At 71.6% G+C, this 57,671-nt stretch carries 45 protein-coding genes and 1 other RNA gene (1 of these 46 running past the window's edge); 9 read left to right on the top strand and 37 right to left on the bottom strand.

Annotated features, from left to right (window positions below; all coding sequences use genetic code 11):
• The 6 genes from ACWC91_RS03165 to ACWC91_RS03140 form a co-directional block, all read right to left on the bottom strand.
• Nucleotides 1-431 carry the beginning of a xanthine dehydrogenase family protein molybdopterin-binding subunit gene (locus ACWC91_RS03165; protein WP_450644506.1) on the bottom strand. It extends 1,873 nt beyond the left edge of the window, so 431 of the gene's 2,304 nt are visible here — the first part of the coding sequence; it begins with the start codon at nucleotides 429-431; the stop codon falls past the left edge of the window.
• A complete protein-coding gene (locus ACWC91_RS03160; RefSeq protein WP_450725782.1) occupies nucleotides 428-2,656 on the bottom strand; it encodes a 2Fe-2S iron-sulfur cluster-binding protein in 2,229 nt (742 codons plus the stop codon). The genes ACWC91_RS03165 and ACWC91_RS03160 overlap by 4 nt, the downstream gene beginning before the upstream one ends.
• Nucleotides 2,653-3,546, bottom strand: coding sequence for an FAD binding domain-containing protein (locus ACWC91_RS03155; RefSeq protein ID WP_225078636.1), 894 nt, complete (start codon nucleotides 3,544-3,546; stop codon nucleotides 2,653-2,655). The genes ACWC91_RS03160 and ACWC91_RS03155 overlap by 4 nt, the downstream gene beginning before the upstream one ends.
• A gap of 273 nt (nucleotides 3,547-3,819) precedes the next feature.
• Complete coding sequence (locus ACWC91_RS03150) at nucleotides 3,820-5,481, bottom strand: beta-N-acetylhexosaminidase (protein ID WP_450643763.1); 1,662 nt, start codon at nucleotides 5,479-5,481, stop codon at nucleotides 3,820-3,822.
• Between the two features lie 141 nt (nucleotides 5,482-5,622).
• The gene (locus tag ACWC91_RS03145) at nucleotides 5,623-5,904 is read right to left on the bottom strand and encodes a DUF3039 domain-containing protein (RefSeq protein WP_141360526.1); all 282 of its coding nucleotides are present in this window, start codon (nucleotides 5,902-5,904) and stop codon (nucleotides 5,623-5,625) included.
• A gap of 28 nt (nucleotides 5,905-5,932) precedes the next feature.
• Complete coding sequence (locus ACWC91_RS03140; protein WP_225078638.1) at nucleotides 5,933-6,502, bottom strand: YqgE/AlgH family protein; 570 nt, start codon at nucleotides 6,500-6,502, stop codon at nucleotides 5,933-5,935.
• A 275-nt stretch (nucleotides 6,503-6,777) separates the two neighbouring features.
• On the opposite strand from ACWC91_RS03140, the gene murA reads away from it, so the two are divergent.
• Nucleotides 6,778-8,124 carry a UDP-N-acetylglucosamine 1-carboxyvinyltransferase gene (gene murA / locus ACWC91_RS03135; protein WP_225078639.1) on the top strand — a complete coding sequence of 449 codons (1,347 nt, stop codon included), beginning with the start codon at nucleotides 6,778-6,780 and terminating at the stop codon, nucleotides 8,122-8,124.
• A gap of 178 nt (nucleotides 8,125-8,302) precedes the next feature.
• On the opposite strand, the gene ACWC91_RS03130 is transcribed toward murA, so the two are convergent.
• The 15 genes from ACWC91_RS03130 to ACWC91_RS03060 all read right to left on the bottom strand — a co-directional run bounded on the left by ACWC91_RS03130 (nucleotide 8,303) and on the right by ACWC91_RS03060 (nucleotide 26,012).
• Entirely contained in the window at nucleotides 8,303-8,584 is a 282-nt protein-coding gene (locus ACWC91_RS03130) for an HU family DNA-binding protein (RefSeq protein ID WP_003990598.1), read from the bottom strand.
• Between the two features lie 297 nt (nucleotides 8,585-8,881).
• The gene (locus ACWC91_RS03125; RefSeq protein ID WP_225078641.1) at nucleotides 8,882-10,297 is read right to left on the bottom strand and encodes an NAD-dependent malic enzyme; all 1,416 of its coding nucleotides are present in this window, start codon (nucleotides 10,295-10,297) and stop codon (nucleotides 8,882-8,884) included.
• Nucleotides 10,298-10,674: 377 nt separating this feature from the next.
• Entirely contained in the window at nucleotides 10,675-12,996 is a 2,322-nt protein-coding gene (locus ACWC91_RS03120; protein ID WP_281156404.1) for a HelD family protein, read from the bottom strand.
• 115 nt (nucleotides 12,997-13,111) lie between these two features.
• Nucleotides 13,112-13,921 carry a zf-HC2 domain-containing protein gene (locus tag ACWC91_RS03115; RefSeq protein WP_450643762.1) on the bottom strand — a complete coding sequence of 270 codons (810 nt, stop codon included), beginning with the start codon at nucleotides 13,919-13,921 and terminating at the stop codon, nucleotides 13,112-13,114.
• Nucleotides 13,921-14,442, bottom strand: coding sequence for a sigma-70 family RNA polymerase sigma factor (locus ACWC91_RS03110; RefSeq protein ID WP_019056398.1), 522 nt, complete (start codon nucleotides 14,440-14,442; stop codon nucleotides 13,921-13,923). Before ACWC91_RS03110 ends, ACWC91_RS03115 begins: the two co-directional genes overlap by 1 nt.
• Nucleotides 14,443-14,785: 343 nt before the next feature.
• The gene (locus ACWC91_RS03105) at nucleotides 14,786-15,379 is read right to left on the bottom strand and encodes a CGNR zinc finger domain-containing protein (RefSeq protein ID WP_450643761.1); all 594 of its coding nucleotides are present in this window, start codon (nucleotides 15,377-15,379) and stop codon (nucleotides 14,786-14,788) included.
• A 223-nt stretch (nucleotides 15,380-15,602) separates the two neighbouring features.
• A complete protein-coding gene (locus tag ACWC91_RS03100) occupies nucleotides 15,603-16,634 on the bottom strand; it encodes a hypothetical protein (protein ID WP_450643760.1) in 1,032 nt (343 codons plus the stop codon).
• Nucleotides 16,622-17,284 carry a hypothetical protein gene (locus tag ACWC91_RS03095; protein ID WP_376503488.1) on the bottom strand — a complete coding sequence of 221 codons (663 nt, stop codon included), beginning with the start codon at nucleotides 17,282-17,284 and terminating at the stop codon, nucleotides 16,622-16,624. The genes ACWC91_RS03100 and ACWC91_RS03095 overlap by 13 nt, the downstream gene beginning before the upstream one ends.
• Before the next feature lie 187 nt (nucleotides 17,285-17,471).
• Nucleotides 17,472-18,374, bottom strand: a complete 903-nt coding sequence (locus ACWC91_RS03090; protein ID WP_225078647.1) for a MauE/DoxX family redox-associated membrane protein — start codon at nucleotides 18,372-18,374, stop codon at nucleotides 17,472-17,474.
• A gap of 34 nt (nucleotides 18,375-18,408) precedes the next feature.
• On the bottom strand, nucleotides 18,409-19,026 hold the full coding sequence (locus ACWC91_RS03085) for a cell wall protein (RefSeq protein ID WP_225078648.1): 618 nt from the start codon (nucleotides 19,024-19,026) through the stop codon (nucleotides 18,409-18,411).
• Nucleotides 19,027-19,039: 13 nt separating this feature from the next.
• Nucleotides 19,040-19,243, bottom strand: coding sequence for an RlpA-like double-psi beta-barrel domain-containing protein (locus ACWC91_RS03080; protein WP_324838204.1), 204 nt, complete (start codon nucleotides 19,241-19,243; stop codon nucleotides 19,040-19,042).
• A 494-nt stretch (nucleotides 19,244-19,737) separates the two neighbouring features.
• Complete coding sequence (locus tag ACWC91_RS03075; protein ID WP_225078649.1) at nucleotides 19,738-21,225, bottom strand: acyltransferase family protein; 1,488 nt, start codon at nucleotides 21,223-21,225, stop codon at nucleotides 19,738-19,740.
• Entirely contained in the window at nucleotides 21,222-23,450 is a 2,229-nt protein-coding gene (locus ACWC91_RS03070) for a glycosyltransferase (RefSeq protein WP_225078650.1), read from the bottom strand. The genes ACWC91_RS03075 and ACWC91_RS03070 overlap by 4 nt, the downstream gene beginning before the upstream one ends.
• The gene (locus tag ACWC91_RS03065) at nucleotides 23,450-24,478 is read right to left on the bottom strand and encodes a translation initiation factor IF-2 (RefSeq protein WP_450725780.1); all 1,029 of its coding nucleotides are present in this window, start codon (nucleotides 24,476-24,478) and stop codon (nucleotides 23,450-23,452) included. Before ACWC91_RS03065 ends, ACWC91_RS03070 begins: the two co-directional genes overlap by 1 nt.
• A gap of 532 nt (nucleotides 24,479-25,010) precedes the next feature.
• Entirely contained in the window at nucleotides 25,011-26,012 is a 1,002-nt protein-coding gene (locus tag ACWC91_RS03060; protein WP_376503493.1) for a LysR family transcriptional regulator, read from the bottom strand.
• Nucleotides 26,013-26,095: 83 nt separating this feature from the next.
• On the opposite strand from ACWC91_RS03060, the gene ACWC91_RS03055 reads away from it, so the two are divergent.
• Nucleotides 26,096-27,346 (top strand): MFS transporter, encoded by a 1,251-nt coding sequence (locus tag ACWC91_RS03055; protein ID WP_225078652.1) that lies wholly within the window; start codon nucleotides 26,096-26,098, stop codon nucleotides 27,344-27,346.
• Here the strand turns inward: ACWC91_RS03055 and ACWC91_RS03050 are convergent.
• The gene (locus ACWC91_RS03050; RefSeq protein ID WP_225078653.1) at nucleotides 27,317-27,499 is read right to left on the bottom strand and encodes a DUF397 domain-containing protein; all 183 of its coding nucleotides are present in this window, start codon (nucleotides 27,497-27,499) and stop codon (nucleotides 27,317-27,319) included. The two genes, ACWC91_RS03055 and ACWC91_RS03050, sit on opposite strands and share 30 nt — an antisense overlap.
• A complete protein-coding gene (locus ACWC91_RS03045; RefSeq protein ID WP_225078654.1) occupies nucleotides 27,496-28,314 on the bottom strand; it encodes a helix-turn-helix domain-containing protein in 819 nt (272 codons plus the stop codon). Before ACWC91_RS03045 ends, ACWC91_RS03050 begins: the two co-directional genes overlap by 4 nt.
• Nucleotides 28,315-28,451: 137 nt before the next feature.
• Here ACWC91_RS03045 and ACWC91_RS03040 point away from each other — a divergent pair, with 137 nt between their 5' ends.
• Nucleotides 28,452-28,880, top strand: coding sequence for an ATP-binding protein (locus ACWC91_RS03040; RefSeq protein ID WP_450643645.1), 429 nt, complete (start codon nucleotides 28,452-28,454; stop codon nucleotides 28,878-28,880).
• 13 nt (nucleotides 28,881-28,893) lie between these two features.
• Here ACWC91_RS03040 and ACWC91_RS03035 read toward each other — a convergent pair whose 3' ends face one another.
• From ACWC91_RS03035 to ACWC91_RS03015, 5 genes are all read right to left on the bottom strand, one after another.
• Nucleotides 28,894-29,502 carry a hypothetical protein gene (locus ACWC91_RS03035; protein WP_450643644.1) on the bottom strand — a complete coding sequence of 203 codons (609 nt, stop codon included), beginning with the start codon at nucleotides 29,500-29,502 and terminating at the stop codon, nucleotides 28,894-28,896.
• Between the two features lie 34 nt (nucleotides 29,503-29,536).
• Nucleotides 29,537-30,139, bottom strand: a complete 603-nt coding sequence (locus ACWC91_RS03030; RefSeq protein ID WP_450643643.1) for a response regulator transcription factor — start codon at nucleotides 30,137-30,139, stop codon at nucleotides 29,537-29,539.
• Between the two features lie 292 nt (nucleotides 30,140-30,431).
• Complete coding sequence (locus tag ACWC91_RS03025) at nucleotides 30,432-30,722, bottom strand: hypothetical protein (protein ID WP_450725778.1); 291 nt, start codon at nucleotides 30,720-30,722, stop codon at nucleotides 30,432-30,434.
• Nucleotides 30,715-30,891 (bottom strand): hypothetical protein, encoded by a 177-nt coding sequence (locus ACWC91_RS03020; RefSeq protein ID WP_225078659.1) that lies wholly within the window; start codon nucleotides 30,889-30,891, stop codon nucleotides 30,715-30,717. The genes ACWC91_RS03025 and ACWC91_RS03020 overlap by 8 nt, the downstream gene beginning before the upstream one ends.
• Before the next feature lie 79 nt (nucleotides 30,892-30,970).
• A complete protein-coding gene (locus tag ACWC91_RS03015; protein WP_450643641.1) occupies nucleotides 30,971-37,186 on the bottom strand; it encodes an RHS repeat-associated core domain-containing protein in 6,216 nt (2,071 codons plus the stop codon).
• A gap of 412 nt (nucleotides 37,187-37,598) precedes the next feature.
• Between ACWC91_RS03015 and ACWC91_RS03010 the strand changes: the two genes are divergently transcribed.
• Nucleotides 37,599-38,639 (top strand): sensor histidine kinase, encoded by a 1,041-nt coding sequence (locus tag ACWC91_RS03010; protein WP_225078661.1) that lies wholly within the window; start codon nucleotides 37,599-37,601, stop codon nucleotides 38,637-38,639.
• Between the two features lie 138 nt (nucleotides 38,640-38,777).
• Here ACWC91_RS03010 and ssrA read toward each other — a convergent pair.
• The 5 genes from ssrA to ftsE form a co-directional block, all read right to left on the bottom strand.
• Nucleotides 38,778-39,176, bottom strand: a transfer-messenger RNA (tmRNA) gene (gene ssrA / locus ACWC91_RS03005).
• A 120-nt stretch (nucleotides 39,177-39,296) separates the two neighbouring features.
• Nucleotides 39,297-39,776, bottom strand: coding sequence for an SsrA-binding protein SmpB (gene smpB / locus ACWC91_RS03000; protein ID WP_225078662.1), 480 nt, complete (start codon nucleotides 39,774-39,776; stop codon nucleotides 39,297-39,299).
• Nucleotides 39,777-39,843: 67 nt separating this feature from the next.
• Nucleotides 39,844-41,016: a S41 family peptidase gene (locus ACWC91_RS02995; protein WP_450643640.1), complete on the bottom strand. Its 1,173-nt coding sequence runs from the start codon at nucleotides 41,014-41,016 to the stop codon at nucleotides 39,844-39,846.
• Nucleotides 41,017-41,084: 68 nt separating this feature from the next.
• Nucleotides 41,085-42,002, bottom strand: coding sequence for a permease-like cell division protein FtsX (gene ftsX / locus ACWC91_RS02990; protein WP_450643639.1), 918 nt, complete (start codon nucleotides 42,000-42,002; stop codon nucleotides 41,085-41,087).
• Between the two features lie 33 nt (nucleotides 42,003-42,035).
• A complete protein-coding gene (ftsE, locus tag ACWC91_RS02985) occupies nucleotides 42,036-42,725 on the bottom strand; it encodes a cell division ATP-binding protein FtsE (RefSeq protein WP_225078664.1) in 690 nt (229 codons plus the stop codon).
• 253 nt (nucleotides 42,726-42,978) lie between these two features.
• On the opposite strand from ftsE, the gene ACWC91_RS02980 reads away from it, so the two are divergent.
• Entirely contained in the window at nucleotides 42,979-43,170 is a 192-nt protein-coding gene (locus ACWC91_RS02980) for a hypothetical protein (protein WP_141360499.1), read from the top strand.
• 120 nt (nucleotides 43,171-43,290) lie between these two features.
• Here the strand turns inward: ACWC91_RS02980 and ACWC91_RS02975 are convergent, their stop codons facing one another.
• The 4 genes from ACWC91_RS02975 to ACWC91_RS02960 form a co-directional block, all read right to left on the bottom strand.
• Nucleotides 43,291-44,001: a hypothetical protein gene (locus ACWC91_RS02975; protein WP_225078665.1), complete on the bottom strand. Its 711-nt coding sequence runs from the start codon at nucleotides 43,999-44,001 to the stop codon at nucleotides 43,291-43,293.
• Nucleotides 44,002-44,320: 319 nt separating this feature from the next.
• Nucleotides 44,321-45,433: a peptide chain release factor 2 gene (gene prfB, locus ACWC91_RS02970; RefSeq protein ID WP_225078666.1), complete on the bottom strand. Its 1,113-nt coding sequence runs from the start codon at nucleotides 45,431-45,433 to the stop codon at nucleotides 44,321-44,323.
• An 885-nt stretch (nucleotides 45,434-46,318) separates the two neighbouring features.
• Nucleotides 46,319-47,587, bottom strand: a complete 1,269-nt coding sequence (locus ACWC91_RS02965; RefSeq protein ID WP_225078667.1) for a serine/threonine-protein kinase — start codon at nucleotides 47,585-47,587, stop codon at nucleotides 46,319-46,321.
• A gap of 111 nt (nucleotides 47,588-47,698) precedes the next feature.
• Entirely contained in the window at nucleotides 47,699-49,390 is a 1,692-nt protein-coding gene (locus tag ACWC91_RS02960; RefSeq protein ID WP_450644961.1) for a protein kinase domain-containing protein, read from the bottom strand.
• Nucleotides 49,391-49,893: 503 nt separating this feature from the next.
• On the opposite strand from ACWC91_RS02960, the gene ACWC91_RS02955 reads away from it, so the two are divergent.
• The 4 genes from ACWC91_RS02955 (at nucleotide 49,894) to ACWC91_RS02940 (ending at nucleotide 57,617) form a co-directional block, all read left to right on the top strand.
• Nucleotides 49,894-53,688 (top strand): FHA domain-containing protein, encoded by a 3,795-nt coding sequence (locus tag ACWC91_RS02955; protein ID WP_450725776.1) that lies wholly within the window; start codon nucleotides 49,894-49,896, stop codon nucleotides 53,686-53,688.
• A 189-nt stretch (nucleotides 53,689-53,877) separates the two neighbouring features.
• Nucleotides 53,878-55,266: an ABC transporter substrate-binding protein gene (locus ACWC91_RS02950; RefSeq protein ID WP_450644871.1), complete on the top strand. Its 1,389-nt coding sequence runs from the start codon at nucleotides 53,878-53,880 to the stop codon at nucleotides 55,264-55,266.
• A 7-nt stretch (nucleotides 55,267-55,273) separates the two neighbouring features.
• The gene (locus ACWC91_RS02945; RefSeq protein ID WP_225078671.1) at nucleotides 55,274-56,617 is read left to right on the top strand and encodes a carbohydrate ABC transporter permease; all 1,344 of its coding nucleotides are present in this window, start codon (nucleotides 55,274-55,276) and stop codon (nucleotides 56,615-56,617) included.
• 88 nt (nucleotides 56,618-56,705) lie between these two features.
• Nucleotides 56,706-57,617, top strand: a complete 912-nt coding sequence (locus ACWC91_RS02940; RefSeq protein WP_281156091.1) for a carbohydrate ABC transporter permease — start codon at nucleotides 56,706-56,708, stop codon at nucleotides 57,615-57,617.
• Nucleotides 57,618-57,671: the final 54 nt, after the last annotated feature.

The following is a 57,671-nucleotide window of genomic DNA, read 5'->3' as shown; positions in this document are numbered from 1 at the left end:
GGGTCGAGCACCTCGTACTCGACGATGACGGCGGCGGCGGCCATCCGCGCGGTGTCCGGGTGGTCGGCGGCCACGGCCGCGATGGGCTCGCCGTGGTGGCGTACGACCTCGGAGGCGAACACCGGGCGGTCGGGCGTGCCGCGGCCGTACACGGGGCGGCCCGGGACGTCCTCGTGGGTGACGACGGCCCGTACGCCGGGCATCTCGCGCGCGTGCGCCGTGTCGATGGACACGATGCGCGCGTGCGGGTGCGGCGAGCGCAGCACGGCCGCCCACAGCAGGCCCTCGGCCCACAGGTCGGCCGCGTACGGGAAGGTGCCCTCCGTCTTGGCACGGGCGTCGGCGGCCGGCAGTGAGGAGCCGAGACCGTGCGGCAGGGATTCGGGCGCGGGGGCGGTCTCCGCGGCGGCGGTGGCGGCTTCGTTGCTCACGCCTGGCCTCCGTCCTGGCCGTAGGGGTCGTGCGGTGCCGGGGTGTCGAACGCGGAGGGGTGGACCCCGCCGGCGCCCGGACCCGCCTGGTGGGGGATGCGCGGCTCCTCGGCCTCCTGCTCGGCCTCGTCCGCCGCCGTGTACGCCTCGCGTTCGGTGACGACCTCCTTGACGGCCTGGAGGACGCCCCGGTAGCCCGTGCAGCGGCACAGGTTGCCGCACAGCGCCTGACGGGTCTCCAGCTCGGTCGGGTCCGGGTTGCCCTCCAGCAGGTCGTGCACGGTCATCGCCATGCCGGGCACGCAGAAGCCGCACTGGACCGCGCCGCACCGGGCGAGCGCCCGCTGCACGTCCGAGGGCTGCCCGTCCACGGCCAGCCCCTCGACCGTGCGCACCTCGCTGCCGGCCGCGGTGACCGCGGGCACCAGGCAGGAGGCGACCAGGCGTCCGTCGACCTGTACGTTGCAGGCGCCGCACTCACCCTGCGAGCAGCCGTCCTTGGCGCCCGCGAGCCCGAGCCGCTCGCGCAGCACGTACAGCAGCGACTCGCCGATCCAGGCGTCGGTGACGGGCCGGTCGGCGCCGTTGACGCGCAGCACGTACGAGGCGAGCGGGTGCTCGTCCTGCGGGGGCGCGGGAGGCGGGTCCTCCTGGGTGGCGGCATCCGGCTGTCCGGCGGCCGGGTCCGGGCCGGCGGCCGCGCCGTCCGGGGTCGCGGAGCCGGAGCCCGTGACGGGCTCTCCGGCGGCCCGGGAGGCCGGCTGGGCCTCCCGGGGCGAGCCGGGCCGTGCGGGCGGCCCGGCGGGCCCCTCGGCGGCCTCCACGGCCCCTCGGGGGTCCTCGCCGGCCTCGGCCGCGCCGGAGGCCGGCCGCGGGGAGTCCGCGTCGGACTCCGCCGGGGACTCGGACCGGGGCCGCGAGGCCTGCGCGCCTTGTTCCGCGCGGAGTTGGGCTTGCCGCTCCGCCGGGGAACCGGTGGCGCCCTGCCCGGGTACGGCGGCCGCGCCCGGTCCGCGCGGAGCCTCGGGTCCCCGAGCGGCAGCGGTGTCCGCGCCGGGTCCGGCCACGGTCGGCGGGAACGGCCGGGCGGCCTCCGACGCGGGCTCCTCGGCCGCGTGGCGGACCCCCGCCGGATGCCCGTCCGCACGGTCCGCGCCCGAAGCCGCCGGCTCGCCCTCGCCCGCACCGCCCGCCGAAGTCCCGGCCCTGTAAGCGTCCTGGACCGCCCCGGCACCGTGCGCGCCCGCGCCCGGCCCTCCGGCCGGCGAACCGCCACCGGCCACACCGCCCGCGGCGGGAGGCCCCGGCAACCGCACGTCCGCGCGCGAGCCGTCCACCGTCGTGCCGTACGCGGCTTCAGCCGCCCCGGCACCGTTTCCGCCACCGCCCGGCCCACCGACCGGGGAACCGCCACCGGCCGCGTCGCCCGGAGCGGAAGCCCCCGGCAACCGCACGTCTCCACGCGCGCCGTACGCCGCTTCAGCCGGCCCGGCACCCTGCCCGCCCGCGCCCGGCCCTCCGGCCGGGAACGCGGCGCCGGCCGGTCCGTTCTCGTAGGTGTGCGCGGCCGGTGCGCTCCCGTGCGGGCCGTCCGCCGGGGGCTCGCCGGGCTGTCCGGGCGCCTCGGCGCCGGTGCGGGGGCGGCTCCAGGCCTGGCCGACCTCCTCCGTGGCCCACGGGGCGGCCGCGCCGCCGGGGAGGGTGGTCGGAGGGGTGCCGCCCCACTGCTGGACCAGCGACGACGTGGTGAACTCGCCTGATTCGTCCGGGATGTCACCCCCGGCGACCGGGATCGACCACTGTCCGGTCACGTCATGTCCGGGCGCGGGAGGGGCCTGAGCGGCCGGGCCCGCCTGGGCCTCGTCGAAGTTCCACTGCTGGGTGGCCTCGGGACGGTACGTGAACCGGTCGTCCGCGCCCGCGTCCTGGGGCACGGCGTTCGGGTCGGGCCACTGGGTGCCCGGGGCGGGCACGCCCGGCACGGCCCAACCGCCCGTCCCCGCCGGGTCGGTCGCCGCCTGCTGGGCGGGCGTGACCGCTATCGGCGGCGGCACGTACCCGTGGCCGGGCGCCGCGAGCGGGCTGTGGGCGGCGAGGAGGGCGTCGATGCCGCCCTCGGGCAGCTTCACGAACGCGGTGGCGCCGTCGTCGTACTCGCCCTGCGGCAGCGGGTCCCATCGGCCGCCGCTGCCCGGCGTGCCCTCCGCGTGCTGGTCGTCGGTCACGACAGCGCCCTCCCCAGTGCTCGTCGGGCCAGCGCGGCGACGGTGCGCCGCAGGTGCAGTACGGCGGGCGGAAGCTGCTGCACGGAGCCGTCCTCGGCCGGAACCGGATCGGGGATGCAGGCCGCGGCCACGTACTCGCCGAAGGCGTTCTGCGCCTCCGGGACGATCACGCGGCCGTTGTCCCAGTCGATGAGCTGGGCCACCCAGTGCTCGGCGTCCAGCGGCCGCAGCGGCATCGGCGCTATGGCGCCCACCGCGCACCGCACCCCGCGCCGGGCCGGGTCGAGGACCAGCGCCACGGACGCGACCGCGCGGCCCGGTCCGGTGCGGCCGGTCGCCTTGAGGAAGACCTGCGGCGCGTGCAGCAGCGGCACGCGCACGTAGCCGATGAGCTCGCCCGCGCGGAGCATCTCCACGCCGGCCAGCAGGTGCGACACCGGGATCTCCCGGCGGGCTCCGCCCGGGCCCGCGATGATCAGGATCGCCTCCAGGGCGGCCAGCACCGGCAGCGCGTCCCCGGTGGGGGCGGCGGAGGCGATGTTGCCGCCCAGGGTGCCGGCGTTGCGGATGTGCGGCGGGCCCGCGGCGCGCGCGGCGGCGGCCAGCGCCGGGATCAGCGCGGCGAAGTCGGGGCGCCCCATGCGCGCGTGGGTGAGCCCGGCGCCGAGCAGCGCGTGGCCGTCCTGGTACTGCCAGCCGCGGATCTCGCTGATCCGGCCGAGGCCGACGAGCGCGGTGGGCCTGAGCTGCCCGGAGTTGACGGCGGCCATGAGGTCGGTGCCGCCCGCCACGGGCACCGCGGCGGGCATGGCCGTGAGTGCCGCCACCGCCTCGTTCAGCGTCGTGGGCAGCGTGACGGCCTTCGCCGCCTGAGGTGCGTGCGTGGTCAAAACCGGCTGCCCCTTCCCGCTGCCCCCACTGGTCCCACCTGTGCTGCCGTACGGTACGTGCTGACAGGGCGGACGTGGCAACTCTGGCACATCTTCGCAGGGCCCGAAGACAGGGGTCCGCTAGGTGGCATTCGCCCACCTCATCGGGGACATGGCCCGATTTGGCACACCATCACCGGTGCGAGCGAATTCCCACTCTTCGCTGACTCTTGCGACCTTTTTCCGGCACCTGTTCGAGACGGCGGGCGGTGCCGGCCGGTCCGCCGCCTCCCGCTACCTCGGCGGCGGACCGTCGAGGGGCCGCCCGAGGATGCCGGGGCGCCGCTGCCACGGGTGCGGCCCGGTGGGCGGCCGGTAGCGGACGCCCAGGGCGTCCAGACGCCCGTAGTGGGCGGTCATCCGCCGCTCGAAATCCGCGAAGTCCCGTTCCGCCGGGGCGGGCAGGGCACTCCAGGCGACCTCGGCGAACGCGGCCAGCCTGGGGAACGCCTGGTAGTCCACGCGCGCCTGATCCTCCATCACCTCGGTCCACACGTTGGCCTGCGCGCCCAGCACATGGCGGGCCTGGGCGCCGTCCAGCTCCGGGGGGACCGGCTCGAACCGGTAGACGTCCTCCAGGGTGCGTACGAAGCCGATCGGCACGGGCTCGTCCTCGCCCGGGGCCTGGCGGTGGTCCAGGTACACCTCCTGCTCGGGGCACATGACGACGTCGTGGCCGGCCCGCGCGGCGGCGATCCCGCCCTCGTACCCGCGCCAGGACGACACCGCGGCCCCTGCCGCCAGGCCGCCCTCCAGGATCTCGTCCCAGCCGATGAGCCTTCGCCCGCGCGCGGTGAGCCAGGCGTCGAAGTGGCCGACGAACCAGGCCTGGAGCTCGTCCTCGCCGGCCAGTCCGAGTTCCCGGATCCGTGCCTGCGCGGCCGGCGAGGCCCGCCACTGCTCCTTGGGGCACTCGTCACCGCCGATGTGGACGAACCCCGAGAACCCCGGGAACCCCGGCCCGTTGGACGTCACGGCGTCCGCCGGGAACAGTTCGAGCAGTTCCTCGAAGACGCCCTCGTAGAAGCGCAGGGTGGTGTCGGTGGGGGCGAGGACGTTCGGGTTGACGCCCCAGTCGTCCCAGACGGTGAGGGCGGCGGTGTCGACGACGTCGGTGTTGCCGAGTTCCGGGTACGCGGCGATGGCGGCCTGCGAGTGCCCGGGCACGTCGATCTCGGGGACGACGGCGATGTGCCGCTCGGCCGCGTAGGCGACGATCTCCCGGATGTCGTCCTGCGTGTAGTGGCCGCCGTGCGGTTTGTCCTCCCACAGCGGGGACGCCCGGTGGCCGAATCTCGTCCGCGCCCGCCAGGAGCCGACCTCCGTCAGCCTCGGGTACCGCTTGATCTCGATCCGCCAGCCCTGGTCGTCGGTCAGGTGGAAGTGCAGCACGTTGAGTTTGTGCGCGGCCATCAGGTCGAGGTAGCGCAGGACGCCGTCCTTCGGCATGAAGTGGCGGGCCACGTCGAGCATCAGGCCGCGCCAGCGGAAGCGGGGGGCGTCCTCGATCACCCCCGCCGGGACCGCGTGGCCGGCGTCCGGCCGTACGGGGGCGCGCCGGAAGGCGTCGGGGCCGAGCAGCTGGCGCAGGGTCTGCGCACCCCAGAACACCCCGGCCGGGGAGCCGCCGCGGATCTCGACGCCCCGGCCGGCGACGGCGGCGAGCCGGTACGCCTCGGGTTCCAGGGAGTCGTCCAGACGCAGCCGTACGGAGTCCGGGTCCTCCTCGGCGCCGGGCGGGAAGGGCAGGCCGAGGGCCGCGCCGAGTGTGCCGCGCAGCCAGCGTTCCGTGCCACCGGTGCCCTCGGCGGCCCAGAGGGTGGTGCCCCGGTCGAGCGGGACGGCGCGGTCCGGGGAGACGGCCACGGCGCGCGGGGCCGGAATCACGTCGGTCATGCCACCCATGGGTAGCGCTGGCCGCGACACGGCGCAACGAGCGTTGCACATCGTGCACGGGCCGTCCGACGACACAGGCCCCCGACGCACGCCGGAGCGCGCCTCGGGGGCCCTGCGAGTCTCTGCCGAGCGGGGAGCCGGTTACTTCTTCTTGTCGTCGCCGCCTTCGCCGCCGCCGCTCATGGATTCGTAGATCTCCTTGCACAGCGGGCAGACGGGGTACTTCTTCGGGTCGCGGCCCGGCACCCACACCTTGCCGCACAGCGCCACGACGGGCGTACCGTCGAGGGCGCTCGCCATGATCTTGTCCTTCTGGACGTAGTGGGCGAAGCGCTCGTGGTCGCCGTCGCCGTGGGACACCTGCGGCGTCGGCTCGACGAGGGTACCCGTACCAGTGCCGCGCTCGGGCTCGAGAGTGCTCATACGGCAAGGGTACTGAAGGCCCCGGGCATCAGTTGAGCGAAGGGTCGTCCGGATATGTGGCGACCATCGCCAGTTCGTTGCGCTGGCGGCGCAGCACCTCGCGCCACAGTCTCTCGGGGGACGGGGAGGACACGTCGCCGGGTTCCGACTCGACGACGTACCAGGCCCCCTCCGCCAGCTCGTCCTCGAGCTGGCCGGGGCCCCAGCCGGCGTATCCGGCGAAGATCCGCAGCGAGCCGAGGGCGGCGGCCAGCAGCTCGGGAGGTGCCTCCAGATCGACGAGACCGATCGCGCCGTGCACCCGGCGCCAGCCCAGCGGGGCGCCCCCGCCGGAGCCGCCGGGGATGACGGCGACGCCGAGTGCGGAGTCCAGCGACACCGGGCCGCCCTGGAAGACGACGCCGGGCTCCCCGGTGAGATCCGCCCAGCCCTCCAGGATGTCGCCCACGTCCACGGGGGTGGGACGGTTGAGGACGACACCGAGGGAGCCCTCCTCGTCGTGGTCGAGAAGGAGCACCACCGCACGGTCGAAGTTCGGGTCCGCCAGGGCGGGCGTAGCCACGAGCAGCCGCCCTGTGAGCGAGGACACCTCGGTCATGCCAGACATGATCCCGCATCTTCCCTGCGCATGGGGAGCCAATCCGGCTACGGGGGTGAGCGCAGCTCAGGGGACACGGAAGCGTCACCGGCGCACGGCGGCCGCGGTGACCGCACGTGCCCGGCGCTCAACGGGACGTGTTGGCGCAGGGTCCCGAGCCAACCCGGGCCGCCGACGGGCTTTCTGAAGGGGGGCGCACGGCGACTACCCTGTCTCTCCGGCCCCCTCCGAAGTGATCGGCCGGATCCTGCCCACCTCATCGGAACGCGAGATACATGACCGTCAACGGCACTGATGACGTCCTGCTTGTCCACGGCGGAACCCCGCTGGAGGGCGAGATCCGTGTCCGCGGTGCGAAGAACCTCGTACCGAAGGCCATGGTCGCCGCTCTGCTGGGAGGTGAGCCAAGTCGCCTCCGCAACGTTCCGGACATCCGTGACGTGCGTGTCGTGCGCGGTCTGCTGCAACTGCACGGGGTGACGGTCCGTCCGGGTGACGAGCCGGGTGAGCTGGTGCTCGACCCGACCCGGGTGGAGAGCGCGAACGTCGCCGACATCGATGCCCACGCGGGCTCCTCGCGCATCCCGATCCTGTTCTGCGGGCCGCTGCTGCACCGTCTGGGGCACGCGTTCATCCCCGGCCTGGGCGGCTGCGACATCGGCGGCCGGCCCATCGACTTCCACTTCGACGTGCTGCGGCAGTTCGGCGCGGTCATCGAGAAGCGGGCGGACGGGCAGTACCTGGAGGCCCCCAAGGGGCTGCGCGGTACGAAGATCCGGCTGCCGTACCCGTCCGTCGGCGCGACCGAGCAGGTGCTGCTGACGGCCGTGCTGGCCGAGGGTGTCACCGAGCTGTCCAACGCGGCCGTGGAGCCGGAGATCGAGGACCTGATCTGCGTCCTGCAGAAGATGGGCGCGATCATCGCGATCGACACCGACCGCACGATCCGGATCACGGGTGTGGAGAAGCTCGGCGGCTACAACCACCGGGCGCTTTCGGACCGCCTTGAGGCGGCGTCCTGGGCGTCCGCGGCGCTGGCCACCGAGGGCGACATCTACGTCCGCGGCGCCCAGCAGCGGTCGATGATGACCTTCCTGAACACCTACCGGAAGGTCGGCGGCGCGTTCCGGATCGACGACGAGGGCATCCGCTTCTGGCACCCGGGCGGCCAGCTGAAGTCCATCGCGCTGGAGACGGACGTGCACCCCGGTTTCCAGACCGACTGGCAGCAGCCGCTTGTGGTCGCCCTGACCCAGGCCACGGGCCTGTCGATCATCCACGAGACGGTGTACGAGTCGCGGCTGGGCTTCACCTCCGCGCTCAACCAGATGGGCGCGCACATCCAGCTCTACCGCGAGTGCCTGGGCGGCTCCGACTGCCGCTTCGGCCAGCGCAACTTCCTGCACTCCGCGGTGGTGTCCGGCCCGACCCGGCTCCAGGGCGCCGACCTGGTCATCCCCGACCTGCGCGGCGGCTTCTCCTACCTGATCGCGGCCCTGGCCGCCCAGGGCACCTCCCGCGTCCACGGCATCGACCTGATCAACCGCGGCTACGAGAACTTCATGGAGAAGCTCATGGAGCTGGGCGCCAAGGTGGAGCTTCCGGGCCAGGCCCTCGGCTGACCGAACCCCCCAGCCGGGCCCTCGGCTGGTCCACGCTCCCCCGGCGGGCGCCGGAGGAGCGTGGGTACGACTTTGGGGCGGCCCCCGGTGAGGGGGACCGCCCCATTGGCGTCGTGATGGCCTGAGGGCCGGCCTGCAGCGTCTCGTACGCCGTCCCACGGCGTACGAGACGGCTAGGTCACTTGCCCTTGGCCGCTTCCTTGAGCTTGCTGCCCGCGGAGACCTTCACGCTGTAGCCGGCCGGGATCTGGATCGGCTCGCCGGTCTGCGGGTTGCGAGCGGTGCGAGCGGCACGGTGGGTGCGCTCGAAGGTCAGGAAACCAGGGATGGTGACCTTCTCGTCCCCCTTGGAGACGATGTCGCCGACGACGTCGGCGAACGCGGCCAGCACGGCGTCGGCGTCCTTGCGGGTCACCTCGGCACGGTCGGCCAGCGCGGCCACCAGCTCACTGCGGTTCATGTTGTTACTCCCGTGTTCTTCTTACCGTTGCGGCGAGGCCGCATGTTGGGCACAGCGAAGCCGATGCTGCCAGGGTCCTCGGTGAGTCCCCGGACCCGGGTCCGTCGCCGAACCCTCGCGCCCAGGGAGGCATCCTGCCCCCACCTGCGGCGCGAATGCCAATCCGGCACCCATAGGAGTCGTGAGAACACCCTTGGGAGTCACACGAAGAGATGCCCGAGCCTGGCCGTCACGATAAGGCTCCACCGGCGGCGGGATGCTTCACGACGCGCCGGTTTCGCCGCGCCGTGGCAATCGTCACGCCGTTGCCGCCGTCTTCGCGGCCGCCTCCCGGACCGCCCCGGCCACCGCGCCGGCGACCTTGTCGTTGAAGACGCTCGGAATGATGTAGTTCGGGTTCAGCTCGTCCCCGGTGACCACGTCGGCGAGGGCCTGCGCGGCGGCCAGCATCATCTCCGTGTTGACGGTCCGGGACTGCGCGTCCAGCAGGCCGCGGAAGACACCCGGGAAGACCAGCACGTTGTTGATCTGGTTGGGGAAGTCGGAGCGGCCGGTGGCCACAACTGCCGCCGTCTGACGGGCAATTGCCGGGTCCACCTCGGGGTCGGGGTTCGCGAGCGCGAACACGATCGCGCCCTCCGCCATGGCGGCCACGTCGTCCCCGTCGAGCACGTTGGGCGCCGAGACGCCGATGAAGACGTCCGCGCCCTGCACGGCCTCCTTCAGCGTGCCGCTCAGGCCCTCCGGGTTGGTGTTGTCCGCGATCCAGCGCAGCGGGGAGTCCGGGGCGGCCCCGACGAGGTCCTCACGCTCGGCGTGCACCACACCGTGGATGTCGGCGACGACGGCGTTCTTCACGCCCGCGGCGAGCAGCAGCCGCAGGATCGCCGTGCCGGCCGCGCCGGCGCCGGACATCACCACGCGCACGCTGTCGATCGACTTGCCGACCACGCGCAGCGCGTTGGTCAGCGCGGAGAGCACGACGATCGCGGTGCCGTGCTGGTCGTCGTGGAAGACGGGGATGTCGAGGGCCTCGCGCAGCCGGGCCTCGATCTCGAAGCAGCGGGGCGCGGAGATGTCCTCCAGGTTGATGCCCGCGAAGCCGGGGGCGATCGCCTTGACGATCTCGACGATCGCGTCGCTGTCCTGGGTGTCCAGGCAGATCGGCCAGGCGTCGATGCCGGCGAAGCGCTTGAAGAGGGCCGCCTTGCCCTCCATGACCGGCAGTGCGGCCTTCGGGCCGATGTTGCCCAGGCCCAGCACGGCCGAGCCGTCCGTCACGACCGCAACCGAGTTGCGCTTGATGGTCAGGCGCCGGGCGTCCTCGGGGTTCTCCGCGATCGCCATGCACACACGGGCCACACCGGGGGTGTAGACCATGGACAGGTCGTCACGGTTGCGGATGGGGTGCTTGGACGCCATCTCGATCTTGCCGCCGAGGTGCATGAGGAACGTACGGTCCGAGACCTTGCCCAGCGTGACGCCCTCGATGCCGCGCAGCTTCTCGACGATCTCCTCGGCGTGGGCCGTCGAGGTGGCCGCGATGGTGACGTCGATACGGAGCCTCTCGTGGCCCGACGCGGTGACGTCGAGGCCGGTCACCGAGCCTCCGGAGGACTCCACGGCCGTGGTGAGCTGCGATACGGCGGTTCCGCCCGCCGGCACCTCCAGACGGATGGTCATCGAGTAGGAGACGCTGGGCGCCGTTGCCATGGCCGACTTCCTCTGCTTTCACCGTGTCGCGAAGTTCTGCCGTCCGATCGTCGCACCTACCCCCGAGTACGTGCTAGCCGCCCCGGGTTGTGGACGTTGTGTTCACCTGGAGGTGCCGATTTCGGAAACTGAATTCCACCATACGAGAACTGGCGAAGCGACGGAAGATGCGCAGGCGGCAAAAGAGGCCCACGTCACATCAGTGACGTGGGCCTCCTGGAGGTTTGTATGACACCGACCCGCCATGCTCGCCTCGCGGCAAGTGGTCGCTCGTAGCGACGAAGGTTGGGCCCGGGGGCTTGGATCGGGCCGGTGTCGTACTCAGGCTAACAAACGGATCCCTGATGGCCATTCCCGTCGCTGCGGTTACCCCGGGTTCAGTCCCGCAGCAGATCCGGCACCCCGGCCCCGTCCGGCTCGTCCCGCTCCCCGGAGACCACCGTCAGCTGCTGGGTGGCCCTGGTCAGGGCCACGTACAGGACCCGCAGACCGGCCGGGGACTCGTCCGCGATCTCCGCGGGCGAGACGACGACCGTCGCGTCGTACTCCAGGCCCTTGGCCTCCAGGCTGCCGAGGGCCACCACACGGTCGCCGAGCCCGGCCAGCCAGCGCCTGGCCTCCTCGCGCCGGTTCATGGCGACGACCACGCCGACCGTGCCGTCCACCAGGTCCAGCAGTCGCTCGGCCTCCGCCCGCGCGCTCTTCTCCACGGAGCCCCGGACGACGGCGAAGCGCGGCTCCACCCCGGTGGAGCGCACGGCCGTCGGCGCGGTGGAGCCGGGCATGGCCAGGGCGAGGACCCTCGAGGCCAGGTCGGCGATCTCCGCCGGGTTGCGGTAGTTCACGGTCAGTTCGAAGCGGCGTCGCGGCCGGGTGCCCAGGGCCTCGTCGCGGGCCTCGGCCGCCTCGTCCGGGTCGGACCAGGAGGACTGGGCGGGGTCGCCGACGACCGTCCAGGTGGCGTGCCGGCCGCGGCGGCCGACCATCCGCCACTGCATGGGCGTGAGGTCCTGCGCCTCGTCCACGATGACGTGCGCGTACTCGGTGCGCTCCTGTGCGAGGCGCTCCGCCCGCTCCCACTGCGACTCCTCGCGCACCGGCATCAGCTCCTCCAGGCCGGTGAGCTGGTCCAGCGGGTCCAGCTCGCGCCTCCGGCGCGGGCGGGCCGGGGTGCCGAGGATCGCCTGGAGCTCGTCGAGCAGGGCGATGTCGTGCACGGAGTACCCGTTCCGCCGCAGCGAGCGGGCCACCCGGCGCACCTCCCCCGGGTTGAGGATCCGGCGCGCCCAGCGGCCCAGCCGCCGTTCGTCGGCCATGGCGGTGAGCACGGCCGACGGGGTCAGCTCGGGCCACCACGCGTCGAGGAAGGCGACGAAGGAGTCCTCACCGGTCACGTCCTCGTCGAAGGAGGAGCGCAGCTCGGCGGCCAGTTCCGGGTCGGTGTGCCGGCCGGCGGCGCCCGACTTCTCCCACAGGGCGTCCAGCAGCAGCTTGCGGGCGCGCGGGCGCAGCAGGTTGACCGGCGCCGTGCCGCCGAGGGCGGTGCGCCGGACGTGGTCGAGCTCCTCGGCCTCCAGCTCCAGCCGGCGGCCGAAGGCGACGACCCGCAGCCGGTCCGGCGAGCCGTTCGACTCCAGCGCGCCCCGCGCCGCCTTGCGCAGCACCTTCAGCATCCGGTACGAGCCCTTGGCCCGCGCCACCGCAGGAGAGTCGTACAGCGTGGCCTCGGCGCCGTCGACGAGCGAGCCGATCGCCCGGATGGCGACCTGGCCCTCCTCGCCGAGCGAGGGCAGCACGCCCTCGGTGTAGGCCACGAGCAGCGGCGTCGGGGAGACGATCAGGATGCCGCCCGCGTAGCGGCGCCGGTCCTGGTAGAGCAGGTAGGCCGCCCGGTGCAGCGCGACCGCCGTCTTCCCCGTCCCCGGACCGCCCTCGACGTACGTCACCGAGGCGGCGGGGGCGCGGATGACCAGGTCCTGCTCGGCCTGGATGGAGGAGACGATGTCCCGCATGGTGTGGCTGCGGGCCCGGCCGAGCGCGGCCATCAGCGCGCCGTCGCCGATCGCGGGCAGCTCGTGGCCGTCGAGGAAGGCCTTCAGCGCGGGACGCATCAGGTCGTCCTCGACCCCGAGCACGCGCCGCCCCTTGGAGCGGATGACCCGCCGGCGCACGACCCGGCCGGGGTCGACCGGGGTGGAGCGGTAGAACGGGGCCGCGGCCGGTGCCCGCCAGTCGATGACCAGCGGGGAGTAGTCCTCGTCGAGGACGCCGATGCGGCCGATGTGCAGGGTCTCGGCGATGTCCGCCGTGCCGTCCTCGCGGACCGCGCCCTCGGCCGGCTCGACCGCGGTGTACGCGCCGTCCGGGCCCTTCCTGCCGTCCTTGCCGAGCAGCAGGTCGATACGGCCGAAGAGGAAGTCCTCGAACTCGTTGTTCAGCCGGTTGAGGTGGATGCCCGCCCGGAACACCTGCGCGTCGCGCTCGGCCAGCGCGCCGGGTGTACCCACCTGGCCGCGCTGGGCCGCGTCGCGCATGAGGAACTCGGCCTCGTGGATCTTCTCCTCGAGGCGGCGGTACACCCGGTCCAGGTGCTGCTGTTCCACACCGATCTCTCGGTCCCGTACGGAGTCGTGCGCCGCTTCGTGCGCTGCGGCGTGGACCGATCCGACCGCGGAATCCTGTTGAGCCTGTGCGGCCACCGGGCCCCCTTCTGACGTGCTGGGCAGCCGTCAACCGTACGCGAAGGGGGCCCGCTCGCGGAAGCCAATGCCCGTCCGACGGACCGTGTCGCAGACGCGGTCCGCCACACAGTGGCTAGGCGGGTACCTCGACGAGTCGTTTCCCGTCGAAGGTCATCACTTCGAAGTGGTCGATCTGGTTCGGCTCCAGGGCCGCGCCGCCGCGGACGTAGAGGGGGTTCTTGGCCTCCTCCGTCTTGGCGTTCGGGACGCCGTAGCCCCAGTTCGGGACGGACCAGGACGTGACCGTCTCACGCTCGCCGTTCCTGCCGACGGCGATGAGCGAGCACTTCTGCGGGCCGGTGACGTTGTTCAGTTCGAGAACGGCGTTCGTGCCCCAGTCCTTCTTCTCGACGGCGACCGTCGCGGTGACGTTCGTCGTCGGGTCCGTCGCCGTGACCTTGTCGGGCATCGACTCGAAGGCGGACTTCGCGGGGCTCGCGGCCGCCGCGGTGCTGCCGCCGCCGTCCGAGCCGCTCACCGCGACCGCCGTCAGCGGGCCGCCGATGATCAGCGCTGCCGCCGCCGCGACCATGTAGAAGCCGCGCCGGCGCTTCTGGGCGCGGCGCTCGGCGACCTCGTCGACGAGCTTCTCCACCAGGCGCGGGCTGGGCTTGGCCGACAGGGACTCGCCGACCGCGGGTGCGCCGGAGCCCGGCAGGTCCGCGAGCGCGGCCAGCATCGGCTCCATCCCGGCGAGTTCGTCGAGTTGCTGGGCGCACCACTCGCAGGTGGCGAGGTGCGCCTCGAAGGCGGTTGCCTCGGCGTCGTCGAGAATCCCGAGGGCGTAGGCGCCGACGGTCTCGTGCTCGTTCGGAGCCGGGGTTCCCTGCATGGCCCCAGACATACCCGCACCACCCGTTCCGAATCCCCCGTACACGCTCATCACGCCGTCACCCCCCGCTCCTCCAGTGCCAGCTTCATCGACCGCAGGGCGTAGAACACCCGCGAGCGGACGGTGCCGCTGGGTATGCCCAGTGTCTCGGCTGCCTCATTGACGGTACGCCCTTTGAAGTACGTCTCGACGAGCACCTCCCGGTGGGCCGGGGTCAGGTCGTCGAGCGCGTCCGACAGCGTCATCAGCCACAGCGCCTTGTCGATCTCGTCCTCCGCGGGGATGACCTCCAGCGGCGACGGATCGACCTCCTGCGGCCGGGCCTGCCGGCTGCGGTGGCCGTCGATGACGATGCGCCGGGCGACCGTCACCAACCAGGGGCGTACCGAACCGGTGGCCCGATTGAGCTGACCGGCGTTCTTCCAGGCACGGATGAGCGTCTCCTGCACCACGTCCTCGGCACGCTGCCGGTCGCCGGCCACCAGCCGGAGGACATACGCGAGGAGAGGTCCGGCGTGCTCGCGATAGAGCGCACGCATCAACTCCTCATCAGGTTCCGAGGACTGGGACATGCGATGTCGGGCCCTCGATCCACGTTCATTGGCCACGGCCGCATCCTTGCGCACGCCCACCTCCGGTGTCCGGGGCTTCCCCCCAGTCGGTCGCTCGCCGACGGGTACGGATCCCGGGCGCGCCGTGTTCAAAACCGGCCGACGGATTTCTGGATGGTGACGTGACGAGGGAGGACATGGGCGCACATTCCCCCCGCTTGTTCTTTACATTTCCGACACAGAAGTCGGAGTGCCGGCGCTGCCCGCTCCCGACGGGAGCCAAACGGAGTGTTACCGAAATCACTTCGACGCGGAACGCTCACAACCGGCAAATGGGATAGGGGAGTTGCGGCTCCCCGCCCCTCTACGTCCGGGAGAGGGCGGCGCGTCGGCGGTGGCGGGCCACCCGTTCGCGGTTCCCGCAGACCTCGCTGGAGCACCAGCGCCTCCGGCGTCCCCGGGAGGTGTCCAGGTACACGATCGGGCAGTTGTCGCCCTCGCACTGGCGCAGGCCCGCCCGTGCCACGGGATCGGTGAGCAGTTCGACGGTGTCCCGGGCGACGGCCGCGAGCAGGGCCGCGCACTGGGGTTGGCCCGCCAACTCGCGTACGAGGGCGCCGTCTTCGCCTCGCACGGCGCGGGGTGCCGGCGGCGCCGTACGGGCGACGTCGTTGACGCGGGCGAGCGCGAGCTCGTAGGCCCGGACCTCCTGGGCGAGATAGCCGCGCACCAACTTCCCTATGTCTCCGCGCAGTTCCCGGAAGCAGGTGAGCCAGGAGGCGTCGGCGTGCGCCAGCGGGCAGCCGGGCGGGACCAGCCCCGATCCGGTGATCCACGCGCGCAGCGGCGCGAGGGAGTCCAGCCGTTCCACGGGATGGGTGGTGGAGAGGAGATCCAGGCAGACCCGCCCGGCGTCGAACCTCAGCTCGTACGGGGCCGTGGCCGCAGCCAGTGCCATGCGCCTGTCACCGCCTAGGCTCACCCCGGCCGGCAGGCCTCGCCGGGGCATCGTCGGAGGCCGGAAATCCGTTCCCTCCCACAGTGCCCGCCCACCAGCCGGACCGGTAGCCCCCGGGCGGCTCGGGGCCGCCCTCTACCGCGGGTGGCACGGCCCGTTGCCGTACGGGCCCTGGCCACACGGGCCGCCCTGCCGGTCCTGCCCCGGTCGATCCGATTCCGGCTCAGCGGTTCACGGCCTGGATCTCCTGAACCGTGACGTCCTGGGTGTCGCCGAAGGTTCCCTCGGGCAGATCCCCGCCGGTACCGCCGGTACCCGTCCAGTGAATCTTCCAGGTGATGGTGGCCCTCAACCGGTACGAGCCGTCGCCGGACGACCGCAGGTACTCCACCCCGCAGGGCGGTGTCCGGTCGGCCTTCCCCTTGGCGTACGCCTCACCGATACGGCCGCCGTTGATCGCGCAGACCCCTGACGCGGGGTAGGTCTCGGCGTCCGCCGTACCGGGATCGATCTTCAACGAGACCGGCTCGGCAGTGGTGGTCGCGGTAATCCCCAGCACCGGCACGGAAGCCGTCACGGAAACCGGCCTGAACCGCGCCCCGTCCAGCCACGCCCAGGTCGGCAGATTCACCTTGGTCGCCCCGGCCGGGGCAAGCGTCACCTCGGTACCGGGGACACGGATCTCGTTGTAGGCGAGTTCGGCGAGGATCGCGGGGGTGATGGCCTGCGGTGTGTCCGCGGGAGGCGCGGCGCCCTTGTCCACCCAGAAGATGGGCTTGTCACAGTCGAGCGCGCCGGGGTCGCCGGCGCGGCCGGGGGTGACGTACGAGTCCCACCAGTAGCCCTCGCCTTCCTTGTCCTTGTTGAAGTCCTTGTAGGGGTGGCCGTTGACGTACTTGTCACGCTGCTGCGCGTCCCACTCGTACCCCGTCGACTCCGCCTCCCAGATCGGCTCCAGATACGCCTTGAGCTGGTCCGGGCTGTACTTGGGCGCGTAGTAGCAGGCCGGCGGGGTCCAGGCCGTGACAGAAGCCACGGGCCCGGCCGACCGCCCGGCCCCGTTCTCGGACCGGTCGTAGACGACGGCACCGGCGGTGGCGGAGATCTTTTGGTCGTGCTGGTCGCCCTGGACCTGGGTCTCGGACCCTGTGCCCTTGCCACCGGGTACGAAGTCGGCCCAGGCGACCGGTCCGGAGGCCCATACAGCGACACCGGCGACAGCTGCGCACACCGTGATTCTGGCTACGGCTGGCACTGAGCCGCCCCCCTGGTCGAGATGATCTGGGACGTCTGCCAGACACCGTCGGAGTTCTTATCCAGCCGCGTGTTGTACAGCACGTAACTGTTCTTGGTGACCGGCGTCTTGGCGATCTTCTGGGTCTTCTTGTCCTTGCTGAAGCCCTTGCTCTCGTCGGCGCAGAAGATGAGGGCAGCCGATGTCCCGCTCCGCAGCGTCACCTTGCGGTCGTAGTAGCGGGCCTGGCCGGTGAGGGTGGCGCCGGCCTCCTTGAACTGGGCGACCCAGGACAGGGCGGCTTCACGGGCCTTGCCCGTGTTGTAGTAGGCGAGGGCCTCACCCTTCGGGTCGGTTCCCGTGATCGCGGCATCCACGGCGCGCATGCGCTCCGCGCTGTCGGCCAGGACGACGTCCTTCACCGGGTCCCCGGTCTTCGTGTCCTCGAAGACAAGAGTCAGATCCGACGGCAACTCGATCTTCGGTCGCCCCGCCGCCGTCGCGGACGGAGTCGGGGAGGACGGCGTCTCCGTGCCCGTGCCCGTGTCCGCACCCGCGATCTTGTCGTTGGCCTTCGAGTCGCCGTCCGCTCCGCCGCAACCGGCGAGGAGCACTGCGGCCGCCGTGCCGGCGACGACTGTGGTGAGCAGGCGGGTTGGGCGGCGGTTCACAGCAGGCTCCTGGTGGGGCAGGCGGGTTGGGACGAAACAGCCGACACGCTACCGAGATCACCCGCGCCCACACCAGCGAGAGGTTCAACCACCACGCCCGCACATGAGACGTACGCGAACGGAGCCCGCACCTCCGCTCATGGCTCACCGGCCCCGCGGGGACGGTGAGCCATGAGGGGCCGGCCCGTCAGCCGAGTGTGGGCAGAGCCCTGCGTGGAGGGACCGCGTTCAGGAGGTCCTCCGCCACCCGGTTGCCGGTGTTCGCGTCGATGAAGCTGACGCGGACCACCGGGTCGCCCGGGGTGTCGCGGCCGGCCGTGGCGTCCAGGGCGAAGACCACGGACACCGGCCGCGCGTTCGCCCCCGCCCCGTGCACACCCGAGTACAGAAGGATCCGCCAGCCGTCCTCCTCCCAGTGGTCCAGCAGACCCGACCGGACCACCGGGAAGGCGGTCTGCCAGGCGAGGGAGTTCTCCAGCAGTTCGACGCTGGCCGCGACCGGCACCCGGTCCCCCGGCTCGCTGCCGAAGAGCGGATGCCCGAAGACACGCAGCCTCAGCCGGCGCAGCGGCAGCAGCCACCACCGGTCGAGATCGACCGACAGCGCCACCAGGACGGCCACCGCCACGGCCAGGAACACGACCGATCCACCGGGCCGTTCGGTGAGCGTGGACCACCAGACCCCGTGCGCCACCGCCGCCGTCGCGCCGCCCACGAGCACCAGGGCGGCACGCGCGAACGCCCGCCAGGTGATCGGGGTGTCCTCGTTCGCGGAACAGCCGCAGGAGGACTCCGGTGCCAGCGCCCGACCGTAGCCGAGGTAGCCGAGGAACCCGGCCCCGAGGACGGCCGTGGCCGCTCCCGGCACCGGGTTCGCCGGTACGGCCAGCAGCCCCGCGGCGAGCAGGAGTTCCACGGCGCCGGTGCCGCGCAGCACCAGCGCCGCCCGCTCGCTGCTGCGCAGCATCCGGGCGAGCGCCGTCTTCGGTGCCCGGCGCACGGTGTCCCGGTCGAAGAGCTTGACCGCGCCGGTCCACCCCAGCAGACCCGCAAGGACCAGCGGTACGAGGCCCGTTGTCAGTGAGAGCATCCTTCCCTCCCCTTCTCCTCCTCCGATCCGGCCGTCAGTGCCCGACGGAGATACGGACGACATCCACCGAGTTGTCGGACGGCCGCCAGGCGCCGAGCACCTGGGCGCTCTGCCCGATGCGCAGCCTGGACAGGTCCGAGGTGAGCGCGCGACCCGCGTAGGAGGCGTTCGTCGTGTCCTGACGCACGTGGCCGACGATTTCGTGCTGCCCGTGGGAGAAGTGCACCCGGTTCTTCGCGATGCCGCGGATCGTGGTGTCGATGTTCACGATGTTCACCCACACCGCGTCGGCGGCGACGGTGCCGTCCGGCATCGGGACGCCCCGCGCGTACAGCCCGTCCCCGATCTCGATCTCGGCCGCGGTGGTGGGCCGGACCTTCCAGACACTGGTGACGTTGGTCATCTGGACCCGGGCGTGGTCGCCGTAGGATCCCGCGACTTCCAGGACACTGCCGGTGATGCCGGTGATCCGGCCTTCCACGAACGTCGACTTGGGGATCGCCGGGTCGAGCGACGGCTCGGCGGCGAAGGCCGCGTCGGCGTCGAAGCCGCCGAGGGCGGACGCGCCGACGATGGTGGCGCCGGTGAGGGCGGCCGTGGTGAGGAAGCGACGGCGGCCCAGGCCGCCGTCGTCCTTCTGACGGTACGTCATGACGAACTCCCCCTCACTCGTAGATGTAGACCGGCAGCTTGCCGGAGCTGAGGTTGCCGATCGCCGAGAAGGCGGCCGGGGTCAGGTCCAGGACGCGGTTGGTGCGGCAGGCGCCGTTGCAGCAGGTGGCCTCGCCGCACCAGTCCTTGGTGCGCGGTCCGCAGTCGGTGATCGTGATGCAGACGGTGGCGCCGGAGCACTGGTGTCTGATGTTCATCACCGCACCGCAGCCGCGTCTGGGGATGCTCTCGCCGCACAGGTCGGGCCGGGTGATGTCCCAGCATGCCTGTGACGCGTTGGGCCAGGCGCCGTGATTCGCGCTGGACCGGCAGTTGCCGCAGGCGCCGCCGCCCGCGCTGCCGCACGGACCCCAGGAGGATCCGCAACAGAACCAGCTCGTTTCACCGGCCCATAGGCTGGTCGATCCGCAAGCCATCGTGCCGTCTCCCTTTGTCGCTGAATGACGCGCGTGAATGGGCGTGCACGCACACGCCGGACGAGCCTGGAATGACGCGTGCATGACAATTTCACTGCGAGGGTTGTGCGCACAAAGCACCCCCCATGATGCGCCCGTCTACGCGCGTTGGCCAGAGTCCGGCGGCACTCCGACGACTCCGTGCCCGGCAAAGAGCCGGGTGCCCCGCGCCCGGAGGACGCGGGGCACCCGGCTCGGCGAACCCGGCTCGGCGAACCCGGCTCAGCGGGCCCGGCTCAGTGAGCCCTCGCCGCCCGCTTCTTCTTCGCCCCGTTCGGCCACGCCCGGGGCTTGCGCTTCGCGGCCAGGTCCTCGATCCAGCCGACGGACAGTATGGCCAGGCCTATCAGCGGCCAGACGAGCACGAACTGCCAGAAGAGTTCCGTCGAGTCCAGCCACGACGAGGCCGTGTCGCTCTGCATGAAGGGCAGGTCGTAGGCCAGGTCGAGGATCGGCACCGTCGCCATGATGAGCAGGTTGTGCCAGAGGTAGATCGTCACCGCTCGGTTGTTGGAGAGGGTGATGAGCTTGTCCCACTTGGCCAGCCGGCCCGGCAGCGTCTGCCACGACGGCGAGTACTGCAACAGGATCACCACGATGCCGAACGACCAGGTCGCCTGCGCGAGCGGGATGTCGTTCAGGTCCCAGCCCTCGGAGCCGAGGTGGCCGGACGCCCACCACAGGCCGAACGCCATCAACGCCGCCGCGCCGGACACCGCCGCGTAGCGCGGGATCTGCTTCAGCATGCCGTTGTTGTGGGCGAAGCCGAGCACCCAGCAGCTGCCGTACACGGCGAAGTCCTGGACCGCGTTGCCGGTCTCGCCGGGGATGGTGACCAGCCCGGTGCCGACCACGGCGGTGAGCGCCAGCGGGAACAGCAGGGTCGCCCACGGCACCCGGCGGAACGCCCACAGCAGCAGCGGGGAGGCGAGCACGAACCACAGGTAGGCCCGCAGGTACCACAGCGGACCCGCCGCCTGGTCCGCCCAACTGCTCTCCAGCAGCCCCGACTCGGAGCCGATGCTCCAGGGGTACGGCGGGGCGCCGATCGGCACCAGGTAGTTGAACACGCTGATCGGGCCCCAGAAGGCGCCTCCGCCGTCCGGGTCCTTCGCCGGACTCCAGCCCTGCACGAACAGGATGCCGAGCATCAGCGCGCTGAACACCCACAGCGGGGGCAGCAGCCTGCGCACCCTGCTCTTGATCACGGACAGGGCGGGACGGTTGAGCGAGCGCGCCATGAGCGAGCCCGCCAGCGCGAACATCACGCCCATGGACGGGAAGAGGACCGACAGCCAGGCCCAGCCGAAGAGGTGGTACACCACCACACGCACCAGGGCGATGGAGCGCAGCAGGTCCAGATAGCGGTCACGGCCGGGAACCGCCGGCTTCTTCTCCCCGCCGGCCGGGTCGGCCCCACCGGCCGTGCCGGTCGAGTCGGCGCCGGTGGTGCCCGCCGGGGCCGCCCCGTGCACCGCGTCCGCCGTCTTCTGCGCGGGAATCCTCACGTCGCCGGCACCGTCGTACGGCCACCCGGCCGTGGTCCCGGCCGGGTACCCGCCCGCGGTACCGGCCGTCGTCCCCGTCGCGTCCCCGTAGGGCCGGCTCCCCGGGGCCGGGGCCGAGTTGGCGGGTAGCGAGGAACCGTAACCGGGGCCCGGGGATGTCCCCGGTACGCCCGGCGGCGGTGTGCCGTCCGCCGTCCCGTACTCGTGTGCCGTCATCCGACGGGCCTCCGTTCACTGCCGCTGCCCGTCGCCCGCTGTTGCGGGATCGAACCCGGCGCCTCCACCACGCCGGTGCGCCGCAGTTTCTGCCAGCGCAGCCGACCGCCGGTGAGCGCCGTCATCCAGGACCTGAGCAGGACGACGTACATCAGTTGCCGATAGAGAATCTGCTGGAGCGGCAGCGAGATGAGGTGGCTCATCCGCTCGCGGTCCAGCCGGAAGGCGTACGCGGCGCAGATCGCCTGCACCGCCAGCACACCGAGCCAGGCGCCGACGGTCTTCTCCGTGGGGCCGAACACCAGCCCGTACAGCAGGAAGACGTCGATCAGCGGGGCCAGCAGCGGGGCCACCACCATGAACAGGGAGACGAACGGCAGTCCGACGCGGCCGAAGCGGCCCGAGGGGCCGCGCTCCACGACGGCCCGGCGGTGCTTCCAGATCGCCTGCATGGTGCCGTACGACCAGCGGTAGCGCTGGGACCACAGCTGCTGCACGGACTCCGGGGCCTCGGTCCAGGCACGGGCGTTCTCCGCGTACACCACCCGCCAGCCGTCGCGGTGCAGTGCCATGGTGACGTCGGTGTCCTCGGCGAGCGTGTCCTCGCTCATGCCGCCGACCCGCTCCAGCGCGCTGCGCCGGAAGGCGCCGACCGCTCCGGGGATGGTCGGCATGCAGCCGAGGATGTCGTACATCCGGCGGTCGAGGTTGAAGCCCATCACGTACTCGATGTGCTGCCAGGCCCCGATGAGCGAGTCCTTGTTGCCCACCTTGGCGTTGCCGGCGACCGCGCCGACCTTCGGGTCGGCGAAGGGCTGCACCAGCTCGCGGATGGTGGACGGCTCGAACACGGTGTCGCCGTCCATCATCACGATGATGTCGTACCGGGCGTTGGCCAGGCCCCGGTTGAGCGCGGCCGGCTTGCCCGCGTTGAGCTGCCGGATGACCCGCACGCCCGGCAGGTTCAGGTTCTCGACGATGCGCGCGGTGCCGTCGCTGGAGCCGTCGTCGATGACGAGCACCTCGATCGGATGGTCGCTCGCGACGAGTGAACGCACCGTGTTCTCGATGCACTTGGCCTCGTTGTACGCCGGGACGAGGACCGACACCGGCCGGGTGATCGGCCCGTCGGGGCCCCAGCGGAAGTTCTTCTTGCGCACCCGGCGGGCGTGCGCCCCCGAGAGCAGCAGCATCAGGCCGAAGCGGACGAGGACGAGGGAACCGATGACGGCGAGGCCGACGACCAGCACGCCGGTGAGTTCGTCCGAGGCCTGGACCAGGAAGATCCAGGCCCGGCCCTTCCACAGCTCGGTGCCGGTGACCGGGGTATGCGCGCTGGGTGCGCCGAGGGCCTCGGTGAGGTTCTGGAACTTGTAGCCCCTGGCCTGGAGTTCGGGCAGGAACTTGTCGAGCGCCTCGACGGTCTGGTGCCGGTCGCCACCGGAGTCGTGCATCAGGACGATGGCGCCGTCGCCGTGCTTCGGCGTGGCCCTGCGGATGATCTCGTCGACACCCGGCTTCTGCCAGTCCTCACTGTCGGTGTTGTTGAGGACCGTGAGGTAGCCGCGGGAGCCGATGTACTTGGTGACCGGCCAGGACGCGTTGTCCATCGCGTCGGCGAAGGACGAGTACGGCGGCCGGAACAGCGACGTGCGGATGCCGGCGGCGCCCTCCAGGGCCATCTGGTTCTGGGACAGCTGCCAGTCGATGCCGCCGGGGGACTTGTAGGACAGGTCGGGGTGGTTGAAGGTGTGCAGCCCGATCTCGTGTCCCTCGCGCACGATGCGCTTGACCAGGTCCGGGTACTGCGAGGCCATGGTGCCGGTGATGAAGAACACCGCATGCGCGTCGTGCTTCTTGAGCACGTCGAGCACCTTGGGGGTCCACTCGGGGTCGGGACCGTCGTCGAAGGTGAGGACGAGCCGGTGCTTGGGCACGCTCAGGCTGGCGGTCTTGCCACTGCGGGTGTCGATGACCGGGCCGCCCTCGAGGATCTCCTCGGGCACCTTGTCGTAGGCGGTCTCGGGCCTGATGCGGTAGTCGGCGAGGATCTCGCTGTGCACATAGCCGCGCAGCATCAGCATCGCGGTCATGGCGACCAGCAGCATGACGGGGAGCACCCAGCGCATGGGCAGCCGGCGGCGTCGCAGGTTGACGTGTGCCGGGGCACGCTGTGATCGCCCGTCGCGTCTGGTGGAACGGCGACGGTTGGAACGGGAGGCCATCAGAGGACGTTCTCCGGAGAGTGGTCGGGTGTGAGGCCCGGCCGGTCGGCGGCCGGGCCGGAGGTGGCGACGGGGTTCGCCGTGGGGGCTCCCCCGGCATTGTTGTTGGTGGTGACGCCGCTGCCGCCGGAATCGCCGGGCTTGCCGGTCGTGGTCGGGTCCGGGCCGGGATCGGCCGAACCCGAGTCGGTCGGCGGCGTGTTGGTCTCCGGGGACGAGCCGCTGCCCCCGGTGGCGGGCGGCACGCTGCGGTCCGGGGTGGCCTTCTTCGTGCTGGACGCCGAGGGCGCGGGGTTGCTCGGCGCGGCGGGCGTCCCGCCGGACACGGCCGGGGCTCCCGATACGGCGGTGGATCCCGCGGGCGGGTTCACACCGGCGCTCGGGACGGTGGGGGCGGAGGGGTCGGTGGTGGCGTCGGGCGAACCGCTTGAGTCCGGGGACGGGCTCGTGGCATCCGACGGCCGCGGGGATTCCTTGACCTTGCTCGCCGGCTGGTCGTCGGCGCCCGGAACCGGGACCGGCACCCAGGGCGCGGCGGCGTTGCCGGACAGCAGGGTGACGACGATGACGACCGCGTAGACCGCACAGGCGAGGCCGATGGCCATGCCGAGCCGGCGGAAACGACGGCTGCGACGGCCGGACTCGTCGACGAAGACGGGCCGGTCGGCCTCCTTGCCGGCGGGGCCGGCCGAGCCGAGGGTGCCGCCCGGCCGCAGGCTCACGGCGTCGAGCTGCACGGTGACCTCGTGCGGGTCGTGGGTCTCCCAGGGGTCCTCGACCTGCACCCGCAGGGGGCCGGTGCCGGCGGGGCCGGTGCCCGCGCCTGCCGACGCCCCGGGTGCCGCGGCGCCCGACGCTCCGGGCAGCAACTGGGTCTCCGCGGCGGCCGCGGGGCCGGGGAGCATCTGCGTCTCGGCGGCGGCAGCCGTTCCAGGCAGCATCTGCGTCTCGGCGGCAGCCGTCGATCCGGGGAGCAGCCGCGTCTCCGCAGCGGCCTCCGGGTCGGCCGTCATCCAGGTGTCCGCCATCGGCCCCGACCCGGGCAGTACCCGGGTCTCCGCCGCGGCCGCCGGTTCGGCGGTGCGGCCCTTGTCGAACCAGGAGCCCGCCGCCGGACCCGGACCCCGGCCCTCGCCGACTCCTTGCGGGCGTCTCTGCGCACCGCCAGGACCGGTCGCCGGCCAGGCCGCCGTCCGCCCGGCGGCATCCGGCCACGCACCGCGGTCACCGGAATCCGGCGCCGTTGCGGCGGGGTGGCCTGAATCCGGTTCCGTGCCGAGGGCATCACCGGATATGGGCGACTCGCTCGGGTCCGCGGCCCCGGCCGTCTGCCGACCGTCTCCGGATGAAAATCCGGAGCCGCTCGGTTGGGCGTGATCTGGCCATTTGTCGACGCGCACTTGCTTCCCCCCCAGGGGCATGACTTCCAGGTGGGCGTACGAATCCGGGCCTACGTACTGTCGTCGGGCCAGGACCCCCACCCGGCCCGAGCGCCCCCCTTATCACAGTGCACCCGGGGCCCTGAATGTATCGCATGTGGCCATGCCATGGAGATGGGTCTCAGATGTGTGCACCCATCACGACCGCGTCCATGGCCGGAATCCACCCCTCCACGGGCTTACGCAACCATCCTTCCTCGTACGCCAGTTCGGCGGCAGAACACCTGAGCGCATCCAATCCTGGGTGAACCTGGCCTTTTCGCCACACCAGCGACACCGGCGACAGCGGAACGGGTTCGACGAGAGGCCGCAGAACCGTCCGGGGCATCCCCGGAAAGTCGACCACGGCGAGAATCGGGTTCCGGTACTTGGCCATGATCCGCCGGAACTCGGCCACGCCGATCGCGAGCGGAGCGGGCGGTGCGAGGCTGATGCCGCGCCCCTCGAACAGCTCACGCGCGAGGTCGGTCCACTCCAGCGTGCGCGGATTGCCCGCCCCCGCGTACACGGTCTCCCCCGCCAGGGCGTCGAGCGGCACCTGCTCCAGGTCCGCGAGCCGGTGCCCCTCGGGCAGGATGACGGCCATCCGCTCGTACCGCACGGGCTGGTGCAGCAGCCCCTGCCGGACCACGGGATCGAGTCCGGCGAACCGTCCGAACGACGCGTCGAGACGGCCGCCCAGGATCTCGGCGGCGGCACCGGTCAGACCGCTCTCGAAGCGGGTCATCAGTTCCAGGTGCGGGACCCGGGACCGCGCCCGGTCCAGCACCCGCTCCCCCAACAGCCCAGGGCTGTTGACGTCGACGAGCAGCGGCCGCTCCGGCTCGCCCCGGCCGAAGGCGTCGAGCAGCGCGCGCTGCGCCTGGAGCACCCGGCGGGCGTACGGCAGCAGCCGGGTGCCCTCGGCGGTCAGCGTGACCTGCCGGGTGGTCCGTACGAACAACACGGTGCCCAACTCCCGCTCCAGCCGCCGGATGTCCCGGCTGAGGGCCTGCTGGGCGACGTACAGCCGCGCGGCGGCGCGCGTGAAGTGCAGTTCCTCGGCGACGGTGACGAAGGCACGCAGCAGGCGGGGGGCGATCCCCTCGGCGAAGAGGGACGGCGGTCCGGGTTCGGCAGGCACCGGCCGAACTTACAACGCAGATGCGTCAATCGCACCCGATCAGGTGTTGGACCGCAGGTCAGCGCGGGCGCGACGGTGGCGGCATGCCGAAAACCCCTGTCCCGTCCGCCACCTCGGCCGCCGCGCCGGCCTCCGGGGGAGGTCGCGCCTCCCTGCTCGCCCCCTACCGCCGCCTGTTCGCCCTCCCCGGCACCCGCGCCTTCACCGCCGGGAACCTGATGGCCCGGCTGCCGTCGGGCATGTTCGGCGTGAGCGCGGTCGTCATGATCGCCGGTGCGCGCGGCTCGTACGCGCTGGCCGGCGCCGTCACGGCCACCGGCCTCGCGGCGACCGCGGTGACCGCCCCCTGGGTCGCCCGGCTGGTGGACCGGTACGGGCAGGCCCGGATCGCCGTGCCCGCCACCGTCTGCGCGGTCCTGGGCAGCCTGGCCCTCCTGCTGTGCGTGCGCTACGACACTCCCGACTGGACCCTGTTCGCCGCGTACGCCGCCACCGCGACCACCCCCAACACCGGCGGAATGTCCCGTGCCCGCTGGGCGCACCTGCTGCGGTCCGACCCCGAGGCCCTGCACACCGCCAACTCCTTCGAACAGGCCGCGGACGAGCTGTGCTTCATGCTCGGCCCGGTCCTCGCGGCCTTCCTCACCGGGACGTTCTTCCCTGAGTCCGGCACGCTGGTCGGTGCCGTACTCCTGCTGACCGGCATCCTCCTGTTCACCGCCCAGCGCTCGACCGAGCCGCCGCCGAGTCCCCGCACTCCCGCGCGGGCGCCTCTGCGCTCCCCCGGTATGCCGGCCCAGCTCGCTGTGTGCCTCGCCATGGGCGCGGTGTTCGGCGCGATGGAGGTCGTCACCGTGGCGTTCGCGGACGAGCGGGGCCATCGGTCGGTGGCAGGCGTGGCACTCGGCCTCCAGGCGGCGGGTTCGTGCGTGGCCGGGCTGGTGTACGGGGCCCTGCGACCGACGGGCCCGGCCGGACGGCGACTGCCGTGGTGCGTGGCGGCGATGACGGCCCTCATGACCCTGCCGCTGCTGGCCGCCGCGCTGACCGGTTCCCTGCTCGCGCTGTCCGTGGCGCTGCTCGTCGCGGGTACGGCGACGGCGCCCACCATGGTCACCAACATGACCCTGGTCCAGCAGCGCTCCCCCGAGGGCCGCCTCAACGAGGGCATGACCCTCGCGGTGACCGGCCTGCTCGGCGGCATCGCCTGCGGCAGCGCGACCGGTGGCTGGGTGGTCGAGCACGTCTCGGCGACGTCGGGTTACGCGGTCCCGGTGACGGCGGCGGCGATCGCGCTGCTGATCTCAGTGAGCGGCGTACGCAAGGAACTCTGACCAGGCGTCGGCGTTCACCGCGAAGCGCGGGCTGTGAACGCCGAGTTTGGAGTCACGGACGTGGATGGTGCGCGGAGAGGCGGCGACTTCGACGCAGGCGCTGCCTTCGGAGTCGCTATAACTCGACTTGAACCATGACAGTCCGTCGCTCACAGCTCCTCCGCCACCTTCCTGGTGAACTGGGCAGACTCCTCCACACTAAGCGCCTGCATGCGGATCATGCCATAGCGCTGAGTCAATGTACTGAGCTTGTTTCCGTCAGAGTAAAGCGCGCCCGTCGACTGCCCGTCGACAAAGGCGTAACGCTCGTGATCGGCGGTCTCCACCAGCACCATCGGCCCACTGAGCGCAGCCGTGGGAGCAGTGCAGAACGGGAGTACCTGAATCGACAGGTGACGCCGCTTGCCTACCTCCAGCAGGTACTGGCACTGGTTGCGCATGACGTCCCGGCCGCCGACGACCGAGCGCAAAGCGGCCTCATGGACCACGAAACTGAAGTGCGTGGGCGGCTTGCTGGTCAGCTTCTCCTGCCGCTTCAGCCGGGCCGCGACCCGCTCGTCCACCGTCTCCTCGTCCAGGGGAGGGCAGTTGCTGCTGATCAGCGCTCGTGCATACTCCGGAGTCTGGAGCAGGCCGGGAATCAACAGGGGCTCGTACCACTGGACGGTGATGGCCTCGGCCTCCACCAGCACGTACTGCTGCGTCCGCTGGGGGAACGGCTCGGGTTTCAGGAACTCGTGCGCGGCCGACAACTTGCCTCGTGCCCCGCACAGTTGATCAGCGACCTGCAACAGCCGCAGCGTCGGCCGACGCCGCCCGCACTCCATCGACTTGACGTACTCGTAGTCGTAGCCGGCCTCTTCGGCGAGGGCCTGCCGGGTGACCTGGGCCTCCTCCCGCCACAGCTTGATCTGCCCACCGCAGTAACGCCAGTTCTGCTGCGCCTGCTGGGAGTCCCCCGTAGCCATGCGCCCTCACCCGCCTCCCGACGTCGCAGCGTGTACAGCCACGCTGCGTACCCGACCCGCTACTTCCGAGGCTAGGCACGGGCCAGCAGCATTTTCCCGACGAACGACGGAGAATCACACGCAAGGAACCAGCCCGCATGCCGACGCCGCACCGCTCCCCCGCCGCGCTCCCCCAGGACATCGAGTTCCGCTTCCCCCGCGACGCGCGGAGCGTGGGCAGGGCCCGGGTGCTCCTGCGCGAACAGGCGACGTCGTGGAAGCTGCCCGCCGAGGTGACGGAGACGGCGGTGCTCCTGTTCAGCGAGCTGATGACGAACGCCTACCGCCACGCGAAGGCGCCGGGCCGGGAGATCCGGGCGCGCTGCGTACTGAGCGAGGAGGGCCGCCTGCGCGTCTCGGTCACGGACGCGAACGACACGCTGCCGACGCCCCGGGAGGCATCACCGGAGGACGAGTCGGGCCGGGGCCTGGCGCTGGTGGAGACACTGGCGAACGACTGGGGCGCGGAACCCCGCGAGGCCGGCATCGGCAAGACGGTGTGGTTCGAACTCGAACCGGGCTCGTGAGCGCGGGCCGTCCTCACGTCGTGCCCGTGCCGCACGCCTCCTCGTGGACGGCCTTGCCGACGTGCGGCTCGAAGGTCTTGAGGACGCACCAACTGGCGCCTTCGTCAAGGACTCTCCAGGCCATTGGGCGGGCGTCCATCGTCACCGTCGCGGTGTCCCGGTCCGTCGCGATGGAGATGTGGAACCTCACCGGGAGGCTGAGCGATTTCCTGCAGATGAGGGTGAGCTTGCCATGGGTGAACTCCTTCACCTCATCGATCTGGGGGGCCGAGAGCTGCTTGAGGGCGTGCAGCACACTGTCGGTGAGCTGATAGGCGGTGGTGCCGGGACGTATCGGAACGCGGATCTCAGCGGTGCATGGCAGAGGCACGGCCTCGGGGGACAACGTCAGGCCATGGCGCGAAGCCATACGCACGGCCTGCCATGTGTTCGATATGGAGCCGACGATGACCACGACAGCGACCACCGCGAGACCGAAAAGCGTCCCCTGAAGCAGCGCGGCCGCCCAGGCGGACGCGTCTTCCCAGATCATTACACCGGCCATGGCGCCACCACAGAAAACGAAGAGCGCGGCGATGGCCACGGCAGCACGGCGTATGGTCGCAAGCCAATAGCTGAACATGACGGAACTCCCATTTTCTGTGTGATACCACGGCCTACAGCCAGCCCTGGCGTTCGGCGATGCGGACTGCGTCGACGAGGGTGCGCGCGTGGAGCTTGCCGACCGCGGACGAGAGCCGGTTGCGCACCGTGCCCAAGCTCAGGAACAGTTCGGCGGCGATCTCGCGGGCGTGCGCACCCGAGGACGCCAGCCGCAGCACCTCGGTCTCCCGCTCGGTCAGCGGGCTGACCTCGTCGGCCCGGCCGCCCCGCATCCGCGGGTCGATCACTCGCCCACCCGCGGCGACCCGGCGAATCGCGTCCGCGGTCTCGATGGGGGTCGCGCTCTTGAGGAGGTAGCCGGAGGCTCCCACGCTCATGGCACGACCCAGATGCCCGGGGCGGTCCAGCGCCGTGAGCATCAGAACGCGGCATTCCGGCAGCTGTTCGGCGAGCGCTGCAGCAACGGCGATGCCATCCCTGGCAGGCAGGTCGATGTCGAGGAGAACCACATCGGGCCGAAGCCTCTCGGCCTCGACCAGTGCGGCCTCACCATCGGCGGCCTGACCGACGACCTGCATCCCCAACTCGCCCGAGAGCAGCGCCACCAGCCCGGACCGCACGACCGCGTGGTCCTCGACCACCAGCACTTTGATCACCGATCAATTGTGCCGGGCCGACAGGCGCGGTGTAGGGGGAGCTGCGAGTACCCGGGGGCCGGCTTCGGCCACCGAGCGCCCGCCGGACTTCGAAGCCCGCCGGTGGCGCTTGGGCGATGAGCCTCACACGCCACTGACGGGCCACGGACCGTCCGGTCCTCGGCGTGGCCGGTGTCGCTCCGTCCCCTTGGACATCAGGACCGGCCACACGACCGGTGACGGGAGCGCGTACGCCCCGCCTGGCTGATCCGGGATCTTTCCGTTCAGAGGAGGACGGCGTCGACGATGGTCGTCATGACTGCGCTCGCTCCAGCCGGGCTTGGCGCTTCCGCTCCGCGTAACCGGTCGCCGCGAAAATACTTCCCATCGCGATCCCGAAGAGTGAAATCAGGAACAGGGACATCGCGCTGTCGTGGTCGGAGACGACCAGGCCGAACAGGAAAGAGGCAAGACCGGCGAGGAGGCCGAGTACCAGAGGATGTCGTGCGGCGAACCGCTGTGGCCTGTCCGGAGGTTGCGTACCCCCCAGAGCCCGGTCGATCGCCCGAAATGCCTTGCCCAAGCGCCCCGCGTGGTCAGTCATCCGAGCCCCGCTCAACCAGCCAGGCAACCGCCAGAATGATTGCCGAGCAGAAAAACAGTCGCTCGCCGTCCTTGTGTCCGTACAGAGCGGCTGCCGTGATGCCCAGTGCAAAAACGATGACGCCGGACCAGAAAATCGCCCGCGATGTGCGCCTTGTTTGATTTGCCATGTAAATCCCTGTTCCCGGAACTGGCCGCCCGCTCGGGCGGCCAGTTCCGCTAGCGTAAATCTCCTACATCAGCGAGTGGTCACCAACGCCACGACCGTGATTTGCGGTGCGAAACGCGGCTCAGGGCGTGCCGGCCGCCGCGCGGGGCCCATCGGACCAGGGCCCGGCCGGCCCCGTACCGCACTCCCGCACTGAGCCCCCATCCGGCCGATCCGACTCCGGCGCCGTAAATGGCCGCGCGTCCGACCGAACCCCATGAGGCCTTGCGATTGCCCAGCTTCTTGGCGGCCCCACCGGCGATCGCTCCGGCGGCCACAGCACAGGCCGCGCCGGCCAGTCCCATGGAGACCACGCCGCAGCCGACTCCAGCGAGGCCGGCAGCGATTCCCACCCGGTGGCGCTTGACGAAGCTCTTGGTCTTACGCCATGCCTTTTTCCAGCTCCACTTGCCGTCGAGGTCGTAGCGGTTGAGCGGATCGGCGTGGACGTAGTCGTAGGCGTTGGCGTTGCCGCCGTAGACCGGGTCGGCGGAGAGGAAGCTGCCGGTGGCGGGGTTGTAGAGCCGTACGCCCATCAGGACCAGGCCGGTCAGGGTCTCCGACGAACGTTGCTTGGCGCCGAGCCAGTTGTAGCGTGTGGGCTCCAGGCCCGGACGCGGGTTGCCGTACTCATCCGAGTCCAGGGCGACCGGCGCCTTGCCGGCCTCCAGCGGGAGCTGGAGCGCCACGTCGCCGTGGATGGTGGTGAGCTGCAGTACCGTGTCGCCGCTCTTGGCCGTGGTCGCCGCAAGGTCGCCGGAGGCCCCGTCGACGTTGCGGGTCAGGGCTCCCGTGGCGGTGTCCTCCACGACCCAGCGCGGGTTGTCGCCGTCGCCGTCGTAGTGGTTGAGCTTGGACGCGTTCTGCGTCCAGGTCGAACCGCTGCCCGTCTCCACCTTCCACGAGCGGAACCGCAGGGCCGCGTCGAGCTGCCAGGTCTGGCGCTTTCCGCCGGAGACCTGCTGGTACGCGAGGTCGTTGGCGTAGTAGCCGATGGTGCTGCCGGGCAGGGCGGTCGTGCGACCGAACGCGTCGTACGTGTACCCGGAGTTCACCAGCCGGTCGGCGCTGTCGTACGTGGAGTTGGCGGCGGTGCCTCCGCTGGTGGGACAGTCGGCGCCGGGCGTGCCCGTCGCCGTGGTCAGGGACTTGCGGTTGGTGCGCGCGTCGAAGGCGTAGCTGCGGCGCGTGCAGACCGTCTCGGTGGTGTCCTCGACTGTGGTGAGGCGACCAGTGGCGTCGTAGCCGTAAGACTGGTCGGACCAGCCGGCGTGACTGGTGACCTGGCCGTGGATGGACTCGGTCACCGTGTCCGAGTAGACGATGGTGCCGTCGCTGTCACGGGTGTACGTACGGTCGACGGCGGAACCGGCGGGGTCGTTCGTCTGCTTGACGGAGTAGCCGCCGGGCAGCTTCTCGGTCACCACGGCCCCGGCGGCGTCGTACGTCGCCTGGAAGGTGCCGGCGATCGAGTCGGTGGTCTTCGTGGCCAGACCGCGCGGTTCGATGGCCGTGTCGTAGGTGTACGTGACCGTCGACGGCACCGTGTCCGTCGACTTGACCGGCCGGTCGAGCAGGTCGTACTCGGTCGTGGTCCTGCCGCCGTCGGCGTCCGTGTATGCGATCTGGCGGCCGAGCTTGTCGTACGCCTTGGTGATCGAGCCGCCGGTGGGCGAGGTGGTCTTGGTCACCTTGCCGTTGTTCGGGTCGTACTCGGTGGTGGCCTCCGGGACCGCCTGTCCGAGCCCGCCCGTGACTGCGCTCTTGATCTGCCGGCCCGCGGCGTCGTACGTCGTGGTCGTCGTACGGGTGACGCCGTTGGCGGTCTCGGTGACCTTGGCCGTGTTGCCCCACCAGTCGTACTCGGTGGTGGTGGTCGGCAGCCCTGTCGGGTTGGAGCCGCCACCGGTGATCGCGCCGGCGGGTCCGACCGAGCAGACCAGGTCGGCCCACTCGGGGCGGCCGGCGCAGGCGCCGGTGCCGGTAGCGGACCAGTAGGTGGTCACGCGGGTTGCCGCGTCCGTGCCCGTCGCACCGGGCAGGAGCTGTTTGACGGTGCGCCCCTGGGCGTCGTACTCCGTGGTCTCGGTGATCGCCAGACCACCCGGATCCTTGATCGTCTTGGTCGGCAGGCCCTTGGCCCAGTCGTAGACGGTCTGGGTGACCCGGGTCTCGCCCTGGACGAAGGGGTGTTCGCGCACCTGGGCGCCGGTGGTGACCTTGGTGATCTGGTCCTTGACCTTGGCCGTGCCGTCCGTGGGACGGCCCGCGTCGTACTCGTTGACCGTCCACGTACGTGCGGTGACCGAAGTGCCCGCGGAGACCAGCGTGGTGGTGCCCTGCTTCAGATCGGCGGTGAGGTCGATCCTGCGCAGCGGGCCGAACTCCTCCAGTTCTCGGGTTCCGTTCTCGTTGTAGACGGAGCGGGTCGCCAGCAGGTCGCCGCGCTCGGCGCCGGTGAGCTGGGAGATGCCGAGGTCGGCCTGGGTGGCCTTGTCATCAGCGGTCAGTCCCAGGGCGACGGATCGGTTGGCGGCGGTCAGTTCACGGACGGTGTTGCCGAAGCGGTCGTATTCGGTGGTGGAGATGTGCCCGCCGGGAGTGGCGGAGTTGACCTCACGGCCGGATACGCCCAGGTAGTGCACCTCGGCCCGCTTGTAGGCGGCCGCGGTCAGCGAGCCGCCGGAGTGCGAGGACGGCACGGCGTCGGCAGGGAAGACCGCGGTCGCGTCCGTCGGCGCGTCGAACTGGCCCCACGCCCTCACATCGGAGGCGCCCATCTTGTTCGGGGCGGCGGTGCCGGTCAGCGGCACGTCGTAGACGACGCTGGTGGCGGCCGTGCCCTCTTCGACATCGGCGGTGCCCTGCTTCAGCCCCGCGCGGGTGGCCTTGAGCAGCATGCCGTCACCGGCGGTGGCGGTGTTGCCGGCCTTGCCGTAGGTGAAGGTCCAGGGCAGTTCGCCGGGCGGGGTGAACTTGACGACGCGGCCCGCGCTGTCGTACTCGTACTGCGTCTTCAGCGCCGGGGAGATGCGCGGGTTCCAGGTCTCGCGCAGCCGCCCCTGCCCGTCGTACACGTACGACTGGATGGCGAGGACCTGGGAGGTGGCCGCACCGGGCTCGGTGGCCCACAGGCGGATGGACTTGACCTGACCCACCACATCGCCGAACGCGGTGTCCGTGGCGGTGGTGGTCAGCGGGTACAGGTATTCCAGGACCCGGCAGCCCTTGGTGGCCGGATCGGCCGCGCAGTCCGCGGCGGTCGCGGCCGAGGTGGGTGCGACGACCCACTTGGGCCGGGCGACGGCCTTGCCGTTGTAGGTGGACTTCTGCGAGATCACCGTGGTCGTGGAGTTGGTCAGCCCGTCCAGCAGGGTGCTGGAGACCTGCCAGGTCGGCACGGCCGGATCGGGCTTGGTGAACTCCGTGACCGTGCCCTCGGTGTCGGAGAGCGTGAAGCTGCCGCTCACGCTGCCCTTGAGGGTCAGATCCTCCGCACCCGGCTCCGGAACCCAGCCCGATTTGGCCGCGTTCGCGGTGAAGTGGGTCTCCTCACCGTCGGAGTCGACCACGGCGACGGCCGTGTCGGAGATCCTGCGGATGTGGGAGTAGTCGGAGTCCGTCAGCTCGGCGGTCGCACCCGACACCCACTCCTTGCCGAAGATCGGCGCCTGTCCCTCCTGAGCGGCCCCCTTGTCCGGGGTACGGGACGATGCGGTACGCGTGACGGACATGTCGAACGCGGAGGCATCCGTGGCCGACAGGCCGAAGTCGCCGGTCAGCATGTTCACCGTGCCAGGACCCACGCCCTGGCTTGCGGCGCCGTCAGCGTTGCGGTCGACGACGACGGTCAGCGGCTCGGTGCTGCCGGAGGCGTTGCCCGGGCCGGTGAAGTCGGCCTTGATCTGTACCGTGCCGTCGGGGTCGACGGTGTCGGTGGCGTTCCAGACCAGCTGCGCGTTCCTGCCGTTGGTCAGCGAAACGGGCCACGCGGTCAGCGGGGTGCCGCCGGAGGTCACGTGACCGGCGGGGATCTCCACCCAGTTGTCGGCCTCGGAGCGCCGCCAGAAGAAGGACACCTTGTCGTACTTGGTACCTTCGGCCTCCGCGACGAGCGGGAGCCGGCGTGCGGTGCGTTCGCCGTCGTTGGGCTGGATGAAGCCGCCGGGGCCGGCGTGGAAGGTGTACTCGGCCGCCTCGGACTTGTTGTCCGCCTTGTCCACGGCCCGCACCTGCAGCGTATGGGTGCCGTCCCTCGGCGGGGCGATGCTGATCGCCTTGTTCGCGCTGGAGCCGCTCGTGGTCACCTTGGTCCAGGTGACGCCGTCCAGCGACCATTCCAGCCAGTTGTGGTCACCGCCGGCGGGCGGGGTGACCGTGAACGTGCCGGCCTGGCCGGCGCCCTTGACCCACTTGTCCGACGGGTAGTCCGTGGAGACGATCTTCGTGGGCGCGGAGGGCGCCTTGGTGTCGACGGTGAACGTCTTCCACGCCGACCAGCCGGTGTTGTAGTGCGTGCCGTCATAGGGGCTGGTGCGGAACTTGTACGTCTTCCCGTCGGCCAGCACACCTGCCGGGACGGTCACCGAGGCGACCTGCCCGGAGGGCACGTACTTCGACACCAGGACGTTGCCGACCTGGGCGTTGGTGGCGGAGTCGAAGATCTGGAAGGTGCCGTTGACCTTGTCGCCGTCGGCGTCGACGAAGGTGTCCCGCAGGGTCGGCGTGGTGGTGTTGACGACGTAGTCGCCGCCGTAGGAGAAGTACGGCGGGCCGGCCTCCTGCTTGGTTCCGGTGCGCGGCCGGTAGTTGTAGTTGACGACCAGCTTCGGCGGATTGGAGGCGGCGTTGGCGGAGTTGACGCGCTTCCACTGGGCCACGACCGCTTCGCTCGTGGCTTGGATGCCCATGTGGCCGCGGGTGGCCTTGGCCGAGGCCCACTCCTGCACCAGCGTGGTCACATTGGCGTTGATCCAGCCCGCGGGCTGGGTGCTGGTGCACGACGGGTTGCCGCGGGTCTCGGTGGAGGTGGCCTTCAGGGCCGTCATCGTCGGGCGGTTGGTCCACCGGCTGGAGGTGGAGGCGGCGGGAGAGGACCACACCTCCCACGGGTACGCCTTGCAGTCGGTGTTGCCCGAGTGGAAGTTCCACAGCGACAGCTTCGCGTCCAGCACCAGCGCGTCCTGGATCGGCGTGGTGTTCCAGGAGATGAAGGTCTGCGCGGTACGCGGGGTGCCGTCGGCGTTCTTGGTGCCCGGGTTGCCCCAGTCCAGTTCGGTGTCGGTCGACTGATCGACCGTCACTCCCTGCTGCACGTAGGTGTCGAAGACGTTCGACAGCGAGGAGGTGGAGGGGTCGATGGTGACCGGGTACTTGGTGTCCGGGTCGGCGAGGAAGTCGGCGTCCGGGGTGATCACCAGGTCGACGGACGAGCCCTTCTGGACCACCTTCAGGCCGACCCTGGCCTTGCGGGTGTGCTCCCCGGAACGTTCGTCGACGGTGGCGTCCCACATCACCGGCGCGGGCATGACAGCCCGCTTGTTGTTCTTCTCGTCGGTGAACAGCACGCTGCCGTCGGCCAGTTGCCGCGCCTTCAAGCCCCTGGCCTTCAGCGGAAGCGTGTAGGAGTAGCCGCCGACGTCACCGGTCTCGGGACGCTGCTTGAGCTCGACGTACTGCTCGAAGCCGGTGCGGGTGGCCTCCACGACCACGTCCGCGCCGGGTACGGCGTTGACGTACTCCGCCCGGGTGCCGTCCAGCTTCGGCTCGGGCAGGCCACCCTTCCACTGCAGCGTGATCTGCTGATCACCCTCGCCCAAGGTCACCAGGTCGGTGGCCTTGGCCTGCTGAGCGGCCTTCAGCGACTTCGCGGGGGTCCCGGACCTGCCGGACAAGCGCAGCCCGCCCGGGTGCGCCTTGGGTTCGACAGTCCCGTCGGCCCGCTGGACGAGGTCCAGGTCGACCGCGCGCCACTCCCCCGTCTCCTCGTCCGTGAACCGAACGGGACCAGCAGCGAGTTCCGTGGTGAGCGAACCGTCCTTGTTCACCCAGGTCGTCGAGGTCGCGGTACGCTCCGAGAGCGCCTCGACCCGCTTGCCGTTGAGCCGGGCCGCGACCTTCGCCGACGGGATGTCCGCAGCGGTATCGGGGCCGTTGGGCGTGTCCTTCGCGGCCGTCTGCTGTATCTTCTCGCGCGTGAGTGCCATCGCTTGGCCGGTGTTGGCGACCATCAGCGCCGACTCCGCCGCGAGCACCATGGCGGTTAAGACCGCAATCCGGGGCAACAGCCGTCTGTGCCTCTGCGAGGCGACGGCCGAACCCTCCCACTCGCCGGTCGGGCGTGTTCTCTTTGACACGTTCAGTCATCTCTCTTTGGTATGGACATGACGCAGACGTGATCAAAGCAGGGGTGTCACGGCCGAAGAAGTGAAGACTTCACAAGCTGCGAAGATCTTGTGAAGCCACTCAAATGCACAGGTCAGAGGGGCTTCGGGGCTCCTGGCGGGGTCCGATCACCTCTCCCGGACCGTTCCATAATCGACCGTTGATGATCGAAAGTGGAACGGGGCGAGGATGCGGAGCAAAGCAGGGAAGGGCGTGACGGCTCCACCGGGAGCCCGGGTGGCATTGGGCTCGCTGGCCGTAATGGTGTTGGGGTCCCTCGGGCTTGTGGCACTCGACATCGCCGCCTCGCCGTTCCACAGGCGCACTGTCGCCGCCGGTCTGACCGTGCTGGTGCTGACGCCGGCCGTTCTGCTCGGCCAGTACGCGCCTCCGCCCTACCGGCTGCCTTACCGCTGGAGGTGGGGACTGCTGCTGGTGCAGGCCGTGCTCACCTACGTGCCCTTAGTGGTCTTCCAGCACCGGTGGTTCACTCTGCTCGGCTTCCTCGCCGGCGCCGTGATGCTCACTCTGCCCCCCGCCAACTCCGTTCCCGTCGCCCTGGCGGTCGTCGCCAGCGGGCCGTTGCTCATTCACACGGGCGTGGTCGACAGCAGCCGCGGTTCACTGGTCGCTCTGCTCAGTGCGGCGATCACGGCGAGCACCGTCTTCGCGGTCACCCATCTCGCCCTGCTCTCCTCCCGGTTGCACGGCAGCAAGGAACAGACGGCCCGGCTCGCCGAGCAGCGTGCCCTGGCGCGTATGCGCCAGGACCTGCACGATCTGGTGGGCTCGTCACTGGTGGCCGTCGTGGTGCGGGCGGAGAACGCCCTGCGCGCGGACACCTCCGCCGAGTCCGCCAGGGCGGCGCTCGCCGAGGTCGCCGAGCTGGCCCGGCGGACGCAGGACGACGTACGGCTCATCAGCAGCCCCGGGGCAACCCGGTCCCTGGCCGACGAGCTGGCCCGGGCACAGCGGCTGCTGACCACCTCCGGGGTAGGGGTGCACGCCTCGCTGCCGCCGCGCCTGGAACTGGACGACGCGGCGACGGAGTGCCTGCGGTCGGTGCTCCATGAGGCGGTGGGCAATCTGCTGGAACACAGCCGTGCCACGTGCTGCGAGATCGAGCTCCACACCGACCCGGACGACATCCGCCTGACCGTCCGCAACGACGGCGCCCCCACCGGCTCGCCCCCACCCTCCACGGCGCCCGGCCGCGGCACGGGCCTGGCCGGCCTCAGAGGCCGAGTCATCGCCCTCGGCGGAACCCTGCACGCCAGCACGAAGGACCGGACCTTCTCCGTGACAGCCACCCTGCCCCTGTCCTGACACCACCACGGCCCTCGGCAGCAGGAGCCCCGTCAGCCGAAAGCGGCGGGGCCCTGCCCACACAACGGGCAAGGCCCCGCCGCTCGAAAGCGACGGGGCCTTGCCCACATGGGTGAAGGAGGCTCGGGAGCCTCCCGATCGTGGAGATGGCGGGAATCGAACCCGCGTCCAACGGTGCGGAATCAGGGCTTCTCCGTGTGCAGTCCGCTTCGCATTTCTCAGCCCCGGAGATCACGCGGACAAGTCTCCGACGGGCTCAGTCACTGTTTGGTTTCCCTCTTCACCCCGTGACCGGGATCAAGGTTTAGTCCCCTAGCTGATGCCAGGATCCGGGTCGGGAACAGCCCCGGGCTGACACTCCCTTAGTAGGAGGCTCGCTCTGCTACCTGAGATCAGGCAGCGAGGGCGAAGGCCTGCTGGGAGGAATCGCGCTTGGTGTTGGCGATTATTTTTTCGGCCTGTGGTTTACGAGATCATGGCCGCTTCCTCGACACGCTTCCCCTGCTTCGACAGCCGCTGTCGAAACCGATCATCCCCATGTTGATTTTTCAAAACCCCTCCGGAGAGGAGATCCGCACCGGCCTCGCGGTGCTGGTTCCATCGTACGTGACCAACGCAGGTCCGTGCCAGCGTATTCCCCGCGTCCCGGACCTGCCGCTACCCCCGCTGCCTGCGCCGCGCCGCCGCCACCGCGCGGTCCGTCTCGCGGCGGTCCTGCTTCTCGCGGAGCGTCTGCCGCTTGTCGTACTCCTTCTTGCCCTTCGCCAGCGCGATCTCGACCTTGGCCCGGCCGTCCTTGAAGTACAGCGCGAGGGGCACGATCGTGTGACCCGTCTCCTGGGACTTCGACTCCAGCTTGTCGATCTCCTCCCGGTGCAGCAGCAGCTTCCGCTTGCGGCGGGCGCTGTGGTTGGTCCAGGTGCCCTGGCTGTACTCGGGCACGTGCACGTTGTGCAGCCACGCCTCGTGCCCGTCGAGCTGCACGAACCCGTCGACCAGCGACGCCCGCCCCTGACGCAGCGACTTCACCTCGGTCCCCATCAGCACCAGACCGGCCTCGTAGGTATCGATGATGAGGTAGTCGTGCCGCGCCTTCTTGTTCTGCGCGATCAGCTTGCGCCCTTTTTCCTTAGCCATAGTGCCCCCCATTTTCGCACTACGGAGGGGGTGTGCGGGAAACGTATTAAAGGGCGTGCCCGCCGGGCTAGGACGCCTCGCCCAGACCCGTCAGAACCGTCTGCGCGCGCCGCAGCGCGTCCTGCCCGGCGTCCAGGTCAGGGGTGATGCCGTGGCCGTCCACGGCGTGCCCGCCGGGGGTGCGGTAGTGCCCGACCGTGAGCTCGGCGACCGAGCCGTCGGGCAGCCTGCTCGGCATCTGCACCGAGCCCTTGCCGAAGGTGCGGGAGCCCACGACGACCGCGCGGCCGCGGTCCTGGAGGGCGCCGGTGAGCAGTTCGGCCGCGCTCATCGTGCCGCCGTCGACGAGTACGACCAGAGGCCGGGTGGTGTCCCCGCCGGAGCCGGCGTGCAGGGCGCGCTGGTCGCCGTCGACGTCGTAGGTGGCGACCAGGCCGCCGTCGAGGAAGGCGGAGGCGGTGGTGACGGCCTCGGTGACCAGGCCGCCGGAGTTTCCGCGCAGGTCGAGGACGATCCCGTCGGCGGCCGGGGCGCGGCGTACGGCGGTGCGGACCTTGCCGCCCACGCCTTTCGTGAACGCGGCGATCTTGATGACGGTCACGCCGCCCGCCGAGCGCCGTACCGTGACCGGGTCCGTCGACAGACGGGCCCGGCGGAGCGTCTGGGTCCACACGCGCTTGCCGCGTTGCAGACCCAGGGTGACGGCGGTGCCGGCGGGCGCGTCGTCGGCGTCGCCCCGCAGCAGCGCGACCACGTCGGTCACCGGCAGCCCGTCGGTCCGCTCGCCGTCGACGCTGCGCAGCCGGTCGCCCCGGCGGATGCCGGCGGCCGCCGCGGGCGAGCCCGCCCGGACCTTCGCGACCTCGACCCGGCCGTCCCGGCAGCGCCGCGTCGACAGTCCGACGCCGGTGTACTGGCCGTCCAGGGCCTCCTGGAACTCCTCGTACTCGCCCCGGGAGTAGACGGCTCCCCAGCGGTCGCCGCTGCGGCTGACGGCACGTGCGGCGGCCTGCACGGGGGACTCGCCGACGGCCATGGCCTCGGCCGCCGCCCGGGTCACTTCCTCGGGCCGGCCCACGGGCACGGCCGAACCGGCCTCGCCCGCCTGGGACCTGCGGTCGTCGTGGCCGGGCAGGGAGCCCGTCGCCGCGCCCGCCACCAGCACGCTCGCGAAGACCAATGTCAGGGCGGCCCCGGCGCGTCCGCGGCGGGGCCGGCGGAACAGGTCACGGCCCGACATGGCGGTGAGTCTAGGACAACGCCCCGAGGCCGTACGGTTGCTCGACCGTACGACCTCTTTGGCGTGCGTCACACCTTCAGGTACTTGCGCAGCGCGAAGAACGCGGCCAACGCCGGCATCAGCACACTTGTCGCGAGGATGAGCGGCAGCTTCGTCAGCACCGCGTCCCAGCCGATGAAGTTGATCAGATTCAGCTTCTCCGACAGGGCGAGACCGTGGTCGATGATGAAGTACCGCGCGGTCACCAGGAATCCGCAGGCGACCCCGCCGCCGATCAGCCCGGCGACCGCCGCCTCCATGATGAACGGCGCCTGGATGTAGAAGCCGGAGGCGCCCACCAGGCGCATGATCCCGGTCTCACGCCTGCGGCTGAACGCCGAGACGCGCACGGTGTTGACGATCAGCATCAGCGCGACGACCAGCATCAGCGACATCACCGCGCGCGCGGCCCAGTTCATGCCGTTCAGCAACCCGAAGAGGTTGTCCAGGATGCCTTTCTGGTCCTGCACGGAGTACACGCCGTCACGCCCGTTGAAGGCGCTCGCGATGACCTTGTACTGCTCCGGGTTCTTCAGCTTGATCCGGTACGACTCCTGCATCTGGTCCGGCGTGATGGTGCCGGCCAGCGGGGTGTCGCCGAACTGCTCCTGGTAGTGCTTGTACGCCTCGTCCTGGGACTCGTAGGTGACCTTCTGCACCACCGACATCTTGTTCAGGTCGGCGAGGATCGTCTTCTTCTGGTCCTCGGTGACCGCGCCCTTGGCACAGTTGGGGTCGCTCTGGGCGTTGCTCTTGTTGCAGAAGTAGATCGAGATGTTGATCTTGTCGTACCAGTAGCCCTTCATCTGGTTGACCTGGTCGCTCATCAGGAGCGACCCGCCGAACAGGGCGAGCGACAGGGCGACGGAGACGACGACGGCGAAGGTCATCGTCAGATTGCGACGGAGACCGACACCGATCTCCGACAGGACGAACTGGGCGCGCATGACGTCTGGTCAAGCCTTTCCGTCGTGGACTGGTCAGTGCTGGTAGCCGTAGACGCCGCGCGCCTGGTCTCGGACGAGACGGCCCTTCTCCAGCTCGATGACGCGCTTGCGCATCTGGTCCACGATGTTCTGGTCGTGGGTCGCCATCACCACGGTGGTGCCCGTCCGGTTGATGCGGTCGAGCAGCTTCATGATGCCGACGGAGGTCTGCGGGTCGAGGTTGCCGGTGGGCTCGTCACAGATGAGCAGCTTGGGCCGGTTGACGAAAGCCCGCGCGATGGCGACGCGCTGCTGCTCACCACCGGACAGCTCGCCGGGCCTGCGATCCTCCTTGCCGCCGAGCCCGACGAGGTCGAGCACCTGCGGCACGGACTTGCGGATCTCGCCCTTGGACTTGCCGATGACCTCCTGGGCGAAGGCGACGTTCTCGGCGACCGTCTTGTTGGGCAGGAGGCGGAAGTCCTGGAAGACCGTGCCCAGCTGGCGGCGGATCTGCGGGACCTTCCAGTTGGAGACGCGCGCGAGGTCCTTGCCCAGGACGTGCACCTGGCCGTGACTGCACCGCTCCTCGCGGAGGATCAGCCGCAGGAAGGTGGACTTTCCGGAGCCGGAGGACCCCACGAGGAACACGAACTCGCCCTTCTCAACCTCCAGGGAGACATCCCTGAGGGCTGGGTGGGTCTGCTTGGGGTAGACCTTGGAGACATTGTCGAATCGGATCACGGATGCACCACGTGTCGCCGGGGGTAGATGAGCGTGACCATACGCGAACCGGGTACGGGTGCGCAGTCGCCGATCAGGGTTACGTGTGGGTTGTGTGTTTTTGTACGGGGCATATTCTCGCGGAGTTGGTACAAGGCCCGTGCTTGCGGAGCGACCCGCGCGCCGTCCCGGTGAACCTGGCATTGTGGGGAGGGGAACGTTCGCGCGCGCGTGGGCGTTGACAGAGTGGAACCGGTGCAAGGAGGGCGAGCGCATGACGTACGACCGGCTGGTGTGCGCGAACTGCGCGGCGCCCGTGAGCGAGGGCCGGTGCCCCGTGTGCCGGGCGAACCGCGAGCGGCTGCAGCAGGAGAACTTCTTCGCGGGGCTGAACCCCACGGCGCTGATCGCGCTGCTGGTGGTGCTGATCGCCGCGGTGGCGCTGCTGGCGCACCAGACGGTGTAGGACGCGCGCCGAGGACGACTGGAAGGGGCCCGGAGCTTGCTGCTCCGGGCCCCTCGTCATTCACTCACACGTACGTCCCGTACCGGATGTCGCATACGGTGCGTACGCCGGTCGCCACGCTCAGGCAGCGGCGCCGCCGCGGCCCTCCATCAGGCGCGGCAGGAACCGGAAGCCGATACCGCCGGCGATCATCGTGGCCGCGCCGATCAGCAGGAACGTGGTCTCCGCGGCACCGGTCTCGGCGAGCTCCTGGCCGTTGCCCTGCGCGGACGGGTTGCTGTCCGAGCCGGTCTCGGTCAGGGCCGAGGAGCCCTGCTCCTGCGGGACGGTGTTGTTGCCGCCGCCGTTGGGGGTGGTGCCGTTGCCGCCGGCGTTGCCCGAGTTGTCGCTGCTGCCACCGGGGGTGCCCGGGGTGCTGCCACCGCCGGGATTGCCGGGGGTGCTGCCACCGTCACCCGGGTTACCGGGCGTCTCACCACCGCCCGGATTCTCAGGCGTCTCACCACCGCCCGGATTCTCAGGCGTCTCACCACCACCCGGGTTCTCCGGGGTCTCACCACCACCCGGGTTCTCCGGGGTCTCACCACCACCCGGGTTCTCCGGTTCGCATTCCGGGCCGGTGCCGATGTCGCAGGGGTCGACCGGGTCCTCTTCGCCCGGTTCGCCCTCGCTCGTCAGCGACACGTTCGCCTTGATGCCGGTGCCGCCGACGCCGGCGCTGACACCGAGGTCGAGGGCCGAGGCCGCGCCGGCGGCGGTCAGCGAGGCGCCGGCAGCGATCACGGCACCGGCCGCGATGCGCGCGACACGAACCCGCGTCTTCTTCGTCATATGGTTGCTACCCCCAGTAGCTGAATCGTCTTCGAGCGGCGCGCGGGGCCGTGATCAACGGGGGTAGTTGGCGCAAGTGCGGATCCCCCCGGTTCACATGCGCCCCAGAAATGCGCATGCCACGTTTTACCCTTCCCGCTTTTCGGAAGACCGTCAAGGTCGTTGCGGGCGCGATGTCCAACTGTGCGTTGTTTGCGCGTGGTTGGAGTCTGTGAGTGTGACGTAAAACCCGGACATCGACCAACAGAAAAGGCAACTGCCGCTGAAATAGCGGCAGTTGCCTTGTCGACAAACAGTCTGCTTCTGATTTCCCGGGCTGCTACTTACCCTGGTCCTGCTGCTTGCGCCAGCGAATCCCGGCCTCGAGGAACCCGTCGATCTCGCCGTTGAAGACGGCCTCGGGGTTGCCGACCTCGTGCTCGGTGCGCAGGTCCTTGACCATCTGGTACGGGTGCAGGACGTAGGAGCGCATCTGGTTGCCCCAGGAGTTGCCGCCGTCGCCCTTGAGGGCGTCCATCTTGGCCTGCTCCTCCTGGCGGCGGCGCTCGAGCAGCTTCGCCTGGAGGACGTTCATGGCCGTGGCCTTGTTCTGGATCTGCGAGCGCTCGTTCTGGCAGGAGACCACGATGCCGGTCGGGATGTGCGTGAGGCGGACCGCGGAGTCCGTCGTGTTCACACCCTGGCCGCCGGGGCCGGAGGAGCGGTAGACGTCGACGCGCAGCTCGGACTCGTCGATGTCGATGTGGTCGGTCTGCTCGACGACGGGCAGGACCTCGACACCGGCGAAGGAGGTCTGCCGGCGCCCCTGGTTGTCGAAGGGCGAGATGCGCACCAGGCGGTGGGTGCCCTGCTCGACGGAGAGGGTGCCGTAGGCATAGGGCGTCTGCACGGCGAAGGTGGTCGACTTGATGCCGGCCTCTTCGGCGTACGACGTCTCGTAGATCTCGGTCTTGTAGCCGTGCTGCTCGGCCCAGCGCAGGTACATGCGCTGAAGCCGCTCGGCGAAGTCGGCGGCGTCGACGCCGCCGGCCTCGGCCCGGATGTTCACGAGCGCCTCGCGGGAGTCGTACTCACCGGAGAGCAGCGTCCGGACCTCCATCTCGTCCAGCGCCTTCTTGACGTCGACGAGCTCGGCCTCGGCCTCGTCGCGGGTGTCCGGGTCGTCCTCGGCCTCGGCGAGCTCGAAGAGCACACCGAGATCGTCGATCCTGCCGCGCAGGGCCTCCGCCTTCCTGACCTCCGCCTGGAGGTGGGAGAGCCGGCTGGTGATCTTCTGCGCCTCGTCGGGGTTGTCCCACAGAGAGGGCGCGGCCGCCTGCTCCTCGAGCACGGCGACGTCTGCCCTCATCTTGTCGAGGTCCAGAACGGCCTCGATCGACTCCATGGTCGAGGAGAGGGACTTCAGCTCTTCGGATACATCGACGACTGCCACGCATCCAGCGTAACGGCTCCGCCAAGCGACAAACGCCGCACACCCCCGCCCGCTGGGGCCGCCCCGGTCCCTCAAGCCCCACTACTACCGGGTGCCCCCGGCCCTCAGGGCCGAACACAACCGGCGCTCCCCTCCTCCGGAACCCACCGCGGCCGGGCACACCGGCCCACTGGGACCCGCCACAACCCGGGCGCCTCGCCCTCTGGCCCACCACAACCAGGCACCTGCCCTCCAGGGCCCACCGCAGCCAGGCACCCGTGCTCCAGGACCCACCGCTGCCGGACACCCCCGCCCACTGGGACCCGCCACAACCGGACGCCCCGCCCTCAGGCCCACCACAACCAGGCGCCCCACCCTCCAGGACCCACCACTGCCGGACACCCCCGCCCACTGGGACCCGCCACAACCGGGCACCCCGCCCTCAGGCCCACCACAACCAGGCGCCCCACCCTCCAGGACCCACCACTGCCGGACACACCGGCCTCCCGGCCCGTCACCGCCAGGTACACCCGCCCCCAACCCGTCACCGCCAGGAACACCCGCCCCCCACACGGCCAGCTACCGCCGGGCGCCCCGCCCCACGGCCTGTTGGTTTCGGGCGCCCCCGTTCTCCACTGGTCACCCGTGCCGGGCGCACCCGCGCCCCACACCCCACGTCCTCCGGACTCCCATCCACCCCCACAGCGCACCCCTCCCGGTCCCCTCCTCACCCACCGAGACGGGCGGGTAGGTGGGAACCAGGGGGCGCAGGGGGCGAAGCCCCCGCCGGGGTCTGGGGCGGAGCCCCAGAGACGGACCCCCCACCGAGACGGGCGGGCGGGCGAAGTGGGGCGCAGCCCCGAACCCGGGTCCAAAACACAGGTCCCGGAAACCGAAATCAACGTGTCACGGAGACGCCGACTGCCCAGGCGCCCCCGGCGCCACATCCGTCCCGTCCCCCGACGACGCCCACCACACCCCCGCCCCGAGCATCCCCGCGACCACCACCCCCGCGACTCCCAGCGTCACCCGCCGCCGCCGCGCCGCGGCCCGGTGACGCGCGGCGGAACCGGGCCGCGGCGCACCCGCCGCCCGCGGCACCCGCGCCGTCCCCCGCGCACCCCCCGCCAGCTCGTCCGGCGCCGGCACCCGCATCGACGTGTGCGTGTCCCGGTTGGAGTCCGGCTTCGCCCCGGGCACCAACGGGACCGCTCCCCGTCGCCGTACCCGCTCCCCGGCCCCGCCCGCGGCCCCGCCCCCGGCCCGATCCGCCGACCGGTCGGACGACGACTCCTCGCCCGCCTCCTGCGAAGGCTCCGCGCCCGGCTCGTCCACGTCCAGCGGCGGCATCCCCGCGAGCATCGGCTGGAGCTCCCTGAGCCGGGCACCCAGCTCCGAGGCCCGCAGTCGCGACGCCGGCGCCTTGGCCAGGCACTGCACGATCAGCCGCCACAGTTCGTCCGGGATGCCCGGCAGAGGCGCCACCGTCTCCGTGACGTGCCGGCGCAGCACCGCGCCCGGATGCCCGCCGCCGAACGGCGTGAAGCCCGCCAGCAGCTCGTACAGGACCGTGGTGAGCGCGTAGATGTCCACGGCGGCCCGCGGGGGCAGCCCCTCCACGATCTCCGGCGCGAGATAGTCCGGCGTCCCGATGATCTTCGTCGCCCGGGTCCGCTTGGGCGAGTCGATGAGTTTGGCCACACCGAAGTCGGTCAGCAGCGCCGGGTGCGCACCACCGGGGCCGAGCGGCCCCTCCATGTCCAGCAGCACGTTCTCCGGCTTGACGTCCCGGTGCACGACCCCGGCCGCGTGCGCCGCGGCAAGCCCGTCCGCCACATCGGCCACGATCGCCACGGCCGCCTCGGGCGCCAGCCGCCGCTCCCGCTCCAGCCGGGTGCGCAGGTCCGTACCGCGGACCAGGTCCATGACGAGGGCCAGGTCGTTGCCGTCGACCACCAGGTCTCGTACGGAGACCACGTTCGGGTGCTCCAGGCCCAGCAGCGCGGTCCGCTCCTGTACGAAGCGGCCCACGAGTTCCTGGTCGGACGCGAGGTCCTCGCGCAGCAGCTTGACGGCGACGGGGCCGTCGGGTCCTGCGCCGAGCCACACCGTGCCGGCGCTGCCCCGCCCCAGGATCTGGTTGGCGGTGTACCGGCTACCGATCTTCCGTGCCAAGACTGCTCCTACAGACGCGTGTTGCCGACAAAGCTACGCGTCCGGCGAGCCAACCCTCACCACAGAGCCGGAATTCCCCCGCCGACTGTCGACAAATCCCCAGACCCGCGCCTAGTTGCCACTACCGCTGCCACTGCCGCTGCCGTCGCCGCCCAGGTTCTTGACCCAGTCGCTCACCGCGCCGGCCCAGGAGCTCAGCTGCTCCCAGTAGCCCTTGCCGGTCCCGATCCACTGCTGCAACGGCGTCAGCTCCCAGACGAGCCAGCCGGCCACCACCAGGATGATGATCGTGAACAGGCAGCCCTTGAGGCAGCCGAGACCGGGGATCTTCATCGGGTTCGCGCTGCGCTGCCGCGGCGGCCTCGGCTCGCGCACCGGCCGCCGGGGCTCCGGCTGGGCGGGCGGCGCGTACCGCTGAGGCTGGGGCTGGGGCGCGTACCGCTGCGGCTGTTGCTGCTGGTAACCGCGACCGGGCTGCGCCTGCGGACGCTGCGGTTGCTGCTGGGGCCGGGCGACCTGCCGCTGGGGGCGGCGGCGCAGCGGGTCCTCGCCGGGGTCCAGGTACTGGACCTGCGTCTGCTCGTTGCGGTCGCGGGCGGCGCGCAGCTGGTTCTGCCAGGGGTGCGGCTGCTCGGGCTGCTGGTCCCCGTACGGCCCGCCGCCGGCGCCGTTCATGTCGCCCGGCGCCCCCTGCGGCATCGGCGGCATCACACGCGTGGAGTCGCCGCCGTGAGCGGGCAGCACGGTGGTCGGATCGGCCGCGCCGGGCGCGCCGCCCGTGTGCGGCAGGAAGCTGGTCGCGGCGTTCGGGTCGTACGAGGCCGCGCCCTGCGGCAGCACCTGCGTGGGGTCGGCGGCGCCGGGCACGTCGGGGGCGGGCACGGTCGCGGGCGCCGGGTCGGGCGCCAGCAGCGCCCCCACGGCGTCCGCGGCGGCGATCTGCGCGGGGCTCGCGTGCACGCCCACGCCGTCGGCGACGACGCGCAGCCCCCGGGCGAGGTTGTCGGCGCTGGGCCGTCCGTCGGGGTTCTTGCTCAGGCAGCGTTCGATGACCGTCCACAGCGGTTCGGGAACGGTGGACGGGCGGCGCGGTTCGGCGCTCAGGTGCTGGTGCAGGACCTCCAGCGCCGATCCGCCGGAGAACGGCGGACGGCCGGTGACCAGCTCGTACAGCAGGATTCCGGCGCCGTAGACGTCGACCGCGGAGGTCTGCGGGCGGCCCTCGGCGGACTCGGGCGCGACGTACGCGGGCGTGCCGACGAACTCGTGGGTGCGGGTGAGTCCGGGCGAATCGGCCAGACGGGCGATGCCGAAGTCGGTCAGCATCGGGTGCATCTGCCCGCCGTCCTGCCTCAGCAGGACGTTGGCCGGCTTCAGGTCGCGGTGCACGACCCCGTCGGCGTGGCTCGCGGCCAGCGCGTCGGCGATCTGCGCGGTGAGCAGCGCGGCGGCCACGGGTGTGAAGGGGCCGTTCTCACGCAGGTAGCGGTGCAGGTCGGGGCCGTCGACGAGGTCCATGACCAGCGCCAGCAGATCGCCCTCGACCACCAGGTCGCGCACCCGCACGATGTTCGGGTGGGTCAGCCGGAGCAGGACGGAGCGCTCCCGCAGGAACCGCATCACGATGTCGGAGTCGTTCGCCAGCTCCTCCTTGAGGACCTTGATGGCGACGGTCTCACCGGGCTGCCCGGGCACGGCTGCCTCCGCGCCCGCCGCCTCCCTCTGGCGGGCTCGCCAGACGGTCCCGGTGGCACCGCGTCCGAGCGGCTCCTCCAGGAGGTACTTGCTGCCTACCGGCCGCACGTCATGCGCTCCCTGTTGCTTGCTTGCCTGAACCCGCGCTTCCAAGGCGTCCCGCGGGTGCTGCGACCCGCCGCGCGGGTGTTCCGACCCACTTTAGTGCCGCCCTCCGCGGTGCCGGGCGGTCGAGCTGCCGCGCCCGGTGCCGCCGCCCGCGCCGCGCCGGCTCCTTCCACGACGACGTACGCACGGGGCCCCGTACATGTTCGACGGAAAGACGCTCGGCTCGGGTCGGTTGGTTGCCCCGTACGGACATGAACGATCCCAAGCAGGCATCGACCGGACATTCGCCGGGCATCGGCCGGGAACTTTTACGGGCAGAGCCGACCAATCAAGATCACTTGCCGGTGGGCGACGGGCGCGGTGTCAGTGGTAGGTGCGAGGATGCCTCCAGAACTGGCCGACGTGCTCGTGCGGTGGTGGGGGAAAGTCCGCGGTGGGGGACCGCGGGGCGGTGTCGCCCACGCCGGCCGCGGGCGCCCGCGCAGAAGGGACCGCTGACGGCGATGCAGATCCGGCTGACCGTCGTAGATCCGCTCGGCCCGCCCTCCCCCACTGTCTCGGCCTCGCAGGAGCCGGGCGGCCACCCACCGGCGCGAAGCCGCGCCGCGAGCTGCGACGTGCTGGTCACGGCGCCTGCCGGCACGGCTCTGGCCGCGGTGGCGGCGGCACTGGCCGCGGCGGTCTCCGGCGAGGGGACGTCGGCGTCGGAGCGGGGCGGCCGGGAGCGGAGCGCGTCCGGCGGCCGGGAGCCGGGCGCGGGCCCCGTGGTGCTGTACGCGGGCGCGGAGCGGCTGGACGCCCAGCGCTGCACGCTCGGCGAGCCCCCGCTGCTCGACGGCGCGGTGCTGTCCCTGGGCGCCCCCGCCGACCCCGAGCCCCACCCCGAGCTCGACGACGCCCCGACCCAGCTGCACGTGGTGGCGGGGCCGGACGCGGGCGGGGTGCACCTGCTGCACGGCGGGCAGATCACGGTGGGCCGTTCCGCCGACGCCGACGTGCCGCTGGACGACCCCGACGTCTCGCGCGTGCACTGCGCGGTGACGGTCGCCCCCGACGGCGGCGTCTCGGTCGCCGACCTGGGCTCCACCAACGGCACGGTGCTGGGCGGCAGGCCCGTCGGGTCCCGCCCGGTCCGTTTCGCCCCGGGGGCGCTGCTGCGCATCGGCGAGTCGGCCCTGCGCCTGACACCGGCCGCGGGACGGGACGCCCGCGTACGGACGACGCCCGACGGGGAGGGCCATGTGCGGTTCCCCTCCGGGGGCGCGCCCCCACCGGACACCACCACCGCACACGAGACCACCGCACACGAGCGCGTACGGGACGGCGTGGGCGACGGCGACGGCAGCGGCGCGCACGGGGCGGACACGCGCGCGTACGGCGACGCCACCGGCCCGACCGTGACCCACCGGGGAACATTCGCACCGCCCCCGCCGGGAACCGGGGCGCCGGGAACCGGGGCGCCCCCCGCGGTCCCCGCGCAGGCCGGCGCGCCCCGGATCGAGAGCGGCGAGGGCACTCACGACGCGCAGGCACAGCCGCCCGTGCCCTTCGCCATCACGGCCGACGGCGGTACCGGCGTGCCGCAGGTCCTGCGCCGGCGCGGCGGGCTCGGGGCGTGGGCGCGGCGGCTGACCGGCGGGCGCGGCGAGCAGGCGGCCGATCGGCGTGGGACGTACGACGGCACGGGGGCGGACCCGCGCGCGCAGGACGCGCACGCGTGGCGCACGGCGCCGCAACAGCCGGAGACCTGGCCGGACCCGGCGGCACTGCTGCTCGCGGCCCTGGGCCCGGGACCGCGGCTGTGGGAGCGCGGAGCGGGCCACCCCGAGGCGCTCACCGTACGGCTCGGCACGGCCGACCGGCCGGCCCCCGACGGCTCGGGGCTGCTGCCCGCGGTCCCGGTCACCGCCGACCTGCGCGAGGTGGGGGCACTGGGCCTGGCCGGACCGCGCGCCCGTCTGTCGGGACTGGCCCGCGCGGTGCTCGCCCAGCTCGCCGCGTCGCACTCCCCGGACACGCTCGAGATCGTGCTGCTCAGCGCCGACCGCGCCCGCCCGGTGGAGGAGCGCACCGCCGAGTGGTCCTGGCTCGGCTGGCTGCCGCAGGTCCGCCCGGCCCACGGCCAGGACTGCCGCCTCCTGCTCGCCTACGACCGCGAGCAGGCCGCGGCCCGCACGGACGAACTCCTCCGGCGCGTCGAGGACCACACTGCGGACCATCCGGGCGGCGACCCCGCTTCCGGGACGGACCCCACGGCCGGCGACCACCGCGCGCAGGACGCGACCGCCGGCGCCCGGCGGCCCTCCTGGGCACGGGACGACGCTCCGGCGGACGAGCGGGGCTTCGCGGGGCCGTACACGGTGGTGGTCGTGGACGGCGACCCGGGCGGCGCGGCGGTCCGCGAGGCGGTGGCACGCCTGGCGCACGAGGGTCCTCGGGCCGGGATACACGTGGTGTGTCTCGCCGAGACGACGCCCGCCTCACCCGCGTCCCCGGTGACGGACACCTACGAAGCGGCGTGCGCCGTGTCACCGGCGTTCGGGGAGTGCGGAGCCGTCGCCCTGCTCAGCGGCGACGTGGCGACGGCGCTGCGGCTGATGCGCGTCGCGGGACACCCGGCCGCGGCCCATCCGGACAGCGGACCCGAGCGGATCCGGCGGCACCCGGACGACACTCTCCGCGCACCGCGCGCCGAGGCAACCGCCGGGACCCCGGCGGCACGGGCCCCGCACCGCACCCCCATACCCCCCGGCACCGTCGCCGTCGTCGACGCGGTGTCCCTCGCCTGGGCCGAGCGTTTCGCGCGGGCCCTGGCGCCCCTGCGGACGGACGGATCCGGAGCGGGCCGGCCGGCCCGGGTGTCGGCGCCGCTGCCCCTGTCGGCGCGGTTGCTGGACGAGCTGGGGCTGGCCCGGGCCACCCCGGCCTCGCTCCAGGCCCGCTGGGCGGACGCGGCCGACGACACGGCGGCCCTGGGCGGGCGGGCCTGGGCGATACTGGGCGCCGGTCCGCGCGGACCGGTCTGCGCCGACCTCGTGGCCGAGGGACCGCATCTGCTGGTCGAGGGACCGGCGGGCAGCGGCCGTACGGAACTGCTGCGATCCGTCGTCGCCTCGCTCGCCGCCGCCGAGCGGCCCGACCGCCTCGGCATCGTGCTGGTGGACGGCCGGGACGGCACCGGCGCGGGCGGCGGGCACGGCGACGGCCTGCGGGTCTGCACGGACGTGCCGCACGTGACCACCCACCTCACCGCCAACGACCCCGTCCGTATGCGGGAGTTCGCCCAATCGCTGAGCGCCGAGCTGAAACGCCGGGCCGAGCTGGTGGGGCTGACGGACTTCACCGAGTGGCACACCCGGCGCGAGGTCTCCGGCCGCATCGTCCCCCAACGCACACCGCAGCCGCACGGCACGCCCGCCCCCACCCCGACCTACGCGGCTCCGACCGGCGCGGGCGCGGCCGGCTCGGGCACCGCCCGCGCCCCGCAGCGAGCGACGGCGACCCGCGGCACGTTCGAGCCGGGACGCACCCCCACAGGCCCCACCGGCGCGGGCCCGGCCCACGCGGCGCCGACCGGCGCAAGGTCGACCGGCGCGGGCACGCCCGGCCCGGACCCGGCCCGCGCCGCCCAGCGCACGGCGACCGCCCACGGCGCATTCGCCCCGGGGCACAGCGGAACGGGCGCCGCCGGCAACGCCGGTGACACGGGGGATCTCGACAGCCCGCCCAGTTCGACCATGCGGCTGCGGCCCGCCTCCGCCCGCCGGCAGGCGGAGGCCGCACCGCCGCTGCCCCGCCTGGTGGTGGTCGTCGACGACCTGGACGCCCTGGTCTCGCCCTCGCTCGGTTCGCCCGGCCGGCCCTCGGCCGGGTCGGTGATCCGCGCGCTGGAGGCAGTGGCCCGGGAGGGCGAGCGGCTCGGCGTGCACCTGGTGGCGGCCACCACGCCCGGCGGCCGTACGGCGCAGACCGAACCGGCGCGCCGGGCCGCGCTGCGGGTCACGCTGGACGCACCGGCCCCGGGACCGGACGAGCCCGCGCCCGGACGCGGCCGGCTGGCCTGCGCGGACGGCCGGGTGACGGCGTTCCAGGGCGGTCGCGTCACGGGCCGCATCCCCCGCACCGCGACCCAGCGCCCCACGGTCGTCCCCCTGGAGTGGCACCGCATGGGCGACCCGCCCACCCGGCGCTCGGTACGGGAGTTGGGCAACGGGCCGACGGATCTCGCCCTGCTGGCAAGCGCGTTGGAGCGCGCCGCGCGGGAGGTGTCGGCGGCCCACGTTCCCTCGTTGCTGTGATCGGGCCCCGCTGCCGTTGCCGCGATCAGCCCCCGCTGCCGTGATCAGGATCTGACGCGGAGTCACGACGTGGTCACGATCGCCCGGTTGACACCGCGGGCGCTCTTGCCGACTCCCGGACCCCGGCGTAGACCAGAGCCCACGGGACAGCGCTCGGACGTTCGACGAGGAACGGAGAACGGGGCAGTCATGCGCAGCACGAGCAGCACCATCCTCAGTCACAAGGCCGCCAGGACCGCCGCGGCCGTCGCCGCGGGAGCCCTGGCCCTCTCCCTCACCGCGTGCGGCGGAAGCGACGACAAGAAGAGCGGCGACGACCGGAGCAGCAGGGGCACGAAGCCCGGCGCCGCCGTCACCCTCCCCAAGCTGGACGGCGCGACGCTGGAGGTGGCCGCCGTCTGGACCGGCGGCGAGCAGAAGAACTTCAAACAGGTTCTCGCCGAGTTCGAGAAACGCACCGGCGCCAAGGTCACCTTCGTCCCCGCCCAGGACCCGATCATCAACTTCCTCGGCTCCAAGATCGCGGGCGGTCAGCCGCCGGACGTGGCGCTGCTCCCGCAGCCCGGCGCCATCAAGCAGGCCGTGGACAAGAAGTGGGCCACGGCGCTGGGCCCGGAGGCCCAGGCGCAGCTCGCCAGGAACTACTCGCAGGGCTGGCAGGACATCGGCAAGGTCGACGGCAAGCAGTACGGCGCCTACTACAAGGCCGCCAACAAGTCGTTGATCTGGTACAACGCCAAGGTCTTCGAGAACGCGGGCGCGAGCGAGCCCAAGACCTGGAAGGACCTCCTGAGCACCGCGCAGCAGGTCTACGACTCCGGGGTCACCCCGTTCTCCGTGGGCGGCGCCGACGGCTGGACCCTCACCGACTGGTTCGAGAACGTCTACCTCTCCCAGGCGGGCCCGGAGAAGTACGACCAGCTCGCCCAGCACAAGATCAAGTGGACGGACCCGTCCGTCAAGGACGCGCTCACCACGCTCGCCCAGATCTGGTCCAAGAAGGACTACATCGCGGGCGGCCCGAAAGGCGCGCTCCAGACCGAGTTCCCGGCCTCGGTGACCCAGACGTTCACCGGTGGCGACCAGCCGAAGGCCGGCATGGTCTACGAGGGTGACTTCGCCCAGGTCAACATCGGTGAGACCAAGGCCGAGGTGGGCACGGACGCGAAGGTGTTCCCGTTCCCGGCCGTGGGCTCCACCCCGCCGGTGGTCTCCGGCGGCGACGCGGCCGTGATCCTGAAGGACTCCAAGGCGGCCCAGGCCCTGGTCACCTTCCTGGCCTCGGCGGACGCGGCGACGATCCAGGCGAAGCTCGGCGGCTACCTGTCGCCGAACAAGAACGTGCCGGACTCGGCGTATCCGAACGAGGTCCAGCGGAAGATCGCCAAGGCGCTGATCGACTCGGGCGACGACTTCCGCTTCGACATGTCCGACCAGGCCCCGCAGGCCTTCGGCGGCACGCCCGGCAAGGGCGAGTGGAAGGAACTCCAGGACTTCCTGAAGAACCCCTCGGACGTCGCCGGCACCCAGGCGAGGCTGGAGAAGGACGCGGCGGCGGCGTACGGCGGCGGGAGCTGATCCGGCGATGGCGCCGGCCACGGCGGCGGGAGTCTCAGCGGGTCCCGCCGCGCCCCGTCGTCGCAAGAGCGTGACCGGCACCCGAAGGACCGTGGCGGCCCTGTTCCTGCTGCCCGCCCTGGTGCTGCTCGGCGCGCTCGTGGTCTACCCCATCGGGTACTCGGTCGTCCGCAGCTTCTACAACGCCTCGGGCGACGGATTCGCCGGGTTCGACAACTACAAGGCCCTGTTCACCGACGACGGCATCCGCACCGCGCTGAAGAACAACATCATCTGGATGGTGTTCGCGCCGTCCGTCGCCACCGCGCTCGGTCTGGTCTTCGCGGTGCTGACCGAACGGGTTCGCTGGGGAACGGCGTTCAAGCTGGTCGTCTTCATGCCGATGGCGATCTCCATGCTGGCGGCCGGGATCATCTTCCGGCTGGTCTACGACCAGGACCCGGACCGGGGCGTCGCCAACGCGGTGTGGGTCGGCGTGCACGACACCTTCGCGCAGTCCTCGGCGTTCCCGAAGGCCCACCCGGGCCGCGACTCGCCGCTGAAGCCGGACCACGGCGGCTTCATCACCTCGGCCACGGTCCGCACCGGCGAGTCGGTGGCCCTCCCCCTCGTCGGCGTCGCCCCCGACCAGATGCCGAAGAGCGCGAAGCGGGCCGTGCGGGCCGAGCCGCAGCCGGGGAGGATCACCGGCACCGCCTGGCAGGACTTCACCCGCGGGAAGGGCGTCGGGAAGCTCGGCGCGGTCGATCCGTCGGAGTTCGGCTATGCCGGGATGCGGATCGAGGCGGTCAAGGACGGCAAGGTGGTCGCCTCGGCGAGAGCCGCCGACGACGGCACGTTCACGCTGCCCGCGCAGGCGGACGGCGCTCGACTCCGGCTCCCGGCCAGCAACTTCAAGGCGCCGTACAACGGCGTGGACTGGCTGGGCCCGTCGCTGGTCACTCCGGCCATCATCGGCGCGTACGTGTGGATGTGGGCCGGGTTCGCGATGGTGCTGATCGCCGCGGGGCTCGCGGGCGTGCCCAGGGAACTGCTGGAGGCGGCCCGGGTCGACGGCGCCAACGAGTGGCAGGTGTTCCGCCGGGTCACCGTGCCGCTGCTGGCACCCGTGCTCGCGGTCGTCGCGGTCACCCTGATGATCAACGTGCTGAAGATCTTCGACCTGGTCTTCATCATCGCCCCGGGCTCCTCCCAGGACGACGCCAACGTCCTGGCCCTGGAGCTGTACCGCAAGGGCTTCTCGGAGGGACAACCCGGCATCGCCAGCGCCATCGCGGTGTTCCTCCTGCTGCTGGTCATCCCGGTGATGCTGTTCAACATGCGCAGGCTTCGGCGGGAGGTGCGGCGATGACGGCGCGTCCGGCTGTCCGCCGGGGGTCCGGGGGTCGCCCCCGGGACGAGCACGGCAACATGCGGAGGCTTCGGCGGGAGGTGCGGCGATGACGGCGCAGACCGGGACTCCGACGAAGGCAGCGCCCGTTCCCGAGGCCGTGAGGGCGAAGCCGTCCCTGGGGTCGCGGCTGGCGGAGGCCGTGAGCGGTGGCGCGCTGAGGGTCTTCCTGATCGTGGTGGGCCTGTTCTGGCTGGTCCCGACGATCGGCCTGCTGCTGTCGTCGCTGCGCGCACCGGAGGACATGAGCGCGAGCGGTTGGTGGACCGTCTTCAGCAAGCCCGCGCAGCTCACCTTCGGCAGCTACCGGAACCTGCTGGAGAACGGCGACATCACCGACTCCCTGGTGAACACGGTCCTGATCACCGTGCCGGCGACGGTCCTGGTGGTCCTGGTCGGCTCGCTGGCGGGCTACGCCTTCGCCTGGATGGAGTTCCCCGGCCGGGACTGGTGGTTCCTGGCCGTGGTCGGCCTGCTGGTCGTGCCGGTGCAGGTCGCGCTCATCCCGATCGCCGAACTGTTCGGCAACATCGGCCTGTTCGGCACGATCTTCGGGGTGATCCTGTTCCACACGGGGTTCGGCCTGCCGTTCGCGGTGTTCCTGCTGCGGAACTTCTTCGCGGAGATCCCCCGCGAACTGCTGGAGGCGGCCCGCCTCGACGGCGCCGGTGAACTGCGGCTGTTCGCCCGCGTGGTGCTGCCGCTGGGCGGGCCCGCGATCGCGAGCCTGGGCATCTTCCAGTTCCTGTGGGTGTGGAACGACATGCTGGTCGCGCTGGTGTTCACCAAGTCCGGTACGCAGCCGATCACGGTCGCCCTCCAGACGCAGGTACGCCAGTTCGGCAACAACATCGACGTCCTGGCACCCGGGGCGTTCATCTCCATGGTGATCCCGCTGGCCGTGTTCTTCGCCTTCCAGCGGCAGTTCGTCTCGGGCGTGATGGCGGGAGCGGTCAAGTAATCGCACGGGCCGAGCGGTTCGGTACGGTCCGGTGCCGGACCGTACCGAACCGCT

It is taken from the genome of Streptomyces sp. NPDC001204 (assembly GCF_053598035.1).
This window is presented reverse-complemented; position numbering and strand designations above follow the sequence as displayed.

Bases quoted from the DNA above. Each gene is read 5' to 3' on its own strand.
- ACWC91_RS02995 (WP_450643640.1), bottom strand. From the start codon at position 41,016: ATGTCGGGCCGTGACCTGTTCCGCCGGCCCCGCCGCGGACGCGCCGGG.
- ftsX (WP_450643639.1), bottom strand. From the start codon at position 42,002: ATGCGCGCCCAGTTCGTCCTGTCGGAGATCGGTGTCGGTCTCCGTCGC.
- ACWC91_RS02975 (WP_225078665.1), bottom strand. From the start codon at position 44,001: ATGACGAAGAAGACGCGGGTTCGTGTCGCGCGCATCGCGGCCGGTGCC.
- ACWC91_RS03065 (WP_450725780.1), bottom strand. From the start codon at position 24,478: ATGGCGGACACCTGGATGACGGCCGACCCGGAGGCCGCTGCGGAGACG.
- ACWC91_RS03070 (WP_225078650.1), bottom strand. From the start codon at position 23,450: ATGGCCTCCCGTTCCAACCGTCGCCGTTCCACCAGACGCGACGGGCGA.
- ACWC91_RS03075 (WP_225078649.1), bottom strand. From the start codon at position 21,225: ATGACGGCACACGAGTACGGGACGGCGGACGGCACACCGCCGCCGGGC.
- ACWC91_RS03055 (WP_225078652.1), top strand. From the start codon at position 26,096: ATGCCGAAAACCCCTGTCCCGTCCGCCACCTCGGCCGCCGCGCCGGCC.
- ACWC91_RS03090 (WP_225078647.1), bottom strand. From the start codon at position 18,374: ATGCTCTCACTGACAACGGGCCTCGTACCGCTGGTCCTTGCGGGTCTG.
- ACWC91_RS03150 (WP_450643763.1), bottom strand. From the start codon at position 5,481: ATGACCGACGTGATTCCGGCCCCGCGCGCCGTGGCCGTCTCCCCGGAC.
- ACWC91_RS03080 (WP_324838204.1), bottom strand. From the start codon at position 19,243: ATGAACATCAGACACCAGTGCTCCGGCGCCACCGTCTGCATCACGATC.
- ACWC91_RS03140 (WP_225078638.1), bottom strand. From the start codon at position 6,502: ATGACCGAGGTGTCCTCGCTCACAGGGCGGCTGCTCGTGGCTACGCCC.
- ACWC91_RS02950 (WP_450644871.1), top strand. From the start codon at position 53,878: ATGCGCAGCACGAGCAGCACCATCCTCAGTCACAAGGCCGCCAGGACC.
- ACWC91_RS03045 (WP_225078654.1), bottom strand. From the start codon at position 28,314: ATGGCTACGGGGGACTCCCAGCAGGCGCAGCAGAACTGGCGTTACTGC.
- smpB (WP_225078662.1), bottom strand. From the start codon at position 39,776: ATGGCTAAGGAAAAAGGGCGCAAGCTGATCGCGCAGAACAAGAAGGCG.
- ACWC91_RS03130 (WP_003990598.1), bottom strand. From the start codon at position 8,584: ATGAACCGCAGTGAGCTGGTGGCCGCGCTGGCCGACCGTGCCGAGGTG.
- ACWC91_RS03040 (WP_450643645.1), top strand. From the start codon at position 28,452: ATGCCGACGCCGCACCGCTCCCCCGCCGCGCTCCCCCAGGACATCGAG.
- ACWC91_RS03125 (WP_225078641.1), bottom strand. From the start codon at position 10,297: ATGGCAACGGCGCCCAGCGTCTCCTACTCGATGACCATCCGTCTGGAG.
- ACWC91_RS02955 (WP_450725776.1), top strand. From the start codon at position 49,894: ATGCAGATCCGGCTGACCGTCGTAGATCCGCTCGGCCCGCCCTCCCCC.
- ACWC91_RS03025 (WP_450725778.1), bottom strand. From the start codon at position 30,722: ATGACTGACCACGCGGGGCGCTTGGGCAAGGCATTTCGGGCGATCGAC.
- murA (WP_225078639.1), top strand. From the start codon at position 6,778: ATGACCGTCAACGGCACTGATGACGTCCTGCTTGTCCACGGCGGAACC.
- ACWC91_RS02945 (WP_225078671.1), top strand. From the start codon at position 55,274: ATGGCGCCGGCCACGGCGGCGGGAGTCTCAGCGGGTCCCGCCGCGCCC.
- ACWC91_RS03035 (WP_450643644.1), bottom strand. From the start codon at position 29,502: ATGTTCAGCTATTGGCTTGCGACCATACGCCGTGCTGCCGTGGCCATC.
- ACWC91_RS03105 (WP_450643761.1), bottom strand. From the start codon at position 15,379: ATGGCACTGGCTGCGGCCACGGCCCCGTACGAGCTGAGGTTCGACGCC.
- ACWC91_RS02940 (WP_281156091.1), top strand. From the start codon at position 56,706: ATGACGGCGCAGACCGGGACTCCGACGAAGGCAGCGCCCGTTCCCGAG.
- ACWC91_RS03015 (WP_450643641.1), bottom strand. From the start codon at position 37,186: ATGGTGCTCGCGGCGGAGTCGGCGCTGATGGTCGCCAACACCGGCCAA.
- ACWC91_RS03020 (WP_225078659.1), bottom strand. From the start codon at position 30,891: ATGGCAAATCAAACAAGGCGCACATCGCGGGCGATTTTCTGGTCCGGC.
- ACWC91_RS03145 (WP_141360526.1), bottom strand. From the start codon at position 5,904: ATGAGCACTCTCGAGCCCGAGCGCGGCACTGGTACGGGTACCCTCGTC.
- ACWC91_RS02980 (WP_141360499.1), top strand. From the start codon at position 42,979: ATGACGTACGACCGGCTGGTGTGCGCGAACTGCGCGGCGCCCGTGAGC.
- ACWC91_RS03085 (WP_225078648.1), bottom strand. From the start codon at position 19,026: ATGACGTACCGTCAGAAGGACGACGGCGGCCTGGGCCGCCGTCGCTTC.
- ACWC91_RS03110 (WP_019056398.1), bottom strand. From the start codon at position 14,442: ATGTCCCAGTCCTCGGAACCTGATGAGGAGTTGATGCGTGCGCTCTAT.
- ACWC91_RS03115 (WP_450643762.1), bottom strand. From the start codon at position 13,921: ATGAGCGTGTACGGGGGATTCGGAACGGGTGGTGCGGGTATGTCTGGG.